Origin of the sequence: Bradyrhizobium sp. 153, assembly GCF_023073835.1 — a bacterium.
Lineage (GTDB): Bacteria > Pseudomonadota > Alphaproteobacteria > Rhizobiales > Xanthobacteraceae > Bradyrhizobium.
Map to the genome: position 1 here is coordinate 1 of NZ_JADPKH010000099.1, position 45220 is coordinate 45220.

31 protein-coding genes are annotated in these 45220 nt (G+C 58.2%); 19 read left to right on the plus strand and 12 right to left on the minus strand.

Annotated elements, in window-relative coordinates; translation table 11 throughout:
- Positions 1-196: 196 nt before the first annotated feature.
- A complete protein-coding gene (locus IVA91_RS25395) occupies positions 197-934 on the minus strand; it encodes a metallophosphoesterase family protein (RefSeq protein ID WP_247279672.1) in 738 nt (245 codons plus the stop codon).
- Positions 935-1528: 594 nt separating this feature from the next.
- On the opposite strand from IVA91_RS25395, the gene IVA91_RS25400 reads away from it, so the two are divergent.
- The gene (locus IVA91_RS25400) at positions 1529-2959 is read left to right on the plus strand and encodes an undecaprenyl-phosphate glucose phosphotransferase (RefSeq protein WP_247450068.1); all 1431 of its coding nucleotides are present in this window, start codon (positions 1529-1531) and stop codon (positions 2957-2959) included.
- A 720-nt stretch (positions 2960-3679) separates the two neighbouring features.
- Positions 3680-3886, plus strand: a complete 207-nt coding sequence (locus tag IVA91_RS25405) for a hypothetical protein (protein ID WP_247279493.1) — start codon at positions 3680-3682, stop codon at positions 3884-3886.
- A gap of 111 nt (positions 3887-3997) precedes the next feature.
- On the opposite strand, the gene IVA91_RS25410 is transcribed toward IVA91_RS25405, so the two are convergent.
- The 6 genes from IVA91_RS25410 to IVA91_RS25435 all read right to left on the minus strand — a co-directional run bounded on the left by IVA91_RS25410 (position 3998) and on the right by IVA91_RS25435 (position 11649).
- Positions 3998-4624: a hypothetical protein gene (locus IVA91_RS25410; RefSeq protein WP_247279494.1), complete on the minus strand. Its 627-nt coding sequence runs from the start codon at positions 4622-4624 to the stop codon at positions 3998-4000.
- Between the two features lie 55 nt (positions 4625-4679).
- Positions 4680-6005: a hypothetical protein gene (locus IVA91_RS25415; RefSeq protein ID WP_247459405.1), complete on the minus strand. Its 1326-nt coding sequence runs from the start codon at positions 6003-6005 to the stop codon at positions 4680-4682.
- Positions 6006-6227: 222 nt separating this feature from the next.
- Positions 6228-6869, minus strand: coding sequence for a hypothetical protein (locus IVA91_RS25420; RefSeq protein ID WP_247279496.1), 642 nt, complete (start codon positions 6867-6869; stop codon positions 6228-6230).
- A gap of 68 nt (positions 6870-6937) precedes the next feature.
- Positions 6938-9355, minus strand: coding sequence for a polysaccharide biosynthesis tyrosine autokinase (locus IVA91_RS25425; protein ID WP_247279497.1), 2418 nt, complete (start codon positions 9353-9355; stop codon positions 6938-6940).
- A 643-nt stretch (positions 9356-9998) separates the two neighbouring features.
- Positions 9999-10982 (minus strand): NAD(P)-dependent oxidoreductase, encoded by a 984-nt coding sequence (locus IVA91_RS25430; RefSeq protein WP_247279498.1) that lies wholly within the window; start codon positions 10980-10982, stop codon positions 9999-10001.
- Positions 10983-11370: 388 nt separating this feature from the next.
- Positions 11371-11649 (minus strand): hypothetical protein, encoded by a 279-nt coding sequence (locus tag IVA91_RS25435; protein ID WP_247279499.1) that lies wholly within the window; start codon positions 11647-11649, stop codon positions 11371-11373.
- 473 nt (positions 11650-12122) lie between these two features.
- Here IVA91_RS25435 and IVA91_RS25440 point away from each other — a divergent pair, with 473 nt between their 5' ends.
- On the plus strand, positions 12123-13193 hold the full coding sequence (locus IVA91_RS25440) for a glycosyltransferase family 2 protein (RefSeq protein ID WP_247279500.1): 1071 nt from the start codon (positions 12123-12125) through the stop codon (positions 13191-13193).
- 26 nt (positions 13194-13219) lie between these two features.
- Here IVA91_RS25440 and IVA91_RS25445 read toward each other — a convergent pair whose 3' ends face one another.
- Positions 13220-14500 carry a hypothetical protein gene (locus IVA91_RS25445; RefSeq protein ID WP_247279501.1) on the minus strand — a complete coding sequence of 427 codons (1281 nt, stop codon included), beginning with the start codon at positions 14498-14500 and terminating at the stop codon, positions 13220-13222.
- A 131-nt stretch (positions 14501-14631) separates the two neighbouring features.
- On the opposite strand from IVA91_RS25445, the gene IVA91_RS25450 reads away from it, so the two are divergent.
- The 6 genes from IVA91_RS25450 to IVA91_RS25475 all read left to right on the plus strand — a co-directional run bounded on the left by IVA91_RS25450 (position 14632) and on the right by IVA91_RS25475 (position 22184).
- The gene (locus IVA91_RS25450; protein ID WP_247279502.1) at positions 14632-15825 is read left to right on the plus strand and encodes an acyltransferase; all 1194 of its coding nucleotides are present in this window, start codon (positions 14632-14634) and stop codon (positions 15823-15825) included.
- Complete coding sequence (locus IVA91_RS25455; RefSeq protein WP_247279503.1) at positions 15776-17320, plus strand: glycoside hydrolase family 16 protein; 1545 nt, start codon at positions 15776-15778, stop codon at positions 17318-17320. The genes IVA91_RS25450 and IVA91_RS25455 overlap by 50 nt, the downstream gene beginning before the upstream one ends.
- 177 nt (positions 17321-17497) lie before the next feature.
- Positions 17498-18598 (plus strand): glycosyltransferase family 61 protein, encoded by a 1101-nt coding sequence (locus tag IVA91_RS25460; RefSeq protein ID WP_247279504.1) that lies wholly within the window; start codon positions 17498-17500, stop codon positions 18596-18598.
- Between the two features lie 13 nt (positions 18599-18611).
- Positions 18612-20159, plus strand: coding sequence for a lipopolysaccharide biosynthesis protein (locus tag IVA91_RS25465; RefSeq protein WP_247279505.1), 1548 nt, complete (start codon positions 18612-18614; stop codon positions 20157-20159).
- Positions 20160-20164: 5 nt separating this feature from the next.
- A complete protein-coding gene (gene gmd / locus IVA91_RS25470) occupies positions 20165-21247 on the plus strand; it encodes a GDP-mannose 4,6-dehydratase (protein WP_247279506.1) in 1083 nt (360 codons plus the stop codon).
- Entirely contained in the window at positions 21228-22184 is a 957-nt protein-coding gene (locus IVA91_RS25475) for a GDP-L-fucose synthase (RefSeq protein ID WP_275974791.1), read from the plus strand. The genes gmd and IVA91_RS25475 overlap by 20 nt, the downstream gene beginning before the upstream one ends.
- A gap of 94 nt (positions 22185-22278) precedes the next feature.
- Here the strand turns inward: IVA91_RS25475 and IVA91_RS25480 are convergent, their stop codons facing one another.
- A complete protein-coding gene (locus IVA91_RS25480) occupies positions 22279-23079 on the minus strand; it encodes an FkbM family methyltransferase (RefSeq protein ID WP_247279507.1) in 801 nt (266 codons plus the stop codon).
- Between the two features lie 412 nt (positions 23080-23491).
- Between IVA91_RS25480 and IVA91_RS25485 the strand changes: the two genes are divergently transcribed.
- Positions 23492-24619 carry a polysaccharide pyruvyl transferase family protein gene (locus IVA91_RS25485; RefSeq protein ID WP_247279508.1) on the plus strand — a complete coding sequence of 376 codons (1128 nt, stop codon included), beginning with the start codon at positions 23492-23494 and terminating at the stop codon, positions 24617-24619.
- 10 nt (positions 24620-24629) lie between these two features.
- Here the strand turns inward: IVA91_RS25485 and IVA91_RS25490 are convergent, their stop codons facing one another.
- A complete protein-coding gene (locus IVA91_RS25490) occupies positions 24630-26294 on the minus strand; it encodes a putative Ig domain-containing protein (RefSeq protein WP_247279509.1) in 1665 nt (554 codons plus the stop codon).
- A gap of 292 nt (positions 26295-26586) precedes the next feature.
- On the opposite strand from IVA91_RS25490, the gene IVA91_RS25495 reads away from it, so the two are divergent.
- Positions 26587-27405, plus strand: a complete 819-nt coding sequence (locus IVA91_RS25495; RefSeq protein WP_247279510.1) for a glycosyltransferase family 25 protein — start codon at positions 26587-26589, stop codon at positions 27403-27405.
- Positions 27406-27462: 57 nt separating this feature from the next.
- Here IVA91_RS25495 and IVA91_RS25500 read toward each other — a convergent pair whose 3' ends face one another.
- Positions 27463-28512, minus strand: coding sequence for a glycosyltransferase (locus IVA91_RS25500; protein ID WP_247279511.1), 1050 nt, complete (start codon positions 28510-28512; stop codon positions 27463-27465).
- Positions 28513-28620: 108 nt separating this feature from the next.
- Between IVA91_RS25500 and IVA91_RS25505 the strand changes: the two genes are divergently transcribed.
- Complete coding sequence (locus IVA91_RS25505; protein WP_247279512.1) at positions 28621-29817, plus strand: glycosyltransferase; 1197 nt, start codon at positions 28621-28623, stop codon at positions 29815-29817.
- Here the strand turns inward: IVA91_RS25505 and IVA91_RS25510 are convergent.
- Entirely contained in the window at positions 29806-30804 is a 999-nt protein-coding gene (locus tag IVA91_RS25510) for a glycosyltransferase family 2 protein (RefSeq protein ID WP_247279513.1), read from the minus strand. The two genes, IVA91_RS25505 and IVA91_RS25510, sit on opposite strands and share 12 nt — an antisense overlap.
- Positions 30805-31052: 248 nt before the next feature.
- Between IVA91_RS25510 and IVA91_RS25515 the strand changes: the two genes are divergently transcribed.
- From IVA91_RS25515 to IVA91_RS25545, 7 genes are all read left to right on the plus strand, one after another.
- Positions 31053-31439 carry a hypothetical protein gene (locus tag IVA91_RS25515; RefSeq protein ID WP_247459407.1) on the plus strand — a complete coding sequence of 129 codons (387 nt, stop codon included), beginning with the start codon at positions 31053-31055 and terminating at the stop codon, positions 31437-31439.
- Between the two features lie 292 nt (positions 31440-31731).
- Positions 31732-32730, plus strand: coding sequence for a UDP-glucose 4-epimerase GalE (gene galE, locus IVA91_RS25520; RefSeq protein WP_247279514.1), 999 nt, complete (start codon positions 31732-31734; stop codon positions 32728-32730).
- A 38-nt stretch (positions 32731-32768) separates the two neighbouring features.
- Positions 32769-33887, plus strand: a complete 1119-nt coding sequence (locus IVA91_RS25525; RefSeq protein WP_247450075.1) for a glycosyltransferase — start codon at positions 32769-32771, stop codon at positions 33885-33887.
- Positions 33884-36814, plus strand: a complete 2931-nt coding sequence (locus IVA91_RS25530) for a trifunctional glycosyltransferase/class I SAM-dependent methyltransferase/polysaccharide deacetylase (RefSeq protein WP_247279516.1) — start codon at positions 33884-33886, stop codon at positions 36812-36814. The genes IVA91_RS25525 and IVA91_RS25530 overlap by 4 nt, the downstream gene beginning before the upstream one ends.
- Positions 36811-37806, plus strand: a complete 996-nt coding sequence (locus IVA91_RS25535) for a glycosyltransferase family 2 protein (RefSeq protein ID WP_247279517.1) — start codon at positions 36811-36813, stop codon at positions 37804-37806. The genes IVA91_RS25530 and IVA91_RS25535 overlap by 4 nt, the downstream gene beginning before the upstream one ends.
- Positions 37807-37865: 59 nt before the next feature.
- Complete coding sequence (locus IVA91_RS25540) at positions 37866-39650, plus strand: ABC transporter ATP-binding protein (protein ID WP_247279518.1); 1785 nt, start codon at positions 37866-37868, stop codon at positions 39648-39650.
- A 230-nt stretch (positions 39651-39880) separates the two neighbouring features.
- Positions 39881-45118, plus strand: a complete 5238-nt coding sequence (locus IVA91_RS25545; RefSeq protein WP_247279519.1) for an Ig-like domain-containing protein — start codon at positions 39881-39883, stop codon at positions 45116-45118.
- Positions 45119-45220: the final 102 nt, after the last annotated feature.

Genomic DNA, 45220 nt, shown 5'->3' on the forward strand with positions numbered 1-45220 from the left:
GATCTGCTGGCTCAGGCTCTCGTTGTGGCAAATCCTGGCCATCCTCTTCGCCCGACCCCAAATCAATCCAGCCTGAATTCAGGGTTCTTCACGGACGACCAACTAGGCCAGGCGCTTCACCTCTGAGCGCCGAAGCCCATTCGACGCTCGCCGCGGAAGGGCTTTGACAGGCAGATGGCAAGCGGTTGGGACCATGTCACACCGCGAGCATGCGACTTCCCTGGATGCTCATCAGGGTGAGATTGCCGGTCGCATAGGCGCCGGTATCGATGTTGGCACGGTTATTTCGCACGTCGGCGTTCCGCACGGGCGTGTGACCGTGCACGATATATTTGCCGAAATTCTTTTTGCTCTCCAGGAACTCCTCGCGAATCCACAAAAGATCGTTCTCCTGCTGTTCGGATAACGCCACGCCCGGTCGAACGCCCGCATGCACGAAGAAGAAATCCCCGCACGTAAAGCTCAGCCGCAAATTGTCCAGGAATTCCAGATGCTCAGTCGGCATTGCGCGAATCAAATCGCGCAAGATCGATGTCGGCTCGTCGCGCTTCAGATCCGGCGGGGCGAGCCCGTAAGACATCAATGTCTGGGTCCCCCCGACGGCAATCCAATCCTCGAACAGCGAAGGATCTTCGAACACGCTCACCAGAAATGCCTCGTGATTACCCTTGAGGAAGACCGCATTGCCCCGGCGACTACGCTCGACCAGGATGTCGAGGGTGGCGCGCGTATCCGGGCCGCGATCGATGTAATCGCCCATGAAAACCTCGATCGCGTAGCGCGGGCGACTGCGAGCCACGTCGGCGTCGATCACCCGCAACATCGGCTGGAGCAGATGCGCACAACCATGAATATCCGAGATCGCATAGATGCGAACTCCCTCCGGCAGGTGCGGCTTATGGATTGGCCGACGTGGTCGGGCGAAAGATATCATGGCGCACAATCGATCAGGTGGTCGAGAAACTTCCCCAAGTCGCCGGCACCTGAGAACTCCCCATCTGATGCGAACAACGTGCGGTGGATGGAGTAGCGGTCCTCGTTCTCCGGCTTGATCACGCCAAAAGAAGGGCGGAATTTCTTGCCTCCTCTGTTTGCGACGGGTTCCACCGGTCCGGGGAAATTGCAACGCTGAGCTGGATACCGTGGCAAAGATGCATGGCTCATTGCAAATTTCGTGATGCATCCACAGATAGAAATTCATCCATGTTCCCGCAACTGACTCCTCGCGCTCTCGCGACAGGATGGGCGCCTGAAAGATGAGCGAAGACGCGCTCGCGTGACCGTTAAAGCATCGCGGAAGATATGGAACTTGATCCAAAATACGGCAGCGCCGTCGCTGATATGTCAGCACTATGACGAGAGCGTCAGCGCTTGTCGATGCGCATTTCGACGCGACACATCATGCGTGCAAAAGTTTTGCATGCAGCGCCACAATGTCGCTGCGATCACTTAACACCCTCCGTTTGGGAAGCGGTAAATCTTCAGCATCATAATGACCGCCAGGCACTCTCCACACGTAGAGGATCGAATGGCTGTTGCCACTTATAGCTCTGATAGCACCTATGCGATGTCCTCCGCACGGGGCACGGCTCTTCAGAAGCCTTTTCAGCTTCTCGTGATCGCGGCCGACCTCTTGCTGATCTTGCTCTGCTACGCGATGGCGTCGGAACTTTATAGCGTCGCCACGCCGTCCTCTGGAGACGGAGCGCCCATCGGCGCCGGACTGATCGTCAGCGCAGTGTTCGTTGCAATCGCCTATTTTCAGGGTGTCTATGCAACGCACCGTTTGCTGAGTCTGGTCTGGCAATTGCGCAAAGCGATGATCATTTGGCTGGTGTCATTGACAATCCTTGCGGTCGCGGCGTTTCTATTGAAATCGTCGGACAATCTGTCCCGCGGCACGTTCCTGATCTTCACCGGAGTTGGCGGCGTTGGGTTGCTCAGCCTGCGCTTTGCGTGGCAGTGGGCGCTCGGCACGAGCTTTGCCAAGGGCCGATTGGTCGATCGCAAGGTTGCCCTGCTCAGCCTGAAGCCGCTTGATTTCACCTCGAGCCGTTTCAAGGACCTGCGCAAGAACGGATTCGACGTGGTTCGCCATTTCGTGCTTCCCGCTAACAACCATGGGACCGGCTGGGAGAGGCAAATCCGGGATGTTATTCGCCAATCCCGTGCAGCAGATGTCGAGGAGTACCTGTTGGCGGTTGATTGGAACGAGCTGCCGTTGTTGCAGCAACTCGAACTGCACTTGCGCGCTGTACCTCAGCCGATCCGTCTCTTGCCGGATAATTCGATCGCTGATCTGGTATCGCGCCCGTTTTTGCCGGTCAGCGGCACGGTGGCAATTGAGATTCAGCGACCACCGCTCAGCGTGTTTGAACGTCTCCAGAAGCGCTGCCTCGACGTCGGTCTGGCGTTGTTTTCGCTAGTGGCCCTAGCGCCAGTGCTGATCACCGTCTCCATTCTGATCAAGCTGGATTCGCCTGGGAGCGTGATCTTTCGACAGTCGCGCCGCGGCTTCAACGGCAAGCCGTTCGACATCTGGAAATTTCGCAGCATGTATGTGTGCGAGAATGGTCACTCGATTACTCAGGCAACCAAGAGGGACGCACGCGTCACGAGGATCGGGCGCTTCCTCCGCATGACCAGCATTGACGAGTTGCCCCAGCTCTGGAACGTGCTGCGCGGCGACATGTCGTTGGTCGGACCACGCCCACATGCGCTTGCCCATGACAACTATTATGACGAGATCATCAGCAACTACGTATACCGCCACCACATGAAGCCGGGCCTCACGGGCTGGGCTCAAGTTAACGGTTTCCGGGGCGAAACGCCGACCATCGACCTGATGGAAAAGCGGGTAGAATATGACGTTTGGTATGTAAGGAATTGGAGCATTTGGCTCGACCTGAAAATCATGGCGCGCACGGCGGCTACCGTCATTTCCCAGGAGGCGTACTAGGTCAGTGCAGGCTGCCTTGGCGGCGCGGCGCGGACTCATAGGCGCTGAGCTAGATGCGGATTGAAGCGAGAGCTCCCTTTGGAGCCTTTGAATCAGGCGTCGCGCCAATCACCAAGCTTCAGGTCTTATGCCTACGCGTCCTGTTCCACAGCCGCACAATGGCCTCACGTATTGCGACCAGCCGGGCCATCAAGACGAAAAAGACTCCCGTTGCGAGTGATCCGAGAGCGTGGCGAAGGGAGAATTGTTCGTTGTGATCGAGCCGGTCTTGATGTTTTCGATCGGGACCGGCACAAGGATTGTTCCTGACCTGTTCAGCCGCGATCGCGACCCGCGGGAAGGAACCACGATGAGCACGAATAAAACGTTGAGCAACAGCCAGATGCTTAATATGGCAAGTACCGTCATCCAGTCCCACCGAAATGCAAGATCAAGTATCGGGTTAAATTAACCGTCGGAACCTCAGAAGGAAAGGGTGCACGACGCGGTTGAGGCGTCGGCTGACTCCTTCCAGCCGACGAGTTCCAGAGATACTCTATCTCGATCATCTCAGCCCGCCTTCATCAATCCGTCCAAATCGGCTACGACAATGATCGTCGTTTGTGGACTCCGTACGATTACGGTCGGCGCTGGAACCATGGATCGCGCGAGCGCTAAGCCGCAGGAAGCGCTTTGCGTAGGATCCTTCGGCGTTCGGGGCGCAGCGGATGAGCCGGAACGATGTTCGAGCTGCTCGGAGCCCCTACGCACCGCGCTCAGCTTGCGCACAGCCGCGAACCCGTCTGGATCAAATGTGACAAGAAGCCGTTTCGGGCTGCGGTGGCAATCGCCATGTCTAGCGCACGAGAATTGATTGTAAAGGAAAACGCGCAGTGGTGCGCCAAGCACGACGATTTGCCTGAACGATCGAAGACCCGAATCCCGTGACGAAGCGGTAAACTCCGGCATCACCACGTATCGATCTGGTCAGGTTGAGAAGGCCTGGCTCAACTAGGCCCGGGCGACGGCAGCGAAGCGCGCCCACTAAACGCCACGAGGTCAACCGCGCAGTGTCGCCAGAAAGGACGGGTCAATCGATTCAACTGCATCTTCCAGGAAGGCCTTGCCCAGTTTTGATGCCCTGCGATAAGCGGACACGAGTGCCGATCTCGACCCAGGTCGGCGTATCAGGATGAGCCGAACGTCATTGCGTACGAGGTCCTTGACATCGGGAAGGGCAAGCGCATCGAAGCGGGTCGCAATGTCGATCCGCGCCGGCATCAATCGCGCGTCGTTTGGTGCGACGAAATATGCCATCTTCAAGGCCTCGACCACGACCGGATCGTGCGGGTCGCGCTGGACCTGAAGCAGCGCCAGCGCCAGCCATAGTTCAGGATTGTAAGGAGAGGTCGAGAGCGTCCGCCTGAGGCGGCCGAGAGCGTCGGTATGCGCTATTGATCGCAGGATCGTGGGCCTTTGCTGGCCAGACTCAATTGTCTGCAGCGCGGCGACCGATCCATGATTACCTTCCAGCTCTGATCCAAACGGCGAGCGCGTTCCCAACAATGTGGGCGCGTCTTCAGTCCACCGCGCCCCAATCTCGGCCGCATCTGCGGAAAATGTTGTCCGGCTCAGCGCCGGCACCTCCGCTATGGCCGACACAATCGCATAGGATCCGACCGCCAAGGCCAACGCCACCAGAAGAACGCGAAATCTGCTCGATGAACTCATTGTCGATGCATTAGTTCAACATACGGCGCGCGGAAGCCGCCGAGTGGTTGGCGCCACTGGTCCGTCCCACTGATTGTGCAAGTCCAACTCCGACCATCACCGCCACGATTGCTTGAATCGCGGGGTTTGAGAGGCTTGAGTCAAGAAAGCTCTCGCAGAGTACAACGACAACGGCGGCGGCCGCGGCGGCCGCGAAAAAGGAATCACGTCCTCGCCGAACGGCGCCGCGAAAGCTAACGAGGAAAAACTGGACGGCGAAGGCTGCTAGGATGGCGCTCGCCAATCGTCCCGCCTCGACAGCCATCAAGACTGCGGTGGAGGGAGGGGCTGCCAGCGCAGCGCCGAACTCCTGATAGGCTCTCGAAATCAGCCTAAAGGTTCCGAGACCATGCCCCCACGTCGGTGCATCAGAGAGCAGGTGCTTTGCCGGCGCAACTGCTTCCGGGGGGAGGCTGACGAATCCAAGGAGGCCCAAGCCTCCGGACCGAGAGTGCGACGCAGCCATCGCGCTGGCGATCGCTGCAAGGACCAAGAACAATAGCGCCGAAGGCCAAGACCGAAATCCCAAGCGCCGGACAGCGGCAATGAACACGAGGACCATCAATCCGCAGCCAGTAACCGCCGCCAATGCGCGTTGTTCGAGGGCGGCAAGTGCGGCGAATGCAACGACAATTCCTAACAGACCGCAGGAAACGCCGACCCACAGTAGGGGCGAGGCCAGATTGTGGATGTTCTGCTGGTGCAGGTGGCGTTCGAGTGCCCGGGCGACGAGCGCGCCATTTGTCAATATCGCAAGAGCGGCTGCTGCCGGAAACAGATTCGTAGCTACGCCGGACTGGGGAATGATTCCGGCGAATAAATCGAGCCGGCCGAGTAGGAACTCGACTGACATGAGGGTCGTCACTGCGCTCAATACGAACAGGATCGTTTCGGCCATACGGCGATCCCTGGTGATGACGACGGTCGACACCAGGAGCGACACGTCGACCAGATAGAGGAACAGGCTGTGCAACGTTGCGCTCGTATCAACGCTGATGCGGGCCGGCAGCGATGGCTGATTCAATGCGATCGAAGTCGCCGACCAGATCGGGTTCGCAAGCGAAGACATCGGAAAGATTTGCAACGTCATCCAGACGACCGGAAGCAAGAATATGAGGAGAAATTGCTTCAGCAACTGCGCGGCAGACGCGATTTGCGCCTCCGGACCTCTTGTTGCCATTGCCATCATCAACGCAGTAGCAAGTGAAATCACATGCTGTGCGAAGGAGCCGCTTGTGAGCGCCAAGATCGGAGTCGCGGCGAGCAATGTGATTAAAAGCCAGGAAGCGATGAGCACTCGGAGAACCGTGAGACGTGGAAGCGGGAATGGAATGCAGCATTGCACAAGTGGGACATTGATACGCGTCGCATAGCCGAGCTTGGGACGCCACCGTCGTCTCGGTGATGGATGGCCGGATAGAAGCCACCATGACGCATCATCACAACGCGGCCTGCCAACTGGTCACATGCATTCGGTTTGCGGAATTCGCTCTGCATGACAGTTCCGTGACCGGCTAAATTATCGAGCATGGCAGTACTGCGACAAGTAACGGAGAGCCGTCGCCAGTCCAGCCATCGGCACCGAACCGCGGATCCCGGTCGGTGTGGTCCCAATTTCAACCTCAAGCTCGTTTGCGGTTTGCCAGTCGCTAGCAGCAAGCTTCGAGGCGTCGGCGGGTAGTAGGAGCGCGACGCCGCCCTGGATCACAGATGCCTGGAACTCTGCGCGCTTCTCTCCCGCTATGAGGGCTACGTTCGGTCGCGCCGAGCGGGACAGTGGCTCGAGTACAATGAGTACAATTTCGATGCCACCTTTCCCGCATTGCAGGCTCAGGCCAGCAAGGCGCGTATCCGACTTGGCACTATCGACGACATGCATCACTGAAATGGCATCGGCGCCGCCGTCTGGATTTTTGCTCTTCACCAGTCGCCATCCGCCCTCAAGCTGTGTCGATTGGCTGCCGGACTCGATCTGCTTGAACGCCTCTTCGTCACAACGTCGACGCTGCTCGGCGCTGGTCCCAGACCCGCAGTTCAGAATGCCCGGACGCACCGCCTCGGCTCGACCGGGAGCCGTCGTCATCAAGAGACCAGCACCGAGCAGGACTGAGCGCACCATCAGAAGCGCCGACCTAACATGCGCTAGCGCCAAATCATTCATGTTGTATCCAAGGGCCCTGTCAAAAATCGGGCAAGCGCTGCCCGCCGCTCCGGATCAAGCATCTGACGTCAATCGACGTAACCATACCTCTTGTAGTATCGATTGCGATAGTAGGCTGCGCCATACGTATCGTATCGGCTCATCACCGACACGTTCACCTTGTTAAGAACCGCACCGAGCATCCGCTCGCGCACAACCGGCGTTTCGCCTAGCACGCGCTCGACGATATCGATTTTCGATTTCGCCCATTCGATGACAAGGATATAGGAATCAGCCAACCCCCCGGTCGCCCGAACGTCGACGACCGGCGCCAGCGGGCTAAGATCGAGAACGATGCGATCAAAGTGCTGCCGTAGTTGCTGGAACAGGTCGTCCATCTGTTGCGAGGCCAGCAGGTCGCTCGAATTCGAGAAGCGCGATGTGATGGCACAAGGAAGAAAATGTAGATTCGTCTGCGGGTCTATCCAGACCACGTCCCTCCAGTCGGCTTGGCCGATGACGACATGGATCAAGCCGTCCTGCGCAGCCGGAGTAAGCCTTGCGGTGAGGCTTGGGTTGCGGATGTCGCCATCGATCAGCAGCGTACGGCAGCCGCTTTGCGCCAAGGTCTGCGCCAGCGCTTCGCTGATGGTTGACTTTCCCTCGTTCGGAAGAGCGGAGGTAATCCCCAGGACCTTGTTGGACCCTGCACCGAAATTTGCGAAATCGCTGGCGAGCTTGATCGACCGAAATCCCTCCGCGAAGCGTGAAAACGGGGCATTGATCACGTGCCGCCCGACGCTCTCCTCGGTTGAAAGCAGACGGTCGCGATGCGACTGTTGGTGGCTGAACGCGGGCGCGGGCCCGTGGAGTGGCAAGGTCGTGCCGGATCCCCCGTGATTCGGTGATGCCTGCTGCGGTTTGGGCTTGTCGCGTTTGCCGAATCGCCAGGCCGCTTTGCCCGATTGAGCGGAATTCGCCTTGATGGCACCCTGCTCTATGACCGGAATCGAAGCGAGACATCGGGTATCCACGAACTTCTCGACCTGCGAAACGGTACGGAAGACGCGATCCATCATATCAAGCAGGATTGCCACGAGAGCTGCGAGAATCGACCCACCCACGATCGCCGCAAGCAGGATGAGTGTCGTTCTTGGCGACGTCTTGTTGGGAAGAGTCGACGCGGCCTGGCTGATCACCCTCGCTTCGGTAATGGGAAACGACTGCTGCTGAACCGAGACCATGTACAGTTGCAGGAAGTTGTCAGACAATGCGCGAGCGCTCTGAGCGTTGCTTTCCAGATCTCTCAGGATGATCTGGGCCTGGCTGGTATTATTCGAGACCGCGATCGTATCGTTCAAGCTCTTCTGGCTGGACTCTTCGCGCGCCTTGGCAATTTCAAGGTCACTCTTGTAGACCTCGGCCGTGCGTCGCAGTTCGTCAATGATCGAGCGTCGGATTTCACGCATCTGATTGCGTAAATTGACAACCGCCAGATGTGTCGATCCATACCGGTTCGACCAATCGGCCTGCTTGGCCGCGTACTCGAGATAGGTCTGGCGCAATTTGGTGATGACCGGGTTGGCCATCGTCTCGCTCACAGTCGCCAAATCATTCAGAATGACCTTCGAATCGTCGCCGTCTGCATTCAATATCGCGGTGATGCGTTCGAGCTTAGCTTGTGCCTCCGCACGCTGGCTACGCGCAGTCGTCAGCGAAGTATTGATTTCAGCGAGTTGCTGCTCGGTGAGCAGTCGCCCGCCGGCGTCGACGATGTTGTTCTTGGCCTTGAAATCCGCAACGGTGCGTTCGGCGGAAGACGCCTGCGAGCGCAATTCCTTCAATCGGTCCTGCAGCCAGACCGCCGCCCGTCTCGATGCCTGATATTTCGATTCCAACGAATCCACGATATAGCCGTCGGCGACTGCGTTGGCGATCCGCGCTGCCAACTCCTGCGACAATGCCTGAAAGGAGATCTCGATAACATAGCTCACGCCGACGCGCTTGATGCTGAGGCCGCTCGCAAAGCGAGCGAGTGCTGCGCGCAGTATTTGCTCTTCCGTGGGCGGGGTCGACTCGGAGAATATTCCGGTAATCGCGCTACTGATGCTGCTGAGCAATCCGCCGCCGTCGCTCATGAAGTCTGCCGACTCCGCAAGTTTCAGATCCTTGATGACTTTGGAGGCGATCGCTTCGGACTTGAGAAGTTCGACCTGACTGTCGACCATCGCCGAGTCGATCGGGTTGTCTGCGCCGCTCGCGGGCGCTTGCGTCTGCAGGCCCTGCATCTTGCGGCTGTCGATCATCAGGATCGCCGTTCCGGTATATCGCTTCGGTGCCGTGAACACGTAGACGCCGGCAAGACAGATGCACAGGAGCAGCGTGAAAATCATCACTGGATACTGGCGGCTCATCAACGCAAGCGCAGAGGAGATGGTCTGCTCCAGCGATGGGGCCTCCCGCGCCGTGTTTTCGATCTCGCGAGATGTGATCTTTGTTTGAAGCATCCGGCCCGCCCTACTTAGATCTCTGTGAATGCGGCATCAGGCTGGCCTTGCCGCGCTGAATTCGTGCAAAAAGTGCCGCGTAGAAGATCCCTGTTGGTCGAATTCGACATGACGGATGCGGTGATCGACGCGCGGCGCTCGAGAATTGGCTAGTGCCACCGAGGCTCTCTTGTCAAAGCACCTAGTCGGTTCGTGCGACACGTTATTGGTCAGAGAAGTTTCGGCAACGCTGCAGGGCCACCGTAGGTACCGCTTGCCGCAAAATCGTCATAATGCCCATCTCCGTCAACTTTGCCAAAAAAAGCGACTTTCAAGATCGAGACAATTCACGCCGCCTGAGAAGATCATGGTTCGCCCACGAATTGGGCAGGATTCCACGAATGCTACGTGCCGACCCGGTGGACAGCGTCCGACCGGTCTCGAATTCTGCGATGCAATATCGACCTGAGTGTGACGGACAAGCATGAGATCTTGCAACTGCCACAGGCAAGGCGAATCGGGTCTCGCGGTTACGACCGAGCACGCGACGCCGGAATCCGAACGGGTCTGGTTTCGGATCCGCTATGGTGGCGAGAATCGGCCTTGAAGTTCCACCGGTGAATCTCCGATCTCCGGACACTTGAAGGATCCAGCCAACAAAACCTCAATCAAAATCCTTGATGGAGGATTCCCGATTCCAATCCACAAGCGAGCTTGCCAGATCGTACTCGAATTTGAACCCGCTTGCGATCAGATGCTTCGGCAGAATGTTCGTAGAAAACCACAACTTCTTGATCCGGTCACGATTGATGCCGGTCTTGATGCCGACAGCCTGCAGCACCTCGAATGGAAGCACGGCGAGATTCATTAGCCATACCGGAATCGTTATCGTCGGCTTGGGGTAAGCGGCAGTTCGAGAGAAGGCGGAGCAAATCTCGCTGATGGTATAACGGTCCTCATAGCAGAAATTGTAGATCGACAGACCGTCGTTGCGAGACGCCATGAAGAACATCGACGAGACCAGGTCCTTCACGTAGCCGCACGACTTGATGGTGTCGGTTCGGCCGGGATAGATGAAGGTCCGCCTTTCGAGAAGCCTCGACAATCGCGTGAAATTGCCTCGCTCGTAGCGCCCATAGATGACGGCGGGGCGCACGATGGTCAGCCGCCTGTCCGGGTCCTCCGATTGCCATAGACGATGGATCGCTTCGGCCGAGAGTTTGGAGCGTCCATAGGCACTGACTGGGACCGGCGTCGCATCTTCGGTAAGTGGGGTCTCGGTCGGACCGTAGACCGATATCGAGCTGGTAAAGATGACATTCCGGCTGCCAGTGTCTCTCGCAAATCGGCAGACGTGCACCGCACCCAGCACGTTTGTATAATAATAGTCGCCGTCCGGATGACCTGGGGTGACATGGACTGCAGCCAGGTTGAAGATGTCGGCAGGCAGTCCGCCTGCGAGCTTCGGGTCGATTGGCTCACGGACATCATGATGGACATACTCGACGCCTTCGACGTGCGCCCTAGGCTTCCCGATATCCACTGAGACGATTCGGTCGTAGCGGCCGGAAGCGAGCATCCGCGTCATCAGATGTGTACCGATGAAGCCTGCGCCTCCGAATACAATAGCCTGGGTGGGATTGGACATGTGCGCGATGGTCAACTTGAGTGAAGGTGCTGAGTCAACGGCGACAAATTTCGGTCAAGGCTCCCTGACAATCGAGCGCACGCATTGGAAAGCGGCACGCCCTGCCGTTGCAAGGGTTGTGCCCAGAAAGAACAAGATTGCTTGATGTGCAGTGCGCCCGCTCGCGACCGCGAGCGCTTATGCTGCTCGACATCAGTGAAGCGGGCAATTTGGGGCAGCAATTGGTCAGTCATGCGTTTCTCATGTAGCGATAACAAGATCGTTACCGACAGCGCGTGTGACATGCTCGGAATCATCGGTTCCATCTGGGCGATCCCCAATGCGGTGGCGCTGACTCAAGCGGCAACGCGAATAGATGGGAGGACGGACTGCTCGTCTGAACAACGACTCAATAGAGCTCGCGATACTCAAATTGGAAGTTCGTTGATCCCGCCGCGATCCCCAATAATCTTTGCAGCTTCTGGTAACCTGCGAGCGGAACGACGATGCAATCGGAACTTCCCGCGTAGCAAACCCGAACCCGGATCGATTGACCGCAGATGTTTTGAACCAGCACAATCTGCTCGATGATCTTGGGGTTGTTGGCTTGAGGGTGCGTCACCGGATTGACTGATATGCAAAGCTTTCCGTCCACTGTCGTGTGATTTGGAGCGAAGGTACCTTCCATCGGTCGAATCGAACTCGAAGGCCGAGTGGAAATGCCGGAGCCGCCATACATCGGAGGAGATGTGCGACCGAAGCCGGAAATTTGAGCAACGGCCGTCGTTGTGAGGAGCGATGAAGCGATAGCTACACATACCGCCACATAACCGTCTGAGCGCCTAGATCGGTTATCATGCATCTTCACTGCTCTGCACATCCATGATGGTTGGGGCCAGCTCTCGAAAGAAGCCGCGGTTGTCGGCGGCAGGATAGAGTTGCAGTTGCGGCAACAGAATGACAGGTAAAATAGTTCCCGGGATTGCAGGCGGGAATCTTGCCTCTTCCTTGCGCTTGAAAACACGTGCTAGAGGCTGCACCTTCCTGGGGTAAGTGTCTGACGCCCGTCGACTGTGATGTTCTGTCGGCCGTCATGCGACGTACTTGCAACGCGAGTATTCTAGGCGGCGAATGTTGAAGGAGATACCAGGACACGCTGTGTTGCCGGAAGTCGAACCGGCGACCCTGCCGCGCCTCTCGGTCGTCATTCCGAACCACAATTACGCAGCTTATGTGGGATCCGCGATCCGCAGCGCGCTGGACATACGATGGCCAAACGTCGAAGTGATCGTCGTCGATGACGGGTCGACGGACCATTCACTCGACGTCATCAACGAATTTGCAGACGAAGTCACAATCATCAGCCAGTTGAACGCCGGGCAGATGATGTCATGTGTGAACGGCTTTCGCAGGTCTTCCGGCGATATCATCATATTTCTCGACTCGGACGATGCCTTGCATCCTGATGTCATGACGGAGATCGTATCCGTCTGGTCCAAAGCCGCGAGCAAATATCAGTTTCAGATGCGCGTGATCGATGCCGAGGGGCAGCCGACCGGAAACGTCCTGCCGCAGTACTTCTCCTGTCCGTCCTCGGAGGACGTCCGCAAGTGGATGGCAACCACCGGCGCCTATCCGACGCCGCCCGGGTCGGGAAATGCCTACCCGAAATGGTTTGTCGAGCGTGTCTTCGGCTTTGAATCCGACTTCGTTGATCGGGCTCCGGACAGTTATCTTTTGGCGGCCGCTCCTGCATGTGGCGAGATCGTAACGATCACCAAGCCGTTGGCAGACTACCGCGTGCACGGCCTCAATCACGGGGCTTTCCTTCAACTCGACGATACCCGCTTTGCGAGAGAAATCGACCTCACGCGGAGGCGATACAAATTCTTTTCCGAGATCGCGCGCGCGGAGAAGCTGCCGGTTGCGCCCGATGCGCTCAAGAGCAATTTGATATTTCTTTGTTTGCGGATAGCGTCGTTCAAGCTGCGGCCGGACCTTCATCCAATCGCGGCGGATAGTTCATTGAGCATCGCTGTCGATGCGCTTGGAGCGGCTGCGTCGCCGCAAGGTTTCTCAAGATCGCAGCGCATATCGCTGCTGGCTTGGATCTTCTGCACCCTGATCAGTCCGCAATACTTCCGTCGTGCCCTGGTGAGTTTGCGCTACGTGCCCGCCCAGCGGCCGAAATGGTTGCGCGCTTTGCTCGGTCGATTCCGCATCATTCGATGATCGGGCGCAGGGCTGGGACACTTCGGTCAGACGGCAGCTTTGGGACGGATCGACCTCAGGCCGGCGCCTGGCGGCTGCGACCATACGCACAGCATTGCCATCATGATCAGAAATGGAGCCATGGCGAGGTTGCCGCCGCCGAGCTGATAGCAGGCCAGCATTGTCAATGCGAGCATCGAGTTGTCTTTCCTGAATATCGAGAGGATGAGATAGAACAGGAAAATCAGTAGCCCGATAATTCCGTAATCCGCGACGAGCTTGAGAACGGGATTTCCGCTGCCGCCAAAGTAGGCAGGCGACCGTTCCAATCCGCCAGGCCCCGAGCCGATGAGCACTCTATCGGTCCGAAAGAGATAGTCCCAAGTCTGTAGTTGTGCGACGTAGCGAGCATAGCCGCTCGACTTGGTTGAACTGAATTCATCAAGTCTACTAACGATGGGATCAAAAGGTTCCGGTGCAACGAGGTACGTTGTGCCAATCGTCAAGGCAACGGCCGCCCCGATGGCGATTACCCGCAGTGATTTGAGCGGAGCAATCAGGGGATAGGCACCAAGGGACACGACGAGCACCAGGAGGCCCGATCCGGACCGAGTGAGCACGTACGAGATCGCGTACAACGGAAGATAGGCAAGTCGCCGCAAAATGAACACATCGACGACCACACCTATAGCGAGCAATTGGGACAGCGCTCCCGGCTCCATCGGGAAAAAACCGTTCGCGCGCCGATTCAACGACCCATAAAATTCCACCGCATTTTGATTGTAGGCGGACTCGACGAGGACCGGATCGAGCGCCGGGATTGCATCCTTGAACGAGAAGATGCGTATTCCGCCGAATTGAAGAACGATCTGGACGATTGCCAGAACGGCGCACAGCCGAACATAGAACAGGAAGACGGGAAGGACCGCCTCGTTCGAGAATTTCGTCGAGGGTCCGAACAGGAAGATCGAATTCGTGACAAGAACCATCGCAAGTGATGCCGGGCTGGTCTCGACACCGCGATCGGGAGATTCGGCTGCGGCGACCGCGCTGAAGAGAAACCAGACGACGACGAGTCCGAATGCGAGAGTCTGCGGCCCGCGAATGCTCACCAGACCAACCCACCATCCCCACGCCACGAGCGCGAAGAATCCGAACAGCGAAAAGAAGATCTGTCCGGTCCCGATGAGGAGCCCGAAGCGCTGCATGCAAATGCACAGAATGAAGGCGATATGCGCGAAAATGACGCTGTTGGTCTCGTCGCTTGACGCTGCTGCAGCGCGCTTGTTAGACGAGGTTCTGGCTGGGAATGTGTCGAGGCTCACCATGTTGGGACTCGTCGATTACTGTCTCTTGGCGCCTTGGTTGCGTCTGGGCACAGGGTAACGATCGCGATCGACCTTGGTCTCTCTCGTGAGGCTGTTCACCCTCTATACTCGAGCCTGTAGCGACTTCCCACATGGAACACAACGCGAGCGCAAGATTTAACCCTTACGTTCATGGTGCCAGAGGTTTGTTTTGCCTCATGGTATTCGTCTATCACGTCGTTCATTCCGGACTGCCCACGTTCGATCTGTTTGCCAGGGGGCCGTTGGGAGAAGCGCTGCAGACCGGGAAATTCGGTGTCGAGTTCTTCTTCGGCATCAGTGGAATCGTGATTCTGCCAAGCCTGTATCGGGCATCCTCGGTCGTGACCTTTATTCTTGATCGCTATGCGAGGATTCTTCCTGTGCTCTGGGCGACCGTGATCGCGATCGCGAGTTTTGGCTGGCTTTCAGGAAGGGGTCCAAGTCTGCTGCTGGTTGGTGCAAATCTGTTGGCGCCGCCTCCATTCATTGACATCATCCAGATCAATCCCGCCGCGTGGTCGCTCGGATACGAATTCCTGTTCTATGGAGTATGTGCCGCCGTCTTCCTGATCAGCGGCGTCAGTCGGCCGCTGGCCCTGGCATTAGCCGTCAGTTCGCTGATCTTGCTCGTGTACTATCCCCGCGCGCTCCTGATGATTGGTGGCGTGCTCATTGCGGAGAAGTACCTATCGTCGACCTTGTTGCAATCCTTGGCGAAGTACCCGGCGATCTTCTTTGTGCTATTCCTGGCTGTCTGGAGAGGCCTCGAGCTTGCCAGCGCAACAGACTACGTTGGCTTTGTGACGCCGGCACATTTGTCATTCCATGACTGGATCTCTGCTTTTCCATTTCTTGTTCTTGGTGGCGTCTTCGGGACTATTTTCCTGCTTGGCGTGTCCGGAGGAAACGGTCTGTTCGGAAGAATGCTGCGTTGGCAGGTGATGCAATGGCTGGGAACGATCAGCTTCAGTTTTTATCTCTGGCCGCCGATCGTCATGGCTGGGGTCAAGCTGATCATGTATCGAACGGGCATGGTCGATGCATTGGGGAGCGGATCGCAACTTTTTTTCCTCCTGGTCTCGCTTCCGCCGTCGCTTATCGTTGCGACGGTCAGCCATCGCTTCCTTGAAGTGATGGTGACGGGACAGATTCGAAAACGGCTCGATAGGGGCTCGGAAGAGAAACCGGCAGTCCGGCCGATCAATCAAGCACTCGACGGCACTCAAGGAGGGAACCTGATCGGGGAACAGTCAAATGTTCTTGATTGTTCGACAAGTCACCGCCCCAAAACGATCGCAAGTTAACTGTCTATTTGGGAAAAAGCCGCAGAGCCGTGCGCTCGATTGTGCCGGTTTGCGACGTGGCAGCGTTACCGCTGCCATCGTCTTTGCGCATTGGGCCGGCACAGCGTTTCCCAGCCGGACTAAGAGCCGAACCGAAAGGATCTCGTTGATGATCGCAGCCGTGCGCACGCAAGTCCTTTGTGTCGCCTCGATAGTCGTTGCACTCGGATCCGCGACGCCGGCCTGGTGCGCTGGCTGGGAGCTAGTTTTTTCGGATGAGTTCAACGGCGACAAGCTTGATCGGACCAAATGGGCCACCCGATACATCTACAACAACGAAACGATGGATCGTTTCAACGATGAAAAGCAGCGTTACCGCGACAACCACGTGATGTCCGAGGGTGCGCTGAATCTGATTGCAAACAAGAATGAAGGGGCGGACACGTTCGATTCCGCGATGATCCGGAGCCATCAGACATTCTACTACGGCTACTATGAAGCGCGGGTCTTTCTTCCGAATGCGCGGGGATCGTGGCCGGCATTCTGGCTCGAAGCCGACTACGACATCGATGGAAAGTTCTGGCATCCGCCGGAGATCGACATTTTCGAGTACGTCATCAATGGCGTGGAAGACAAGCCGAACATGCTGCACTCGAATGCCATGAGTAAAGATAAGTGGACGCCGCAGTCCTATACGTATGTGGACAGCTCGTTCGTGCTCAGGTTTCAGGACATGGTCAGCAAGGAGGATCTGAACAAGGACTGGCATATTGCCGGCTTCGTTTGGGCTCCTGACCGCATTTCGTTCTTCTGGGACGGTCGTCTCGTCTACACGCGCATGTACCAGTGGCTCAGGAAGGACGGCCAACTGGGGCCGCCGGCGCACATCGATCTCAATTTCGCTGTCGGCGGAGCAGCGTGGGCCGGTCGGCACGGGATCGATGATGCGGCTTTCCCGCAAACGTTCAAGATCGACTACGTTCGCGTCTGCCAGTTCACGTCCTCTGAGCGGGGAAGCCGAAAATGCGGTCCGAGCGACGTGACACCGGATCCGAATGATTTTGGATATAAGGCAGCGCTCAACGACATGCCCAAGCCGACATTTCTCAACGTTACGAATGTGGTGGCGGATAAGAAGCCGAATGCGGGGGTGTTGTCACTGAGCACAACCGACCCGCTCAAGATCGAAATTCCGGTCAAGATTCCGGACGACTATCCGACAAATCGAACGATTCATGCGTACGTCTTCGATGCAACAACCGGCGCGATGGTCGCATCGGCAAAGAAGCCGCTACAACAGGTCTCTCGCAAGGACGCGGAAGATGGCGTCAGTGTGATCGAATTTGCGCTGCCGGCCGTACCGCGTGAAGGGAACTATCTGCTGGGCAGCAAACTGACGGCTGAAGTCGCGGGCGAGGTCGGCCCCAAAGAAGTCCCAGTTGCTTGCGACACCACGGTGATCCAACCAAAAAAGGCCAGATCTTGCCGTCTATTGTCGCTGCATGTGCGCCGCTGATCGGAGGGGTGCATCCAGCGTGAGCACAACTCCGTGGATCTGGATCAAGCCGAGCACCACTGATTGCGATCGGCACGCTGTCCGAAGATCGGTCTGAATTTTGCTTTGGCTGTGGCAGGTGAGGCCTCATGCGGGCTTGCCTGTCACGATCAGTGTCTCTTGCATGGGTAGTCGTCCATGAACTCAAAGGTTCGCGCCGTCAGGCAAATCCTCCGTGGTGCATTGCGCGGCAGCCCGAGCCGGCTTTGTGATCATCGCACGTGGCGAAGTGAACATCCGCATACCTGGCTGACTGCCGTCGAGGAAGAGGTACTGGCGCGGAAGGCGCCGGTTCGATTCGGCAGCCGCGACGCAGGTTTCGGTGAAAGCGTTGACAACAGAATGCCCGAGCTGGGCATTCTCCGCCTGGACAAGGCCCGAATCCTCGGTCCCGACGGCTGGCTCGTGACGGAGGATGGATCGCTGCTCTACGAGAGCACCTGGTACGGATCGTCGTTCTCGCGCCATCCGCGATCAGTTGCCTACGGGACGCCGCTGCCGCTAAGTGGCACCTGTCTCTCGCTGGCGAGTGATTTCGCCGGAGGAAACTATGGGCACTTCCTGCTCGATTGCCTGGGACGCTTGGCGCTGTTTCAGAAAAGTGGCCTGTCGCTCGATGATGTCGATTATGTCTATTTGCCCAAGCCTGCGTCCGAAACGGCAGCCAAACTCGTTCGCCAGCTTGGAATTCCAATGCGCAAGTGCGTGTGGGCAGGCCAGGAGGATATCCAGGCCGATCTCGTGATTGGCACTTCGTTTCCAGGCTTGCGACGGAATTATGCGCCTTGGCTTACGGAGTTCTTCCGCTTGCAGCTAGCCAAGTCGCCGCTTCGTCACGACAGGCGCGTATACGTTCCGCGCAAAGGACAGAGGAAGGTTGCTAACGAAGAAGAGCTGATGCCTGCACTGAAAAAGTTCGGCTTCCAGATCTACGAATTTGACCACGTCGAGGATGAAGCGGCGTTTTTCGCGGAATGCTCGATTGTCGTTGGCCCACATGGTGCAGGGCTGACCAATCTCGTATTCTGCTCGCCTGGAACGCAAGTCCTGGAGCTGATTCCCTCAGACCACGTGCATCCCTACTACTACACGATCGCAACGTCCGCCGGCGCGGACTATTCCTACATCGTGGGAGACAGCAAGGGGACGCGCCCGCAGGGCGCGTTTGGGCCCAGTCCATTCGATTTCGAGGTTGCGCCTGACATCTTCGAGCGCGCACTGGAAACCATATGCCAATGAACGAGCATTGAAAATGGTCGCTCTTGGTGCGCGTACGCCGCTCCCTTTGTCGAAAAATTCAATCGCCATCGGAGCTGCCTGGATCGGCGTGAGCCGGCTGGTGGTTGCCAGTCTCGGCTTCCTGAACACGCTCGTATTGGCTAGAATGCTCACGCCGGAAGATTTCGGCCTGGTTGCTGTCGCGACGGCCATCATTGCTGTTCTGACATCTATGACTGAACTGTCCCTGGCATCGGCCCTCATTCACCACAAGGATCCAAGTGAAGATCAATTCCACGCCGCGTGGACGTTGGGCCTGGCTCGTGCCTGCTTGCTCGCACTCCTGCTGTCGTTGCTTGCTTATCCGGTGGCATTGTCCTACGGCGATGGCCGCTTGATTCCAATCCTGTTGGTCCTGAGCTGTTCGATTGTAATATCCGGCCTTCGAAACCCGATGCTAGCGATGATGCAGCGTCAACTCGTCTTCTGGCAGGAATTTGTGACGAGCAGTAGCCGGGCGCTCGCAACCATCCTCGTCTCCTCCGGGATCGCCATTTGCTTCAGTAGCTACTGGGCGCTGATCGCCGGGGCCGTCGTCGCCAACTTCATCGATGTGGTTGCCTCTTATTTGATCCAGCCGTTTCGGCCGAAATTCCGGATAAAGGGTAGCCGCTCCCTATTCTCGTTCTCTGTGTGGCTATCGCTCGGACAGGCCGTCAGCACGCTGAACTGGCGTTTCGACCAGATCATCATCGGATATTTTCTTGGGAAATCCACCCTGGGTGGATATGTGCTGGGCAGCGACCTGGCCGCCACGCCGACAAGAGAAGCAACAAATCCGCTCGCCGGGACGCTGTTTCCCGCGTTCGTGAGGCTGAGGGACGACAAAGCCGCCCTTCAACGAGCTTATCTGTCGGCGCAATCAATGCTGTGTGTGATCGCCTTTCCGGCCGGGTTCGGCTTCGCGTTGATCGCCGATCAATTCGTTCCGCTCGCGCTGGGTGAGGCCTGGGCAGGCGCGACAATCGTGATCCAGCTCCTCGGTGGTGCAATTGCGTTGCATACGCTCAGCGCGACCGTCCAACCCCTTGGTCTCGCGCTTGGGCAGACGCGCAGGTTATTTCATCGCGACGTTGCGATCCTAATCGTGAGGCTGCCTGTCATTGTTGCCGGCTTGTGGGTAGGGGGGTTACTTGGCCTGCTGGTCGCTCGCGTGGCGGTTACGCTCGGCGGTGTCGTCTACAACATGGTCCTGGTCCGCGAACTGATTGACGCTTCTGTCTCCCGGCAATTTCTCGTGAATCTGAGGACCGCTTTGTCCACCTGCACGATGATCATTGTCGGTCTTCTGACCAATTGGGCTTTCATTACATTTCTTGGCCATGAGTCTCACGTCTATGCTCGGTTGATTGCCGTTGTTCTCGTGAGCGCTCTTGCCTATGTCGGGTCACTTTTTGGAGTCTGGCGAGCGACAGGCTCGCCGGCCGGGCCCGAGCGTGAGATCCTGCGAATCCTGGGCGCAATCGCCGACAGGTTTGGAAAAACTGGGAAAGTCATCGATGAGAATCGAGTGGTCGGGTGAGCAATATGAATGAAAGATCGAAGCGCTGCGTCGCGCTGATTACGGGCGTCACGGGTCAGGACGGTGCCTATCTCGCCGAGTACCTGGTCGGCCTGGGCTACGCCGTTCACGGCATCAAGCGGCGATCGTCCTCATTCAACACCGCCCGTGTCGATCATCTTTATCAGGATCCGCATGCCGGCAATGTGCCGTTCCTGATGCATTACGGCGATATGACGGATTCGACAAACCTGATCCGTCTAATGCAGCAGATCCGGCCAACAGAGATCTATAATCTGGCTGCACAGAGCCATGTGGCGGTCAGTTTCGAGAGCCCGGAATATACCGCGAACGCGGATGCGATTGGAACGCTGCGGCTATTGGAAGCGATCCGCATTCTCGGCATGGAGAGGGAGACGCGGTTCTATCAGGCGTCCACCTCCGAGCTCTACGGCCTCGTGCAGGAAGTGCCGCAGAAGGAAACGACCCCCTTTTACCCGCGCTCCCCTTACGCGGTGGCGAAGCTCTATGCCTATTGGATCACGGTGAACTACCGCGAGGCCTACGGCATGTTTGCCTCGAACGGCATTCTCTTCAACCACGAGAGCCCGATCCGCGGCGAAACCTTCGTCACCCGCAAGATCACGCGTGCCGTTGCCCGCATCGAGACGGGTCTCGAAGAGACGCTGTATCTCGGAAATCTCGAGGCCAAGCGCGACTGGGGCCACGCCAGGGATTATGTCGAAGGCATGCACATGATCCTGCAGGCCGAGCGGCCTGACGATTTCGTGCTGGCAACCGGGGAGACACGCTCGGTGCGCGAATTCGTGGAACTCGCCTTTGCCGAAGTCGGCCGCAAAATCGAATGGCGGGGCAAGGGCGTCGAGGAATCCGGTATTGACATGAAGTCAGGCAGGATCGTCGTGCGGGTCGACCCGACCTATTTCCGTCCCACCGAGGTCGATCTCCTGATTGGCGATCCCAGCAAAGTGCGCGAGAAGCTCGGCTGGAAATCCAGGACCCCTTTCGCGCAACTGGTCAAGGAAATGGTGGCGTCCGATTTGCTCGAGGCCAAGCGAGAGGTTGCCAATGGCAAGCGCTCTATTTGAGCTGGCAGGCAAGACCGTCTTCGTCGCCGGCCATCGCGGCATGGTTGGCTCCGCGTTGGTGCGACGGCTCGCGGAGGAAAATGTCGAGTTGCTGACGGTGTCGCGGAGCGAGGTAGACCTGCGTGACCAGGCCGCCGTCGATAGATGGTTCGCTGCAAGGCGTCCGCAAGCAGTGTTCCTTGCTGCCGCCAAGGTCGGTGGCATCGTCGCCAACAATACGTTACGCGCCGAGTTCCTCTACGACAATCTCGCGATCGCGACCAACGTCATGCACGCCGCTCATGTTAATCGATGCGAGAAGCTGATGTTCTTTGGCTCCTCATGCATCTACCCCAAACTCGCAGTCCAGCCGCTGCGCGAAGAGTCGATGCTGACTGGTCCGCTGGAGCCGACCAACGAACCCTACGCGATCGCCAAGATCGCCGGCATCAAGATGGTCGAGGCCTATCGTAGCCAGTACGGTTCAAATTTCATCAGTGTGATGCCGACCAACCTCTATGGGCGCGGCGACAATTATCATCCAGAATACAGCCACGTCGTCGCGGCGTTGATCCGCCGCTTCCATGAGGCCAAGACGTCGGGAGCGAAGAACGTCGTGGTGTGGGGCACCGGCACGCCGCGGCGCGAATTCCTCTTTGTCGACGATCTGGCAGACGCCTGCATCCACCTGATGAAGACCTATTCGAGCGGCGAGCTCGTCAACATCGGCACCGGCGTGGACATTGAGATCGCCGAATTCGCCCGCCTGGTCGCGGAGACCGTCGGCTATTCCGGCGAGGTCAGCTTTGACACCTCGCGCCCCGACGGCACCCCGCGCAAATTGCTCGACGTCAACCGGTTGGCGAAACTGGGTTGGCGAGCCAAGACCCCGCTCGAGGATGGGCTCAAGCTGGCCTATCAGGCATATCTCGGCGAGAACCGGCAGGCGGGAGAGTAGGCAGCGCACTTCTGCCATTGCGAGCTAACGGTCGCGCATCCGCGCGCCCGTTGTCCGCAGCTGGCGCGATGCATCGGCGCGGCCACGGAGGCGATCACTCCGGAGCGAACCAGCATTTCGGCAGCACGACATCATCCCTGTTGGCGACGTTTCTCCTGTCGAGGTCGTGAGGAAATCTTCTCGCAGGCGTTCGGCGAGAGACGTGATCCTTGCGCAAGAACGAGAATTCCATGATCGGCGGGACCTTGAACTCCCTGTATTCGATGGGTTTGAAGTAATTATTCGGGTGAATGTGTACGACGTCGAAGTGCTTGGTGATCTTCTTGAAGACAGCGCCGATCAGCTTGAGACCGATGGGATTGAGAATTCTATTCATGGAATGGAATTCGATGATCATGATCCTGAAGCGCTTCAGGTCGTCGCAGCTCGTTTCGATGAGAACCTCGTATTCGCCGCCTTCAATGTCCATCTGGAGGATGAGATCGCCGGTCCGAGGGCCCTTTCTCGACATCCAGTTCTCTAAAGTCATGAACTTGGCGTTGTTTTCGTTTCCGAGGAATTTCTTTTCGAAATCGAGTAGGTCATTGCGGATCGCGGGTGCATCCACCGAGAAGTCAGCGAGGAAACATGGGATGCCGCGTTCGGCAAGGCCGAGCTCGAAGTCAGAGACGTTGTAGACGCCCGGCGAAAAGCAACCGACGCAGCCATCGAGGTCGTCCGGAACCAAATAGCCGCCATCAGCCGATCCGCCCAGTCGAATCAATTTCTTGTCCGTCACGACAGGGAAAAGGTCCCGGAAGAATTCCCTGAGATCCTCCTCCTTTGAGGTGCCGGATATCATAAAGTCGTTATCAAGCAGGCGGGCCTTTACGTAGTCTTTCCACAAACCGATCATGCGGTTGACTCCGAGCTCGCTAGCGCATCTGGGTGCAGGCTTGCTGCAACAAGCGGCATTCCCGCAGGCTCGCTGCCTATGTTCGTTGCGATCAACACATTTGCCTGCCTTAAGACTTCAATAGATTCGATTCTTGTCATGAATATGTGCGGTGTTGTCGCTAATCGGCAGCGGTGCCGAGACTTGCCTTTTGGCTGCTAAGCCGATCTATTCCGTGCTCTGGAACCCGGTCAGCTTCCGCATCGGCGAGGGGACACCGAGAGAGGCACGAGAGCGTGAGCGCGAAAGATCGAATGACTGACCGGGGAAGCTCGCAGCGCAGCCGTCCGGCGTTCTCGCTGGCGGCACGCAGATGCGTCGTTCGCACAACCATAGCGGGTACCTGGCGCAATGGCAGAAGTGGATTAGTCGAATGGGAAGTTTTGCCGATGCATCTAAAGCCGTTCGATGCTGTGATGCGACCGACGGGACCGAACTCAGGACGATGGCCGAAATTCCCATGAAGGACTCCCGTACACTGATTGCAGAAATGCAGGATGAGATCGAAAAGGTCATCGGGCCTCATCTGGAGGGTGTCGAGGATTTTGCGCTGGTGGATTTCCCCAACCACTCGAATGTGGGCGACAGCGCCATATGGTTGGGTGAAGAGACCTATCTGCAGAGGAAGCTAGGCCGAGCCCCGTCCTACGTCTGCACCTATGACACCTGGTCAAAGGAAGAGTTTGAAAGAGCCGTTCCTGTCGGACCGATCCTTATCCATGGTGGAGGCAATTTCGGCGACCTGTGGCCCAGCCATCAGGAGTTTCGGCTCAGGCTTCTGTCGGAGTTTCCGGATCGCCAGATCATTCAGTTGCCGCAAACCATACACTTCTCCTCGAAGGCAAGTCTCAACCGCGCCGCGGAGATCATCAACTCGCATAAAAAATTCCGGATTCTGGTCCGCGACGTGCAAAGTTTGAATATCGCGACAACGGAATTTACTGCGCCCGCCGATCTCTGTCCGGACATGGCGTTCTGCCTGGGGGCGCAGAGTTCGCCAGCGGCAGTAACCAGGAAATTGTTGCTGCTGCTCCGAACAGATCACGAGAAGGTGGAGCAAAAGCGTTTTCCGCCGCTCCCGAATTTTGCGGTTGTCGAGGACTGGCTCATCGAACAACGAGGCTTGGGAAAGTGGTTGTTTGTCAAGGCGCTGCTCGAGACGGCGCTCCTCTTGCTCAAGGGCAGGACGCCGTCGGAGCTCGACGTGCGCATTCGGTGGTTTCACCTGCTCGCGTCGAACCGTGTAGCCCGTGGAATGAGGCAGGTTGGATCGTCGGCCTACGTGATCACGGACCGGCTTCACACGCACATCTTTTGCGTGTTGCTGAATGTGCCGCACTCGCTCCTTGACAACAATTATGGGAAAATCAGCACGTTCGTCGATGCGTGGAGCAAGCCCTTCGAAAAGTTGAGCCGGCCGCTGAGCACGAGTGTGGACGACGCCCTCGCAAACTTTCTGAATATCGGCCAGGGCAGTTCGGCCCCCACGGATCAAGGTTGACGGTCGAGCATCATCCTCCGTACGGGCGGTTCGCCGGATCGTGCGCGTGGACGGTGAAAGTTGTCGTTCTCTTTGTTGTCTGGCCCGCATTGTTTGCGCAGGAGATTGTCAGGTTGCTGACCCCCGTCGCCGTTGGAGCGCCATTGATCAGTCCGGTGGAACGGTCAAAGGCGAGCCCTTGCGGCAGTCCTTTGACGGACAAGGTCTTGGGCATCATGGCTCCGACATCGCACTCCGCATAGATATCGTGGCGGTAGCTGTCGCCTGCGGCGGCTGAAAGGGGGCGCGTCGTCACACGCGGGCCGCGATTGATCGAGAATCGCAGGGGCTCCATCGTTGAACCGTCAGGTTTGTAGCCATAAACGACGACATGAGACCGCCCGGCATTGCCTTCGGCCGTGAAGTCCGCCTTGATCGTGCGCGACGCCGGATCGTAGGAAATTCCTTCTGGGAATTGCGTAAACGTCGTCTGCTCCGTCATACCCGGTTCGGAGCTGTCATAGGGTACGACCTGGACGAATTCGGTAACGCTCGCATCGCCCCAAAGGGCCTTGGCGCTCGGCAGCACAATCTTGCCGTTGCCGTCGTAATCGACATTGAGATCTGCGACCGAAACCAGCGGCTTCCAATGCTTGACGCCTGTCGTCCGCCAGCCGCGGATCCAGTCGACATCGAGATAGGCGCCGGTCGCCGAGCTGGCCCACGCTGCGGCGTCATACGCCTCGCCCGCGAACGTGTTGTTGAATACGTGTGACGTCAACAGCACAAATGAGGGCATATTCTTGGTATTGGAATCCACGGCAAACTGGGATCGAAGGGCGCCATCGACGTAGAGTTGGGTGTTTGCGCCGTTTCGAAAGACAAAGCTGAAGACGTGGAACGCGCCGTCCATATAGTCGAAGGGTCCGGCGCTGTTGTCGGTCGAGATCGCCCCCGAGGTATGGACGATATTACTGAAGTGCATCCCTTGGGAGTTGCACTCCAGATCCCACTCGTTGCCGGTTGGATTGAGCACGGGTGCGACCGAATAGGTCCAGAACGCGGGGTGAAAGCCGGCCGGATTTGTAAGCCTGGGGCTGAACCGGCCACGTATCTCGACGATGACGGCGTTGGCGGTCGGGTAGTATGCAAACGCCCCGGCGGTATGGATCATCGCAGAGAGGTGCGGCCGCACGCCTCCATTGATGGACCGGTCGGTCGGCGTAAGGAATTCCTCCTCGCGCGCTGTTGCCTTGCGCGCTCCGAGGCGCAGCACCGAGCCGGAGATCAACATGTTGTCGAAGCCAACCGCGACGCCGCGGTTGCGGTCCTTGTAGCCTGTGGTCAGCGGGTCGGCATCAAAAGCTGTCCCGAGCGACGTGGTATTGCCGCGGATGCCTGGATGATAGGCGCCAGTCGGAAAGAACTTGCCGCGAGGGTTTGCCGGACCCACGATATCGAGAGTGTTGAATTCATCACCCCACGACAGGGTATAACCCGCATACAACCCACTGCCATTCTGGCCGACGACGGCGCCGCCGACGACCTGGCTGCGTTCCTTAAACAGCGGGATGAACTGCAGGCGCTGTCGCAAACCATCATTGATAGCGGCAAGATAAAGGACTGAGGCACTGACAACCAATGATGCGACGAACAATGCTGCAATGGTGCTGGTGAATCGATGCTTTGATGGCATTCGCGCCTCTTTGCCTGAGACCGTCGCGACTTTCGCGAGGTACATAGTCACACGTTTGTGAGGAGCCGTTGGTTCGATCCAAGGCCTCCGAATGCGGACCGCTTTAGGTATAGCCGCTCAACGTATAGCCGCGGATTTCGCCGTGCTTTTACGAAACAAAAATATGAAATGGCCACCAGCATGGCAGCGGCCGGGCAGGTGCCGCTCCTTGTCAGCACAGACAGGTTCGCGGTAATCGTTTGGAGATCACGTGCAAAACGGTTCCCAATCAAGATGTCGGACTGATCGATCAATGGGCAGCAATCTCAGAATTGTGGCGATTAGTTTGGCCGGTTCCGTGCGCCGCGAGCGCGCGCGTGCAAATCTGGAGTCGCTTGAGATTCCATGGACCTTCTTTGATGCACTGCGTGTGCCCGCCAAGGGGCTCCCGCAATATGATGAGGCGCTGGCCATCCGCTTTTGGGGCAGGGGCCTTTCACGTGCCGAGATCGGCTGCGCGGCGAGTCATATGAGCATCATGGCGCAACTCGCAGCGTCAGACACCGACAATTCATGGACACTTGTGATCGAAGACGACGTCATCCTCGATGCCGGCTTCAGCTTTCGATCGCTTCCTGACATCTGCAAGGCTGCCGAGATCGGCTATCTCCGGCTGTATGGGCGACACATGGCGCCGTGCAAGCACGTGGCCTGGCTGGATCAGCGGGAATTGGTGCGGTTTGAGCGTGCACCAATGGGAACGCAGGCTTATCTGATTTCCGGCCGTGCCGCGCGTCGATTTATCGACAGTGTGACAACGATCCATCGGCCAATCGACTGGGAGATGGACCGCTTCTGGGCAAATGGCCTCCACAATTATGCCTTGTTTCCTTTTCCGTGTCTTGAGCTGACGCTGACATCTTCGATCGTAAAGGCGGCGGAGTCGGTTCACGGGCCTACTGCGCTCGATAGAGCGGCTCGGTTTGCGTGGAAATCAAAGGAATATGTTCTGCGCCTGACGGAAAATCTCCGTCTTCGCCAGTCCGACAGGCGGATTCGCGCCCGCCTCGCTGGCGCATCCAGTCTTTCCGGACCAATGCCGGAGACAATTCGTACGATTGAAAGCGTGTGATCGACGAGGCGTGGGACGAGATCTGACGAGGCGGGTTGCCTTTGCGCCGTTGCCCACTCAGGCGGGCTTGCGCCGGATGACACTTCCGAACCTGACGAGCGGCCGCAGGAGTTCTGCCCTGTTGAAGCGGAGCATGATCAGCCGGTACGCAAGCCAGGAAGGGCTCAAGAACAGCCCTGTGAACCAGACGATATGAGAGGCGGCTGCGCGCCAATCTGTTGTCGTGGTCAGCGCAAGCCATATCCCACGGCGCAGAAGTGAACTCGACGTGTCCGCGTCCTGCCCAACATAGCGCAGTCCCAATTTACGCGACGCGAGGCGATAGTTGACAAAGACGATCTCGTTATCGATCGGCCTTGCCGCTTGCACGTGCATGGACTTCTTGTCGCAATGTGCTTTCAGGATATCGAACTCTGCGACGCGGAATCCGATCTGTCTAGGAAAATCCGGAAAGCGCTGCGCCCGCCCCTTCGCGTCATTTCGGCTGATATTTCTGCCATGGAGCCGATATTGCCCCAGGATTTCCTGCACCGTGACCACGTCTCCGTAAAGAGGCGCTATCGTATTGAGGGCGCCGTCATATCCCACGGGCGGATTGAGCGGGACGACCTGTCGAAGAAACGCTCGGGAGTACGCATTTCCTGACATGACTGGCCAGATGTACGTTCCCGATCGTGTAAATTCTGCGTGCACATCGTCTGGCGCGTAGGATTTAGGAAACGCACAAAACGAGCGCCCAAGTCGCCTGCCGGCCCCGTCGATGATGTCCAGATTGAACTGAACTTTCGAAACACCTTCACGCCAGTGAGCAGCGACGTTTTCGACCGCCGTCGGCATCAGGATGTCATCCGCATCAAGGAACAGCAATACATCGCCTGTCGCTGCGCGATACCCAACTTCGAATGCTGCGATGTTGCCCTGATTTGCCTGAAATATGGCTCGAATCCTGTCACCATAGCCGGCGATGATCTGGCGGGAACCGTCGATCGATCCGTCGTCGACGACGACGATCTCGTCCGCCGGACGGGTCTGATTCAACGCGCTGTCGATTGCCAATCCGACATACCGTTCGTAATTGTAGACTGTTATGACGATGCTGATCTTCAACGCGTGTCGCTCACAATTTTGCAAGTGGCAGAAGAAGCTATCAATCCATGCCTTGATGAGCCAGAAGTAATTTCACGGTCCGCAAATCATCGTTGGTGAGGCAATCGCATGAAAATCGCTCTGATCGATCCGTCACTGTTTACTTGGCCATATGATCTTAAATTAGCCAAAGGATTGACCGATATTGGGCATGCGGCCAGCATTGTCGGGCGCCAGATTGGGCAGAAGCCTTCCGTTGATGAGGACCTCTTTCTTGACCGGCATTTTTATCCGGGATTGCAGTCGCGCTTTTTCAAGAAACTTCCACGCAATGTGCAGCTGGGGCTGAAGGGCCTCAGTCACGCTGAATCAATGACACGGCTGATCAGGCGCTTCAGGAGGATGCCGCCTGATGTGATCCATTTCCAATGGGCACCGCTGGCGATCGTCGACAGCCAGTTCATTCCCATGTTCAGAAGGGTCGCGCCAACGGTTCTGACGGTTCATGATTCGAATCCGTTCAATAACAATCCGAGCTCGCGGATCCAGCGGATTGGCGCGTTCAGCATTCTGCACTGCTTCGACCATCTTATCGTTCATACGACCGTTGCACGCGATCGCCTGCTGCGCGTTGGTATCCCGGACGAGAAGATATCCGTTATCGCGCACGGATTGCTGACGGATCATATCACCCGACCGGCCGACGAGCCCTCGGCCGGAGATGGGCGCGTTCAAATACTCCTGTTCGGCAAGATAAAGCCCTACAAGGGAGTCGACGTCATGCTTCGCGCGCTTGCGCTGCTTCCCCGAGAGGTCAGGGCGAATTGCGTGGTGAAGGTCGTGGGCTGGCCGGAAATGGCGATGGAGCCGCTGTTTGCGATGGTGAAGGATTTGCAGCTCGAAGATAATGTCGAATTCGACCTGCGTTTCGTTCCGGAAGATGAAGTGACCTCTCTGGTCGCGCGCGCCGACATCCTGGCTTTTCCGTATCGGGATATCGACGCATCCGGCGTGCTGATGCTGGCGATCGCGGGGGGACGTCCGATTGTCGCGTCGAACCTTGGAACGTTTTCAGAATGGCTGAGCGATCGGGCAGAGGGGACGCTCGTTCCTCCAGGTGATCCCGCCGCATTGTCCCGGACGCTCGAGCGCTTGATCAGCGACCCTGATTATCGAAACCGCAAGAGTCAAGGAATGTTGGAGCTGCGAGACTCCGTGCCGACGTGGACCTCGATTGCACGCCTGACCGAGGCCGCCTACGCGAAGGCGGGCCGGCGTGTGGGCACGCCGGCCAGTGCCCAGGTTCTGCAGCGTTCAGGAAACTGAAGGGGTCATCTGCCAGGTGGTCTGGCGGATCCACAGGATACCCCAGAAAAAGCCAAGTGCCCACGCGAAGTGCATCACGACGGCGGCCGGCAGTGCAAGCAGCCCGCAAATTGAGCGATGTTTTACTGCAATCATCATTGCGGTCAGCGCCAGTATCGCCAGATAGACCGCCGGAAATGTCAACAGCAGCGGTGCAGCCGGCGCCAGCACGATGGCGCCCAGCATCAATGCAACATGAGTGGGCACCAGGAATTGACGCAGTCGCAACGATCCTGGATGCCGTCTCACCGTTCTCGATCGACCACGACCGTAGTTGAAGTACTGCTTCGCCAGGCTCAGAAAACTCGATCGCGGTCGATATGAAAGGCGGATGTCCGAATCCAGAAATATCCGGCCGCCGAGTGCACGCAGCCTGCAGTCAAACTCTGCGTCTTCATTATGAGCGAAGGTCTCGTCGTAACCACCAGCCCTGCGGAACGCGTCGATGGTCATCGCCGCATGATGCCCGTGATCGACAAAGCCGCTTTGCTTTCCGCCGCGATGTGCCGATCCGCCCGAACCGACCTTGGTGTCCGAGACCCATGCGACGGCCTTTTGCAGGCAGCCGTCACCACGCGAGTCCATGGGGACCACGACCGAGTCGGCTTGGCGCTCGTCCAAGGTCTTGAGGAGGCGCGAAACATAGTCGGCCGGATATTCGCAATGGGCGTCACACCGCACCAGGACCTGCGCCGCAGCACCATAGACCTGTACGGCTAAATTGACCCCGGCACTCTGCAGCCGCTGGGGATTGCGCAACAGATGGAGGCCGCCAATCTCGTTGGCGAGCTGGCGGACAATGTCAGGCGTCCCATCGGTGCTGCCGCCATCTGCAACCACTATTGTGCGATCTTCGTGGAGATTGTCCTGGGCCAGGTTACGGACAACGGTCTCGATATGGGAAGCCTCGTTCAAAACAGGTATGACGATCAGGACGTTTCTGGACACGGTTTAGCTGCCACTTGCCATTGTTTGCTTAATCCATTGGCAGGCGCGAGAATGTTCCTTGATGCACGCCAAAGGAGGCGTGGACGGTCCGCTAAAAGAATGGCCAACTCGTGACTGCTTCTTTGATGCATCGTCAGAAAGTGGGCTTACCGATGGTGCCTTAAAATGGGCGATCTATTCTGCGTGAATCGTGAATAGTGCGTGCCCGATCGCTCGAAGATCGGAAGCGAACCTGACCGGAGTGATATGTGAGAGTTGTTGTTGCTGCCCTCGCTTTGTTGCTGGCGTTGTGTCATCCTGCATCGGCCGATCCGATGACGTTGGATTTTTCATGGCGCGGGGCGCGCGGCTGTATCACGCTGTTCCCAAATCCGGAGATGCGTCTGCGTAACATTCCCGCTGGTGCCACTTCGATGACGCTCACACTTGCGCAAGGTACTCGCGAAATGGGAGGCCAGGACGTTCCGGTTCCCGGAAATGGCCTTGTGCCGTCGGGGACGATACGGACATTTGGTCCTTGCAAGCCGGGTCTGTATGAATGGACCGCCCTCGTGAAGTCATCGACGGGACAGGTTCTATCGGAAGCGCATCAGGCGCGATTCTATCCCGCGGACGAGACCGCAGCGAAGCAATAATTTCGCAACGTCAATCCTCGTGTTGCACCGTTTCGGGTCTTTGCAACTGCGCGTGGCAGCTCCACGCGTCTGCGCGCAGCCGATTGATCGTACGAATGAAGCCACAATCCATCTAGATAAGAATTGACTGGAATTTGGAATATTGGAGATCAAGAACGAGATCGTGCTTCGGGACAAGGAGTTGAGTGTTGTTGGCGCGAAGGTTGATGAAGGCGCGTAACGATGTCGCCGGTCCGACAAATCTCGGTAGTCCCCCACCTCCGATCGATGTGGGGCGCGCGGACGCGGCGAGATGAAAAAGACCGTTCTGGTCACCGGCGGTGCGGGCTACGTCGGCTCGCATTGCTGCAAGGCGTTTGCGATGGCGGGCTGGAACGTCGTGACGCTCGACAATCTTTCCCGGGGCTGGCGCGATGCGGTGCGCTGGGGACCCTTGGTCGAGTGCGATATTCGCAATTCAGCCGGCGTGCGCGCAGTGCTGGAAACCTACAAGCCGGACCTCGTCGCGCACTTTGCGGCGCTGGCTTATGTCGGCGAATCCGTGGCCGATCCCGCCATCTATTACGACAATAACACGAGAGGAACGCTTGCCCTCCTGGAGGCAATGCGAGCGGCCGGCTGTTTGCGCGTGCTCTTTTCCAGCACGTGTGCCAGTTACGGAGTACCCAAGCACACCCCCATAGACGAAACACATCCGCAGGCGCCGATTAATCCCTATGGTTGGTCCAAGATGATCATCGAGCGTATGCTGGAGGACTTTGGTCGTGCGTACGAGATGTCGTCGGTTTCGCTGCGCTATTTCAACGCGGCGGGCTGTGATCCTGACGGCGAGATCGGTGAGCGCCACGAACCGGAGACGCATGCCATTCCGCTGGCGATCGAAGCGGTGCGCCGACCCGATCGGCCTTTCACCATTCTGGGAACGGACTTTCCGACGCCGGATGGAAGTGCGATCAGGGACTATATCCACGTCAATGACCTAGCGCAGGCGCACCTTCTCGCAGGTGACATGCTGGTGGCTCGAGGCGGTACTCATGTCTTCAATCTCGGTACGGGGGTCGGCACGAGTGTGCTCGAACTAGTAGAGGCCGTGAAGCGTGTCTCCGGAAAAGACCCGGTCGTCAGTCGCGGCCCACGCCGCGCGGGGGACCCGCCCATGCTCGTTGCCTCCTTTGCCAAAGCCAAGCGGGAGCTCGGTTGGAGCCCGCGGCAATCCGAGATCGATTTCATTATCGAGACTGCACTGAGGTGGAGCGATAGCAATCCGTCGGCATATTTCGCACGAAGATGATCGATACCCCATTCGCAGGAATTGGATTGGGAAGGGGCGTGACGCATCTCTCCGTGACGTCGGCGTCCGATGTTGCGGAAACGACGTTGAGCGATGGCATGACGGTGTTCTGGCGCGCCAACCAGCCGATCGGCCATGTGCTGATGCATGAAGGCCAAATTGCGGACGCCAGGATCGATCACATCGACGACGGCTTTCTGTCAGCCGTCGACTCCAAGGTGCGAACTCCGACAGAAATGAGACTCTCGGCGAGCGTGGTGATCTGCACGCGCGACCGTCCGGACGAGCTGAGCAAATGCTTGTCGTCGCTGCCGAGGCAGACCCATCCTCCAAGAGAAATCATTGTGGTGGACAATGCATCGCGGGATCGGCGGACGCGGGATGTCGCGTTGGCCGCGGCAGCAACTTATATTCGCGAGGATCGACCCGGTCTGGATATTGCTCGCAATACCGGCGCGCTCCAGGCGACCGGAGATATTGTCGCCTATACGGACGACGATGTGCTGCTTCACCCGGGTTGGCTGGAGCAACTGACATGTGCGTTTGACTCTCCCCAGATCGGTGCGGTGACGGGACTGGTGCTTCCGGCCGAGCTCGCGACCGAGGCGCAACGGCACTTCGAGACGTATTGGGGATTTAACAAAGGCTATCGCGAACAGGATTACGACAGCGCGGCCTTCCGATCGCATCGCGGTCGGGTCCTTCCCGCGTGGGACATCGGCGCCGGAGCAAGCATGGCATTCCGGCGCGAGGTGTTTCAGGCCGTCGGACTTTTCGATGAGCGACTGGACGTCGGTCAGGCCGGCTGCTCGGGGGACTCGGAATACTGGTATCGATTGCTCGCGGGCGGCTACACCTGTCGTTATACTCCGGCGTCGGTCGCATTCCATTTTCACCGCAGGACGATGGACGGCCTGGCCAGCCAGATCTATCACTACATGCGTGGTCATGCGGCAGCGCTTCTGGTGCAGTATGAGCGAACGGGTATCTCGGCGAACCGGCGTCTGGCCTACTATTACAAGCCGCGTTGGTACCTCTCTCGGCTGCTCCGGAAAGTAATGGAAGGAGACAGCATTCGCGACCGCTTCCTGAAGGAGGAGGTGACCGGATATCTCGCCGGATTGCTGTTCTATCATCGCCGAAGGCTTCGCAGATGACGGCCCATCCGCGTACGTCTGTCGTGATCGCCGCACGTGATGCTGCAGAGACCATTGCTGAAACGCTTGACAGCCTGCTCGCGCAGAGCGCCCCTGACTGGGAGGCGCTTGTCGTGGATGACGGTTCGATCGATGCCACGGCCGCGATCGTTGCTGAATATGCGGCGCGGGATTCCCGCTTTCGTGTTCTGCAGTCTGGCGGAGGAGGCGCTTCAGGTGCCCGCAACAAGGGAATTGCAAGCGCGCGCGGCGAACGAATACTGTTCCTTGACAGTGACGATTGGATTGATCGGTCCTTCCTTGCCCGGATGAATGCTGCGCTGGATCTGGATCCTTCGGCGGTGGCCGCCTATTGCAACTGTTGCCGGGTTATGCCTGACGGCAGTGAAACTCCCGTGCGCTGCGATCCGGCTATCCATGACAACGCGTTCGAGCGTTTCGCTCGGACGTGTGCCACGTTCATCCATGGCGTGCTTGTCCTAAAGAGCGCTGTTGCAAAGGTCGGTGGCTTTGAGACCAGCCTCCGCACGTGCGAAGATTGGGACCTGTGGCAACGGATCGCACGCTGCGGCGGCAGGTGGATCCATGTCGACGAGAAATTGAGCTATTACCGGACAAGCGACCGTTCACTGACGCAAGATGTGAAACGGATGCTGGCCGACGCGCGGGTGGTCATTGCCCGCGGATTTTCGAGTGATGACCGCGTCAGCGGGCCGGCACCCGAACATAGGGCGGGAGCGTCAACTGCATATGGCAGCGCCGAGGCAGCGTATGCGTATTTCATGCTCTGGTGTGCCGGATTTGATTGCGGCCGCAGGAATGCCAGCGATCCAACGCTGGAAACGCTGAGCGACATTCCAAAGACCGAGACAACGGCGGACTTCATTGCCGCTGTTCTGCTCGATGCCGTGATGGTCGGGGCAAGAACGGTACCCGCCAAGCTGGCGGAACGGTGGCCGCAATACGGGGAGGGCGTAACCAACCTCATTTCAGCGATCGGTCGCGCATGGAACGATCCGGCGGCAGGGCGAAAGTGCCAATACCGTTTTGAGCGCAAAGTGCTCGACTATGACGATCTTTCGGCGCCCAGGGTCCTCACGTTGACGTTCGGCACGCGCGTTGACCTTCGCCGTATCGGCACCATCAAGCCGATCGGGACTATTGATCGATTGTACGTCTATCTCTGTGACGGGCCTCGCATCCTGACGCTGCTCGATATTGGTGCCCTCGGCACTGTCGACAGCCGCTTCTGGATCGCGCTGGCCGCCGATGGCCTCGTTCACTTGCAGGTCAAAGACCAGATCGGAAGGCTGGTTCGGGCAAAAATCGCACTTCACAAGCGGACCGCACGACTTCAAACTTTCATGCGAGACGGCCGAGATACTCACCGGGGGCGGCTACGCGAGTTGGCCTCGCGGGCTTCATGTGAGGCGCGGTCGCGAGCCATCTCAGGCATCTCCGCTTCCAGCAGTCCTATGCGATGTGCCAGGCGATCTCGAGACACCGCACGCAAGCAATTTTGGGAGGAGTTCTTCGAGCAAGAGGATCCCTGGAACTACGGTTCGTCGTATGAACAGGAAAAGTACACTCGGCAGCTCGAGCTTCTGCCAGACCAGCCAATAGATCGCGCGCTCGAGCTCGCGTGCGCGGAAGGACACTTCACGCGCCAATTGGCCCGCAGGGTCAGACGCCTGTGTGCCGCCGATATTTCAACCAAGGCGCTCGGTCGCGCTCGTGTCCGATGCAATGGGCGTCAGAACATCGAATTCTCTCAATTGGATTTATCCGCCGATCCGCTCCCACAGGACGTCGATCTGATCGTCTGCTCCGAGGTCCTTTACTACCTTAATGACGAGGCCGAACTAGAATCGGTCGCGAGGCGACTGGTGCAGGCGCTGCGTCCTGGCGGTTACCTTGTGGCGGCCCATACCTTTGTCCTGAAGGACAACATGTCGCGAACGGGGCTCGACTGGGAGAGCCCGTATGGGGCGGAGACCATCACGCGGATTATCCAGGGCGTACCCGGACTCGCCCTGGAGACATCGATCGAGACGGAACTGTACCGTATCGATCGGTTCAGGCGGTTACTCCCGGGCGAAGCCGCCGCTGACATACAGGTGAAATACGCGGCTATCGAGGCGCCGATTGAGGTCGAGGTTGCGCGGTCCATCGTGTGGGGTGGGGCTGTGGCGCGCAGGTTTGACGTCACCCAATCCGAAAGACGCACGCACGCCCCGGTCCTGATGTACCACCGAGTTGCGGTTGAAGGACCAGGTGAACTGGCCCGCTACCGCCTGTCTCCCGATGCGTTCCGGCAACAGATGCTGTGGCTTCGCCGCAATGGCTATCACACGATCAATTCGGATCAGCTCGCCTGGTTCGTGGCAAGCAATCATCCGTTCGTCGGCAGGCCGGTGCTGATCACCTTCGACGATGGGTACGACGATTTTGCCGAGCATGCATGGCCGATCTTGCAAGCAAACGACTTCTCGGCAGAAGTCTTCGTTGCGACCGATTTCGTGGGAAAGCGGGCGGAGTGGGATGCTCCGTTTGGAGAGTCCGCTTCGCTGCTTGGGCCGACGAGGATCGCTGCGCTTGCCGCCAAGGGCATATCCTTTGGCAGCCATTTGGCGAGTCACCCGCGCAGCGAGCAACTTGCGACCCGGACTCTCGCCGAGGAATTGACGCGATCTCGCGCCCAGTTGGAACAGTGGCTTGGGCGATCGATAACGTCGCTTGCCGCGCCTTTTGGCTCTACCGATCAGCGGCTTGAAATTCTCGCCGCCGAATGTGGTTACAAAACTCTGTTCAACACGGTCGGACGGGCCGTAACACTGAAGGACAATCTGTTGGATCTGCCGCGAATTGAGGTCAGAGGCGATTTTACGCTGGACACATTCGCTCGTTGCCTGGAGCAGTACCAATGAATACGGGGGCGCTCCTGGTCAGCGTGGTTATTCCCGCCTTCAACGCCAGTGCAACGATCGACGAGACGCTTCGCAGCGTCAGATCCCAGTCGCACCGGGAGCTGGAAATCATTGTCGTGGACGACGGCTCCACAGACAACACGGTCGCAGTTGTCCAGCTGCATACGGCTCAGGATTCGCGAATAACAATCATAGAACAGCGTAATGCGGGGGTCGCTGCCGCCCGGAATGCGGGCTGGCAGGCGGCGGGCGCGGACTTCGTCGCGTTCATTGATGCCGATGATCTCTGGACGCCCCGCAAGATTGAGCAACAGCTTCAAGCCTTGCTTGATGCAGGAGAGCGGACCGGTCTTGTCTACAGCTGGTATGACTGGATCGATGCCGATAGTCGCGTAAGTGCCAGGTCCGATCCCGTCTTTCATGCGGGCGAGGTGCTGGACTATCTCTGTCAGGGAAATTTCATCGGCAACGGCAGCTCGGCGCTGGTCCGCCGGGAAGCCCTCATAGCTGCGAAAGGTTTCGAGAGCGGACTCAGGGCATCGGGGGCGGAAGGCTGCGAAGATCTGCTGTTCTATTGCCGTGTCGCGGAGGCGTACCACTTCGCGGTCGTGCCCAAGTATCAGATTGGCTATCGGTACCTCCCGAACAACATGTCAAGCAACAAGACCCGAATGTTCCGGTCGTGGATGCTGGTCGCGGATGAGATCATGACGCGACACCCTGAGCGCACGGCGCTCCTAGACCTGGGCCTCAGAAACTATGCGCGTTGGCTGCTTCGGAGAGCTCTGACGGGCGGTCAGTTGTGGTACTTCGCTTCAATCTTTGGACTCCTTTTCAAACGGAATCCCTTGCTCGCGCTCAGGGTCGCCGCGCACGATGTGCCGCGTGATACCGTCTCGGAAATCCGGTGGAAATGGCGCCATGAGCGTCGCAGGGCGGTTCGACCTTCGGCGTCGTTGTTTGCCATCGGCGATCCAACTCAATCGCTATGACAGAGCACGCGAACAACATACGAAGACCGAGAGCTGCTCGCCACGCTGCATTGGTCGAATTGTTCAAGCTGCTCAAGCTTGCTCCACTGCCCGGTTGGGTGACGCCCGCGCTGATTGTGCTTGGCCTCGCGACATCGTTGGCGGAGACGGTCGGGATTACTCTCGTGCTCCTGTTCTTCTATTTCGCCATGGGTCAGGTGGAACTTGCAACGTCGACCAGTGGCCTCCTAGGCGAAGCGCTCCGATATGCGGCGAACTGGTTTCACAGCTCGACCGAAACTGCTGTCGTGCTGCTCCTTCTCATCATTGCTCGCGGTGCTCTTTCCTTTATCAACACACTAATCAGTGCGCGTGTTGGAGAGAAGATCAATGAAGTCGCGCGCAACCGTGTCCATCTGCAATATCTGTCAACTTCGTATTCGTTCTTCCAACGCCATGACGAAGCATATCTCATGGAGGTGTTGGGAACCGAGACTTGGGTGATCTCCGGAGCATACGCCAGTCTTACCCGCATTATCGTGAGTTCGTGTTCGGTTTTTCTCTTCGCGTCCTTTCTGTTGGCGCTCTCGATCAAAGTCACGGTCCTCGCCCTCGTCGCCTTGATGATTGTATCGGCCGGATTGCGCCATCTTTCGTTGCCCATGCAGCAGTTGGGTGCCGGCGTAAAGCTGGTTCATCAAAAGCTGGGTGAGCATATGCTGATGACACTCCAGGGTATGCGCACGATCCGCGCGTATGGCCAGGAGGAGATTCACCAGAAACGCTTCGAGCAGGCTTCGACGCAGGCCCGACAAGTCGCGCTGCGCCTTGCGCGCCTATCCGCCCTGGTCTCGCCTCTGACGGAGGTGGGGTATCTTGTCGTGCTGTTTCTCGTCGTCGCGTTCGCTGATTTATTGGGAATCGGCTTCGCGACGAGCCTGACCGCGGTCGCGTTGCTCTATCGATTGCAGCCGCATATGCGAGATCTGGAAGGGAACTTGCTGTATATGGCGCAGCTCGAGCCGCAGCTTCGGTCCATCAGACATATGCTCTCGATAGATGACAAGGAGTACCCGAACGCCGGGCACGTTGCCGTGGCTAAACTGGAGAACGGCATCTCATTTCGCAACGTGACATTCCGCTATGATGCCGGTACGGAGCCCGCTCTTTTGGATGCTTCGTTTGACATTCCTGCGGGGAAGACCACTGCGCTCATTGGAGCCAGTGGGGCGGGCAAGACCACGATCGTAAATTTGTTGTTGCGACTCTATTCGGCCAACAAGGGCGTCATACGGGTTGATGGGCGATCCATCGAAGACGTTCGTCGAACCGATTGGCTCGGCATGCTCGCGATTGCGGGCCAGGATGTCGACCTGGTCGAAGGCACGGTGATCGAGAACGTTCGGATGGCCAAGAATGACGCCTCCGAGGAAGAGGTTCGGCAGGCGCTGCGGGTCGCGGGCATTTCAGAGGTCGTCGAGGCCTTACCGGACAAATACGACACCTGGATAGGACAGCATGGCCTGCGCTTCTCGGGCGGTCAGCGGCAGCGTCTTGGTCTTGCACGAGCGATTGTGCGCAATCCGAAGTTCCTCATCCTCGACGAAGCGATGAGCGCGCTCGATCTGACACTCGAGGACAGCATTCGACGCGCGATCCAGCTACAATTCAAGAACCGAACCTTGTTGCTGATAACACATCGCCTGGATTCAGTGCGTGATGCGGACCACGTGGTGTGCATTGAAAACGGCCGCGTTCGCGCTGAGGGCCCTCCCGCGAAGGTCCTGGCGAGTCGAGGAGCGTGCGTAACAGGAACTTCGCAAGATGATGTGCTCACTTACCGGATGCGGAATACGGTTCCCTAATCGGAACCCAGCGTGTTCGGCGCTCGCCCGATGAATGACGGCCCCTGCACTGAGCCTGCTTGATGCAGGCAGCGCGGACTTCACATGAGCCCGTAGCATTACGGTGTCTCCGCAGAAATCTCCAGCCGTCAGCTGATTCTCTCGGCATGCGTCAAATTGCGTCGAATCCATAAGGCTCTTTTGAACGCGTGCATAGTTGTGTGCCACCTAAAAGGAGCACGCAATCCATCATGACCATTATCACTGGAAGCGCCGGTGCTGACGTTCTGTTTGGCGGTACCGGAAATGATGTTCTGACCGGAGGAGCAGGCAGCGATACTTTCATCGTCTCGAAGGGCTATGGCTCCGATACCGTCACTGATTTTCAGGCGGGCTTCGGCGGCGATGTGTTGCGATTGCAGAACTACGGCTTTGCGACGTTCGCCAGTTTCCTGGCAGCGGCCACCCAAGTGGGCTCCGATACGGTTGTAACGCTGTCGTCGACCGAAACTCTGACGCTGCAGAATGTCGCGCTTTCGACCTTGGTTGCAAGCAATGTCGCGCTGGACAATCCGCTGCCAGCGAGCGGAACGGCATGGAATTGGGCGGGTACCGTCCCTGCGGGCGGCACGCTGGCGACCGGAGCGACAAATGATGGCATGGAGGCCGGCGGCACGGGCGTCACGCTGATCGGCGGAGCAGGGGACGACACCTACTATGTCTATGACCACAACACTAAGGTCGTCGAGCAGGCCGGAGAGGGCATCGATACGATCCGCGTCTGGAACATCAACGGATACAGCCTTGTCAATGCGCCGAACGTCGAAAACCTTGTCCTGACAGATAGCGTTCCGTCTCCCGCCACCGGCAATGATCTCAACAACATCATTGTCGGCAATGCCGGCGACAACATGATCGACGGCGGACGGGGGAACGATGTGCTGACCGGTGGGGCCGGTCGCGACACCTTTGTCGTGAGAGCGGGCAACGGCAACGACATCGTCACCGACTTTCAGGCGGGTGCGGGCGGGGACATCCTGCAGCTCAACAACACCGGATTCAAGACGTTCGCCGATGTCACGGCGGCCATGAAGCAGGTGGGCACAGACCTTGTCCTGACAATCGCTGGCGGCGAAACGATAACGCTTGAAAACACCAGTCTCCAGAATCTCACGGCCGGCAATATAAACATCGTCAGTCCCCTGACCGGATTGGTCCAGACCTTCAACAACGACTTCAACACGCTGTCCGCGGGGCAGGATCCCAGCCTGACCTGGCGCACGAGTTATGCCTGGAGCGGAGCGGCAGGCTACGGGCTGGCCGGCGAACAGGAAGTGTATGTCGATCCCAGCTTTTCCGGGCTGCCGGCAACTCAGGCGTCAACGTCGCTTGGGCTTAATCCGTTCTCGATTCAGGACGGCCACCTTGTCATCACGGCACAGCCCTTGCCTGCGAGCGCCACGCCTTATACAGGCAGCGCCATTTTCTCGTCGGGCATGATCTCGACCCAGAACAGCTTTACCCAGACCTACGGCTATTTCGAGATGACGGCCACGCTGCCCAGCACAAGTGGCGCGTGGCCGGCGTTCTGGATGCTGCCCAGCACTGCCAATAACCTCAACACGGAAATCGATGTGCTCGAAGCATTTGGTCAAGATCCTGACCAGGCGCATTGGGCCATTCACTCACCCTACGCGCCCGCGACGAATGGGGGTTGGGCCAATACGGCCAACCTGACGACCGGAGAACACACGTTTGCGCTCAAATGGACGCCTTACGACCTGACGTTTTTCGTGGACGGGAAGGAGGTCGCGCAGCAGGCCACGCCCGCCGACATGAATACGGCGATGTACATGATCGCCAACCTAGCGATGGGCGGGAGCTGGCCGGGCAACGCCGCTCCAGGATCGACGCCGACGATGACCATCGATTCAATCAAAGCCTATCAATTGCCGGAGTACACGCTTGCGAACTACACCCTGCTCACGAGTGGCGGGTCGACCAACACGATCGTGGGAAGCGCAGCTGTAGACACGCTGACCGGCACGTCCGGCAATGACCTGATCGGTGGTGCAGGAGGCGCGGATGTCATGACTGGCGGCGCCGGCGATGACACTTATGTCGTGACCGATGCCGGTGCGAAGATTGTCGAGGCCTATGGCGGAGGCATCGACACGGTCAACTCCTCGGTGACGTATACGCTTTCGAGCTACGTCGAGAATCTGACGCTCACCGGTTCGGCGGCCATCAGCGCCATCGGAAATATTCAATCCAACATCATCATCGGAAATTCCGCGTCTAACGTGATCACCGGCGGGCTCGGCAATGATATCCTGACCGGCGGCGGCGGTATGGATACTTTCGTATTCAACTCCGGCGATGGTTCGGACATCATCACCGACTTTTCTCCGGGATCGGGCGCCGCTCACGACGTCGTCCAGCTCAACGGCTTTGCCTTCACCTCATTCGCCGACGTGCAGGCGGCGATGACCCAGGTCGGAAGCGACGTCTATCTGAAGTTGACCAGCCAGGACACCTTGGTGTTCCGCAACACGACGGTCTCGGCATTCACCAGCGACGATTTCCAATTGCCAGCAACGCTCCCGGTCGGCGGGACGATCACGTCCTGGATTAGCGGGAAGGCGAGCAGCCGCATGGTGTACGGCACCGCGGCGAACGACAAGCTCTCGGCGGTCAATAGCGATGACACGCTCGTCGGGGGGAACGGCGACGATACCTACGTCATCGGAAGCGCGAACCAGAAAATCATCGAGAATCCCGGCGGCGGCATTGACAGCGTGGAGGCGTGGACGTCGTACACACTGACGGCGAACGTCGAAAACTTGACGTTGATGATGGGCGGGCTCGCGGGCGTCGGTAACCAATTGGCAAACCGTATGGTCGGCTCGAGCGGTGACGACGTCCTGGATGGCGCCGGCGGGAATGACTGGCTCTCTGGAGGATCCGGGAACGATACGTTCATTCACTCTGCAGGCAGCGGCAACGATACGATCGCGGATTTCCACGTCTTCACGAGCGCGACCGCTGAACACGACAAGCTGATTCTGAAAGGTTACGACAGCGGCGCCTATTTGACCCATGTGAACGACGTGTGGACCGTTCGCTACGCGGGTGGAGCAGATACGCTGCGCATTGCGGGCGTCACCAGCTTGACGTCGGCCGACTATTCATTCGTTTCCGCGACGAATTCGCCGATGGCGATGACATTTATCGCCGTGCCGACGATCTCGGCGGTCAACGACAGCGGCTCGATCGTATCGGGCCTGATCAATACAAATCATCTGGTCCTCACGGGTCGCGCGCAGGCAGGTGTAACCGTCAAGGTTTTCGACGGGACAACTCAGATCGGCACGGCGACAGCCGATGGCAATGGTAGCTGGAGCATGGCGACCGCATTGCTGGCCGAAGGCGGCCACACCTTTGCCGCCGCAGCGATGGACGGCGTCGGCAATCTCACCGCGCTCTCAGCCGGGGTGAATGTCACCATCGATACGGTCGCCCCGAACGTGCCCAAGCTCGCGTCGTTCTCGCCAGACAGCAACGTTGCCGGCGATGGCGTCACCAATGTCAACCACGTGAATTTGACTGGAACCGCGGACGCCGGGAGCACGGTGCAGGTCTTCGACGGCGCGACGATGATCGGAACGGCGATCGCCGATACCAGCGGAGCATGGTCCATTGCCACCGCAACGTTGGCGGACGGTAATCACACGTTTACCGGCAAGACTGCCGACGCCGCCGGCAACGTCAGCGCTTCCTCCGGTGCGTTGAACGTCACGGTCGACACGCGTGCCCCGGTTGCACCTATCCTGACCTCGGGCGCACCTGGAGCTTCTAGCGCAATAATCGTGTCCGGCACGGCAGAAGCCGGAAGCACTGTCCGGCTGTACGAGGGCGCGACCTTGCTCGGCACGGGCGTCGCGGCGACGAGTGGGGCCTGGAGCGTCACCACCGGATCGCTCACGGCAGGGCAACACAGCTTCACCGCCACCGCCACCGACATCGCCGGAAATTTGAGCCAGGTTTCGAATGCTTTCAGCTCCGCCGTCGGTACGGTGATCGAAGCGGCCGGAACGACATCGCTTATCAAGTCGGGAAGTAACTTCTACCTTTCGACGGCCAGCTCATCGGTGATCTTGAAGAATGGCGGAACGGCGGTTGTCGCGGGGCAGCTGGGCTCGTGGGTGCCAGTAGCTGCGGAAGCGTCGTCGAACGGCTATCTCGTCGCGTGGAAGATCCCCTCGACCGGTCAGTTCGCGGTCTGGAGCACCGACAGCAACGGCAATTTCGTATCCAACTATCTGAACAAGGTGTCCGGCACCGACCCGGCTCTTGAGTCGAGCGAGACCCTCTTTCACCAGGATCTCAACGGTGATGGCCTGATTGGTCTTCCACCAACGCCCCAGAAGGTTTCAGGCACGACAATCGAGGCGTCCGGCTCAACCAGCCTGGTTCTGGTCGGCTCGAATTACTTGCTCGACGCGATGACCAGCGGCGTGGGGCCGACCTTGAGGTACGGTGGCGTAGCGGTTGTGTCGGGACAGTTCGGCGCTTGGACGCCGGTGGGCGTGGAGCAAACAACCAGCGGCTATGATGTGGCCTGGAAGATTCCGGCCACCGGCGAACTTTGTGTGTGGACCACGGACAGCAATGGCAACTATGTATCGAACCTCCTGAACAAGGTGTCCCCGACCGACCCTGCTCTTAAAGCGGTCGAGACGACTTTTTATCAGGATCTCAATGGCGATGGTGTAATCAATACGTCATCGACCATCCTCAAGATCTCCGGAAATGTCGTATTGAATCTGGGCAATATGTCACAGGCCGCGACGGTCGACCCCGGCGCCACGCTCGAATTGTCCGGCGCCGCTTCGGGGTCGATCACCTTCAAGACGTCGACCGGCAATCTGGTGTTGGACCACGCGTCGCAATTTACGGGAACGCTCATCGGTCTGACGGGTGACGGCACCGCGTTCAATTCCAACCATATCGATCTGAAGGACATCGCGTACGGAGCGGGGACGTCGGCGTCCTTTTCCGGCAACACAGCCGGCGGTACGTTGACCGTGGTCGATGCCCAGAATCACACGGCAAATATTTCGCTTGTTGGTGACTACACCAGATCGACCTTCAACCTCTCGAGCGACGGAATGGGCGGCACGCTGGTGATCGATCCTCCGAAAACCAGCGTTGATTTGTCGGCGGTTGCCTCGTTACAGCCTCCTGCGACCGCACCGGCCGTCGGCCTCGCGGGCCTGGAAGATGGCGGGTTCGTGTTCGAGCAGTCCGCTACCTCCAATGCATATGACTTGATCAACGAGGCGTCTCGCGAATCTGCCAAGGCAGTGCTCCTCGCGGCGATCACTTCCCCAGATGTTGACACAGGCCTTCATCAGGTCGACGCCGTTCACGCGGTCGCCCCGGTCGATATTCATCTGGCGGAATTGCATGGCTTCATCGTTCGCTGAAGGTGTCGTCCGTGAAGAACCCTGAATTCAGGCTGGATTGATTTGGGGTCGGGCGAAGAGGATGGCCAGGATTTGCCACAACGAGAGCCTGAGCCAGCAGAT

What these genes read in the sequence shown, in the direction of transcription:
- IVA91_RS25460 (WP_247279504.1), top strand. Translation starts at nt 17,498, where the DNA reads ATGAACTCAAAGGTTCGCGCCGTCAGGCAAATCCTCCGTGGTGCATTG.
- IVA91_RS25505 (WP_247279512.1), top strand. Translation starts at nt 28,621, where the DNA reads ATGAAAATCGCTCTGATCGATCCGTCACTGTTTACTTGGCCATATGAT.
- IVA91_RS25465 (WP_247279505.1), top strand. Translation starts at nt 18,612, where the DNA reads ATGGTCGCTCTTGGTGCGCGTACGCCGCTCCCTTTGTCGAAAAATTCA.
- IVA91_RS25420 (WP_247279496.1), bottom strand. Translation starts at nt 6,869, where the DNA reads ATGAATGATTTGGCGCTAGCGCATGTTAGGTCGGCGCTTCTGATGGTG.
- IVA91_RS25435 (WP_247279499.1), bottom strand. Translation starts at nt 11,649, where the DNA reads ATGGAAGGTACCTTCGCTCCAAATCACACGACAGTGGACGGAAAGCTT.
- IVA91_RS25490 (WP_247279509.1), bottom strand. Translation starts at nt 26,294, where the DNA reads ATGCCATCAAAGCATCGATTCACCAGCACCATTGCAGCATTGTTCGTC.
- IVA91_RS25530 (WP_247279516.1), top strand. Translation starts at nt 33,884, where the DNA reads ATGACGGCCCATCCGCGTACGTCTGTCGTGATCGCCGCACGTGATGCT.
- IVA91_RS25400 (WP_247450068.1), top strand. Translation starts at nt 1,529, where the DNA reads ATGGCTGTTGCCACTTATAGCTCTGATAGCACCTATGCGATGTCCTCC.
- IVA91_RS25480 (WP_247279507.1), bottom strand. Translation starts at nt 23,079, where the DNA reads ATGATCGGTTTGTGGAAAGACTACGTAAAGGCCCGCCTGCTTGATAAC.
- IVA91_RS25455 (WP_247279503.1), top strand. Translation starts at nt 15,776, where the DNA reads ATGTTCTTGATTGTTCGACAAGTCACCGCCCCAAAACGATCGCAAGTT.
- IVA91_RS25485 (WP_247279508.1), top strand. Translation starts at nt 23,492, where the DNA reads ATGGGAAGTTTTGCCGATGCATCTAAAGCCGTTCGATGCTGTGATGCG.
- IVA91_RS25395 (WP_247279672.1), bottom strand. Translation starts at nt 934, where the DNA reads ATGATATCTTTCGCCCGACCACGTCGGCCAATCCATAAGCCGCACCTG.
- IVA91_RS25430 (WP_247279498.1), bottom strand. Translation starts at nt 10,982, where the DNA reads ATGTCCAATCCCACCCAGGCTATTGTATTCGGAGGCGCAGGCTTCATC.
- IVA91_RS25445 (WP_247279501.1), bottom strand. Translation starts at nt 14,500, where the DNA reads ATGGTGAGCCTCGACACATTCCCAGCCAGAACCTCGTCTAACAAGCGC.
- IVA91_RS25475 (WP_275974791.1), top strand. Translation starts at nt 21,228, where the DNA reads ATGGCAAGCGCTCTATTTGAGCTGGCAGGCAAGACCGTCTTCGTCGCC.
- IVA91_RS25425 (WP_247279497.1), bottom strand. Translation starts at nt 9,355, where the DNA reads ATGCTTCAAACAAAGATCACATCTCGCGAGATCGAAAACACGGCGCGG.
- IVA91_RS25405 (WP_247279493.1), top strand. Translation starts at nt 3,680, where the DNA reads ATGTTCGAGCTGCTCGGAGCCCCTACGCACCGCGCTCAGCTTGCGCAC.
- IVA91_RS25535 (WP_247279517.1), top strand. Translation starts at nt 36,811, where the DNA reads ATGAATACGGGGGCGCTCCTGGTCAGCGTGGTTATTCCCGCCTTCAAC.
- galE (WP_247279514.1), top strand. Translation starts at nt 31,732, where the DNA reads ATGAAAAAGACCGTTCTGGTCACCGGCGGTGCGGGCTACGTCGGCTCG.
- IVA91_RS25450 (WP_247279502.1), top strand. Translation starts at nt 14,632, where the DNA reads ATGGAACACAACGCGAGCGCAAGATTTAACCCTTACGTTCATGGTGCC.
- IVA91_RS25495 (WP_247279510.1), top strand. Translation starts at nt 26,587, where the DNA reads ATGGGCAGCAATCTCAGAATTGTGGCGATTAGTTTGGCCGGTTCCGTG.
- IVA91_RS25545 (WP_247279519.1), top strand. Translation starts at nt 39,881, where the DNA reads ATGACCATTATCACTGGAAGCGCCGGTGCTGACGTTCTGTTTGGCGGT.
- gmd (WP_247279506.1), top strand. Translation starts at nt 20,165, where the DNA reads ATGAATGAAAGATCGAAGCGCTGCGTCGCGCTGATTACGGGCGTCACG.